Annotated in this window: 51 protein-coding genes; 9 read left to right on the top strand and 42 right to left on the bottom strand. The window is 33.0% G+C overall.

Features of this window, described 5'->3' with window-relative positions; translation table 11 throughout:
• Nucleotides 1-98: 98 nt before the first annotated feature.
• The 9 genes from ABMA45_RS10140 to ABMA45_RS10100 all read right to left on the bottom strand — a co-directional run bounded on the left by ABMA45_RS10140 (nt 99) and on the right by ABMA45_RS10100 (nt 8,538).
• Nucleotides 99-2,099 carry an aminopeptidase gene (locus tag ABMA45_RS10140; RefSeq protein ID WP_022089777.1) on the bottom strand — a complete coding sequence of 667 codons (2,001 nt, stop codon included), beginning with the start codon at nt 2,097-2,099 and terminating at the stop codon, nt 99-101.
• Between the two features lie 17 nt (nt 2,100-2,116).
• Nucleotides 2,117-2,710 (bottom strand): HD domain-containing protein, encoded by a 594-nt coding sequence (locus tag ABMA45_RS10135; protein WP_147585581.1) that lies wholly within the window; start codon nt 2,708-2,710, stop codon nt 2,117-2,119.
• A 134-nt stretch (nt 2,711-2,844) separates the two neighbouring features.
• Complete coding sequence (locus ABMA45_RS10130; protein WP_022089775.1) at nt 2,845-3,171, bottom strand: hypothetical protein; 327 nt, start codon at nt 3,169-3,171, stop codon at nt 2,845-2,847.
• Between the two features lie 8 nt (nt 3,172-3,179).
• Entirely contained in the window at nt 3,180-3,638 is a 459-nt protein-coding gene (locus tag ABMA45_RS10125; RefSeq protein WP_022089774.1) for a VanZ family protein, read from the bottom strand.
• A gap of 18 nt (nt 3,639-3,656) precedes the next feature.
• Nucleotides 3,657-4,337: an orotate phosphoribosyltransferase gene (pyrE, locus tag ABMA45_RS10120; RefSeq protein ID WP_022089773.1), complete on the bottom strand. Its 681-nt coding sequence runs from the start codon at nt 4,335-4,337 to the stop codon at nt 3,657-3,659.
• Nucleotides 4,338-4,443: 106 nt separating this feature from the next.
• Complete coding sequence (locus ABMA45_RS10115; RefSeq protein WP_022089772.1) at nt 4,444-5,346, bottom strand: dihydroorotate dehydrogenase; 903 nt, start codon at nt 5,344-5,346, stop codon at nt 4,444-4,446.
• Nucleotides 5,346-6,116, bottom strand: a complete 771-nt coding sequence (locus tag ABMA45_RS10110; protein ID WP_022089771.1) for a dihydroorotate dehydrogenase electron transfer subunit — start codon at nt 6,114-6,116, stop codon at nt 5,346-5,348. The genes ABMA45_RS10115 and ABMA45_RS10110 overlap by 1 nt, the downstream gene beginning before the upstream one ends.
• A gap of 173 nt (nt 6,117-6,289) precedes the next feature.
• Nucleotides 6,290-7,207: an orotidine-5'-phosphate decarboxylase gene (gene pyrF, locus ABMA45_RS10105; protein WP_022089770.1), complete on the bottom strand. Its 918-nt coding sequence runs from the start codon at nt 7,205-7,207 to the stop codon at nt 6,290-6,292.
• 47 nt (nt 7,208-7,254) lie between these two features.
• Nucleotides 7,255-8,538 carry a dihydroorotase gene (locus ABMA45_RS10100; RefSeq protein WP_022089769.1) on the bottom strand — a complete coding sequence of 428 codons (1,284 nt, stop codon included), beginning with the start codon at nt 8,536-8,538 and terminating at the stop codon, nt 7,255-7,257.
• A 270-nt stretch (nt 8,539-8,808) separates the two neighbouring features.
• Between ABMA45_RS10100 and ABMA45_RS10095 the strand changes: the two genes are divergently transcribed.
• A complete protein-coding gene (locus tag ABMA45_RS10095; RefSeq protein WP_022089768.1) occupies nt 8,809-9,696 on the top strand; it encodes a DegV family protein in 888 nt (295 codons plus the stop codon).
• A 167-nt stretch (nt 9,697-9,863) separates the two neighbouring features.
• Here the strand turns inward: ABMA45_RS10095 and ABMA45_RS10090 are convergent, their stop codons facing one another.
• From ABMA45_RS10090 to ABMA45_RS10075, 4 genes are all read right to left on the bottom strand, one after another.
• Nucleotides 9,864-10,451: a DUF308 domain-containing protein gene (locus tag ABMA45_RS10090; RefSeq protein WP_022089767.1), complete on the bottom strand. Its 588-nt coding sequence runs from the start codon at nt 10,449-10,451 to the stop codon at nt 9,864-9,866.
• Nucleotides 10,452-10,538: 87 nt separating this feature from the next.
• On the bottom strand, nt 10,539-14,291 hold the full coding sequence (locus ABMA45_RS10085; protein WP_022089766.1) for a phosphoribosylformylglycinamidine synthase: 3,753 nt from the start codon (nt 14,289-14,291) through the stop codon (nt 10,539-10,541).
• Nucleotides 14,292-14,400: 109 nt separating this feature from the next.
• Nucleotides 14,401-15,165, bottom strand: coding sequence for a TIGR03915 family putative DNA repair protein (locus ABMA45_RS10080; protein ID WP_022089765.1), 765 nt, complete (start codon nt 15,163-15,165; stop codon nt 14,401-14,403).
• Nucleotides 15,165-16,463 (bottom strand): putative DNA modification/repair radical SAM protein, encoded by a 1,299-nt coding sequence (locus ABMA45_RS10075; protein ID WP_347996564.1) that lies wholly within the window; start codon nt 16,461-16,463, stop codon nt 15,165-15,167. Before ABMA45_RS10075 ends, ABMA45_RS10080 begins: the two co-directional genes overlap by 1 nt.
• Nucleotides 16,464-16,954: 491 nt before the next feature.
• On the opposite strand from ABMA45_RS10075, the gene ABMA45_RS10070 reads away from it, so the two are divergent.
• A complete protein-coding gene (locus ABMA45_RS10070) occupies nt 16,955-17,761 on the top strand; it encodes a zinc dependent phospholipase C family protein (protein ID WP_022089763.1) in 807 nt (268 codons plus the stop codon).
• A 117-nt stretch (nt 17,762-17,878) separates the two neighbouring features.
• On the opposite strand, the gene coaBC is transcribed toward ABMA45_RS10070, so the two are convergent.
• The 5 genes from coaBC to ABMA45_RS10045 form a co-directional block, all read right to left on the bottom strand.
• On the bottom strand, nt 17,879-19,069 hold the full coding sequence (gene coaBC / locus ABMA45_RS10065) for a bifunctional phosphopantothenoylcysteine decarboxylase/phosphopantothenate--cysteine ligase CoaBC (RefSeq protein WP_022089762.1): 1,191 nt from the start codon (nt 19,067-19,069) through the stop codon (nt 17,879-17,881).
• An 81-nt stretch (nt 19,070-19,150) separates the two neighbouring features.
• Nucleotides 19,151-19,546, bottom strand: coding sequence for an aspartate 1-decarboxylase (gene panD / locus ABMA45_RS10060; RefSeq protein ID WP_022089761.1), 396 nt, complete (start codon nt 19,544-19,546; stop codon nt 19,151-19,153).
• Between the two features lie 171 nt (nt 19,547-19,717).
• Entirely contained in the window at nt 19,718-20,560 is an 843-nt protein-coding gene (gene panC / locus ABMA45_RS10055; protein ID WP_022089760.1) for a pantoate--beta-alanine ligase, read from the bottom strand.
• Nucleotides 20,561-20,714: 154 nt separating this feature from the next.
• A complete protein-coding gene (gene panB / locus ABMA45_RS10050; protein ID WP_022089759.1) occupies nt 20,715-21,542 on the bottom strand; it encodes a 3-methyl-2-oxobutanoate hydroxymethyltransferase in 828 nt (275 codons plus the stop codon).
• A complete protein-coding gene (locus ABMA45_RS10045) occupies nt 21,539-22,378 on the bottom strand; it encodes a Rossmann-like and DUF2520 domain-containing protein (protein ID WP_022089758.1) in 840 nt (279 codons plus the stop codon). The genes panB and ABMA45_RS10045 overlap by 4 nt, the downstream gene beginning before the upstream one ends.
• Before the next feature lie 366 nt (nt 22,379-22,744).
• On the opposite strand from ABMA45_RS10045, the gene ABMA45_RS10040 reads away from it, so the two are divergent.
• Nucleotides 22,745-23,077 carry a PadR family transcriptional regulator gene (locus ABMA45_RS10040; RefSeq protein ID WP_022089757.1) on the top strand — a complete coding sequence of 111 codons (333 nt, stop codon included), beginning with the start codon at nt 22,745-22,747 and terminating at the stop codon, nt 23,075-23,077.
• 29 nt (nt 23,078-23,106) lie between these two features.
• Nucleotides 23,107-23,409: a DUF6120 family protein gene (locus ABMA45_RS10035; RefSeq protein ID WP_022089756.1), complete on the top strand. Its 303-nt coding sequence runs from the start codon at nt 23,107-23,109 to the stop codon at nt 23,407-23,409.
• Between the two features lie 100 nt (nt 23,410-23,509).
• Here the strand turns inward: ABMA45_RS10035 and ABMA45_RS10030 are convergent, their stop codons facing one another.
• The 17 genes from ABMA45_RS10030 to gatC form a co-directional block, all read right to left on the bottom strand.
• Nucleotides 23,510-24,304, bottom strand: coding sequence for a M15 family metallopeptidase (locus ABMA45_RS10030; RefSeq protein ID WP_022089755.1), 795 nt, complete (start codon nt 24,302-24,304; stop codon nt 23,510-23,512).
• A gap of 91 nt (nt 24,305-24,395) precedes the next feature.
• On the bottom strand, nt 24,396-25,187 hold the full coding sequence (locus ABMA45_RS10025) for a hypothetical protein (protein WP_022089754.1): 792 nt from the start codon (nt 25,185-25,187) through the stop codon (nt 24,396-24,398).
• A complete protein-coding gene (locus ABMA45_RS10020) occupies nt 25,188-26,615 on the bottom strand; it encodes a sensor histidine kinase (protein ID WP_022089753.1) in 1,428 nt (475 codons plus the stop codon).
• Between the two features lie 95 nt (nt 26,616-26,710).
• Entirely contained in the window at nt 26,711-27,364 is a 654-nt protein-coding gene (locus tag ABMA45_RS10015; protein ID WP_022089752.1) for a response regulator transcription factor, read from the bottom strand.
• A gap of 271 nt (nt 27,365-27,635) precedes the next feature.
• Nucleotides 27,636-27,941, bottom strand: coding sequence for a transcriptional regulator (locus ABMA45_RS10010; protein WP_022089751.1), 306 nt, complete (start codon nt 27,939-27,941; stop codon nt 27,636-27,638).
• Nucleotides 27,928-28,515: a hypothetical protein gene (locus ABMA45_RS10005; protein ID WP_022089750.1), complete on the bottom strand. Its 588-nt coding sequence runs from the start codon at nt 28,513-28,515 to the stop codon at nt 27,928-27,930. The genes ABMA45_RS10010 and ABMA45_RS10005 overlap by 14 nt, the downstream gene beginning before the upstream one ends.
• Nucleotides 28,516-28,837: 322 nt before the next feature.
• Nucleotides 28,838-29,314, bottom strand: a complete 477-nt coding sequence (locus ABMA45_RS10000) for a hypothetical protein (RefSeq protein WP_022089749.1) — start codon at nt 29,312-29,314, stop codon at nt 28,838-28,840.
• Between the two features lie 5 nt (nt 29,315-29,319).
• Nucleotides 29,320-29,919 (bottom strand): papain-like cysteine protease family protein, encoded by a 600-nt coding sequence (locus tag ABMA45_RS09995; protein WP_347993210.1) that lies wholly within the window; start codon nt 29,917-29,919, stop codon nt 29,320-29,322.
• 412 nt (nt 29,920-30,331) lie between these two features.
• Entirely contained in the window at nt 30,332-31,771 is a 1,440-nt protein-coding gene (locus ABMA45_RS09990; RefSeq protein WP_022089747.1) for a uracil-xanthine permease family protein, read from the bottom strand.
• 47 nt (nt 31,772-31,818) lie between these two features.
• Nucleotides 31,819-33,756: a DUF2142 domain-containing protein gene (locus ABMA45_RS09985; protein ID WP_022089746.1), complete on the bottom strand. Its 1,938-nt coding sequence runs from the start codon at nt 33,754-33,756 to the stop codon at nt 31,819-31,821.
• 24 nt (nt 33,757-33,780) lie between these two features.
• Nucleotides 33,781-34,953, bottom strand: coding sequence for an FKBP-type peptidyl-prolyl cis-trans isomerase (locus ABMA45_RS09980; protein WP_022089745.1), 1,173 nt, complete (start codon nt 34,951-34,953; stop codon nt 33,781-33,783).
• Between the two features lie 32 nt (nt 34,954-34,985).
• Nucleotides 34,986-36,242, bottom strand: a complete 1,257-nt coding sequence (locus tag ABMA45_RS09975; protein ID WP_022089744.1) for an FKBP-type peptidyl-prolyl cis-trans isomerase — start codon at nt 36,240-36,242, stop codon at nt 34,986-34,988.
• Nucleotides 36,243-36,372: 130 nt separating this feature from the next.
• Entirely contained in the window at nt 36,373-37,803 is a 1,431-nt protein-coding gene (gene purB / locus ABMA45_RS09970; RefSeq protein WP_022089743.1) for an adenylosuccinate lyase, read from the bottom strand.
• Nucleotides 37,804-37,826: 23 nt separating this feature from the next.
• Nucleotides 37,827-39,269 carry an amidophosphoribosyltransferase gene (gene purF / locus ABMA45_RS09965; RefSeq protein ID WP_022089742.1) on the bottom strand — a complete coding sequence of 481 codons (1,443 nt, stop codon included), beginning with the start codon at nt 39,267-39,269 and terminating at the stop codon, nt 37,827-37,829.
• A 67-nt stretch (nt 39,270-39,336) separates the two neighbouring features.
• Complete coding sequence (gene gatB, locus ABMA45_RS09960; RefSeq protein ID WP_022089741.1) at nt 39,337-40,764, bottom strand: Asp-tRNA(Asn)/Glu-tRNA(Gln) amidotransferase subunit GatB; 1,428 nt, start codon at nt 40,762-40,764, stop codon at nt 39,337-39,339.
• A gap of 12 nt (nt 40,765-40,776) precedes the next feature.
• Nucleotides 40,777-42,243: an Asp-tRNA(Asn)/Glu-tRNA(Gln) amidotransferase subunit GatA gene (gatA, locus tag ABMA45_RS09955; RefSeq protein WP_022089740.1), complete on the bottom strand. Its 1,467-nt coding sequence runs from the start codon at nt 42,241-42,243 to the stop codon at nt 40,777-40,779.
• A 32-nt stretch (nt 42,244-42,275) separates the two neighbouring features.
• A complete protein-coding gene (gatC, locus tag ABMA45_RS09950; protein WP_022089739.1) occupies nt 42,276-42,569 on the bottom strand; it encodes an Asp-tRNA(Asn)/Glu-tRNA(Gln) amidotransferase subunit GatC in 294 nt (97 codons plus the stop codon).
• A 408-nt stretch (nt 42,570-42,977) separates the two neighbouring features.
• On the opposite strand from gatC, the gene ABMA45_RS09945 reads away from it, so the two are divergent.
• Both ABMA45_RS09945 and ABMA45_RS09940 read left to right on the top strand, forming a co-directional pair.
• The gene (locus tag ABMA45_RS09945) at nt 42,978-43,625 is read left to right on the top strand and encodes a phosphoribosyltransferase (RefSeq protein ID WP_022089738.1); all 648 of its coding nucleotides are present in this window, start codon (nt 42,978-42,980) and stop codon (nt 43,623-43,625) included.
• A 334-nt stretch (nt 43,626-43,959) separates the two neighbouring features.
• Nucleotides 43,960-44,799 (top strand): PD-(D/E)XK nuclease family transposase, encoded by an 840-nt coding sequence (locus ABMA45_RS09940; RefSeq protein WP_147585561.1) that lies wholly within the window; start codon nt 43,960-43,962, stop codon nt 44,797-44,799.
• Nucleotides 44,800-44,894: 95 nt separating this feature from the next.
• Here ABMA45_RS09940 and ABMA45_RS09935 read toward each other — a convergent pair whose 3' ends face one another.
• The 4 genes from ABMA45_RS09935 to ABMA45_RS09920 form a co-directional block, all read right to left on the bottom strand.
• Entirely contained in the window at nt 44,895-46,391 is a 1,497-nt protein-coding gene (locus ABMA45_RS09935; RefSeq protein WP_022089736.1) for a Tad domain-containing protein, read from the bottom strand.
• Nucleotides 46,392-46,697: 306 nt separating this feature from the next.
• Complete coding sequence (locus tag ABMA45_RS09930; RefSeq protein WP_022089735.1) at nt 46,698-47,918, bottom strand: LL-diaminopimelate aminotransferase; 1,221 nt, start codon at nt 47,916-47,918, stop codon at nt 46,698-46,700.
• A 34-nt stretch (nt 47,919-47,952) separates the two neighbouring features.
• Nucleotides 47,953-48,444 (bottom strand): ANTAR domain-containing response regulator, encoded by a 492-nt coding sequence (locus ABMA45_RS09925; RefSeq protein ID WP_347996141.1) that lies wholly within the window; start codon nt 48,442-48,444, stop codon nt 47,953-47,955.
• A 108-nt stretch (nt 48,445-48,552) separates the two neighbouring features.
• Nucleotides 48,553-49,881, bottom strand: a complete 1,329-nt coding sequence (locus tag ABMA45_RS09920) for a glutamine synthetase family protein (RefSeq protein ID WP_022089733.1) — start codon at nt 49,879-49,881, stop codon at nt 48,553-48,555.
• A gap of 276 nt (nt 49,882-50,157) precedes the next feature.
• Here ABMA45_RS09920 and ABMA45_RS09915 point away from each other — a divergent pair, with 276 nt between their 5' ends.
• Together ABMA45_RS09915 and ABMA45_RS09910 are read left to right on the top strand one after the other, a co-directional pair.
• Nucleotides 50,158-51,117, top strand: a complete 960-nt coding sequence (locus tag ABMA45_RS09915) for a L,D-transpeptidase (protein ID WP_022089732.1) — start codon at nt 50,158-50,160, stop codon at nt 51,115-51,117.
• A gap of 20 nt (nt 51,118-51,137) precedes the next feature.
• A complete protein-coding gene (locus ABMA45_RS09910; RefSeq protein WP_022089731.1) occupies nt 51,138-51,818 on the top strand; it encodes a ribonuclease H1 domain-containing protein in 681 nt (226 codons plus the stop codon).
• A 48-nt stretch (nt 51,819-51,866) separates the two neighbouring features.
• Here ABMA45_RS09910 and ABMA45_RS09905 read toward each other — a convergent pair whose 3' ends face one another.
• A complete protein-coding gene (locus ABMA45_RS09905; RefSeq protein ID WP_022089730.1) occupies nt 51,867-52,586 on the bottom strand; it encodes a PIG-L family deacetylase in 720 nt (239 codons plus the stop codon).
• Between the two features lie 333 nt (nt 52,587-52,919).
• Here ABMA45_RS09905 and ABMA45_RS09900 point away from each other — a divergent pair, with 333 nt between their 5' ends.
• On the top strand, nt 52,920-55,586 hold the full coding sequence (locus ABMA45_RS09900) for a YfhO family protein (protein ID WP_022089729.1): 2,667 nt from the start codon (nt 52,920-52,922) through the stop codon (nt 55,584-55,586).
• 146 nt (nt 55,587-55,732) lie between these two features.
• On the opposite strand, the gene ABMA45_RS09895 is transcribed toward ABMA45_RS09900, so the two are convergent.
• Nucleotides 55,733-56,383: an HAD family hydrolase gene (locus tag ABMA45_RS09895; RefSeq protein WP_022089728.1), complete on the bottom strand. Its 651-nt coding sequence runs from the start codon at nt 56,381-56,383 to the stop codon at nt 55,733-55,735.
• Between the two features lie 115 nt (nt 56,384-56,498).
• On the bottom strand, nt 56,499-57,671 hold a 1,173-nt coding region (aspS, locus tag ABMA45_RS09890; protein WP_348030268.1), incomplete at its 5' end, for an aspartate--tRNA ligase.

Genomic DNA, 57,671 nt, shown 5'->3' with positions numbered 1-57,671 from the left:
AAAAACACTTACATTGTAACTGTTAAGACTTATTACGTCAATAAATGGGGTACTAAATTAACAATTTTATTACATTTATTTACATTTTTATGTTTATTTTATTTATCAAAAGCTTCATTTAAAAGTTCTGTTCCCGGAAGAACAAATCTTCCATCCTTTATAATGACAATTTCTTCACCATTTTTAGTTACGGCTGTAATTTCTCCAAGTTCATCATAAGGTATCGTTATATCTGTATGGCAACTGAAATATGCTTTTGACAAATCTTCATTTCTTAAAGCTGAGATTTCATTTTCCTTTGCTACAATTTCTTTTCCATCAGGATTAAATGTCTTAACATCTTCTTCCCAACTGTAACATGTATCACCTACTGCAAAATGAGGTCCCATTTTTTCCACTATTAAAATTGGAAGTTTATATACTATATCGTATTTATTTGCCATAACATAAGCTGTTGTATTTGTTCCTATGGCAAATTCCCCTATAGGTAAAGTGTCATGATTAAACATAACATTTTCTTTTATATACTTTTTATTTTCTTCTTCAGTATCGAAATTATTACATGTATAGTCTTTTATGCATCCATTTTCAAATGTAATTTCCAAATCATTGTATTTTAATTCATTTAAATATACCTGACTCACATGTAACACTCCGTTAGTTCCTGTAAGTTTTGGCGAAGTAAACACTTCTCCTAATGGAATGTTTACATCTGCCAGACAGTTTTCAAAATTAGTTTCTTTTTCAGGATTTTTCAATTCATGCATATTAACCGTAATGTATGTCTTATTGCTTCCTTTTCCTTCGACCCTTACGAAATCTGCCTTATCAAGGGCATCTATTATACTCTGCTGTACCTTGCGATATTTATCCTGATCTAAACAGTTAATTTTAACTGTCTCTTCGAATAATTCTTCATAATCCATTCCAATTTCAGGAAGTGGAAACGCAATAATCGTAAAGCTTCTCTCATCGCCCTTAATATATTTTTGAACTATCTGAGTATATTCTCTTGCATATTCAACTTTTAATTTCTGTTGCTCCTTGTTTAACTGTAAAGCTTCTTTTTTATTTTCCGGCTCAAATGGATTTTCTCCAAATACTTCTATAACCGCCGGTCCTGCCATAAGTGCTGCTGTTTTCTTTCTATTTTCAAATGCTGTAGTTGCAACCTCTAACTTTCTTTGTACATAACCTTTGTCAAAGAATAATGCATCATCAAACTTATGGTCAAACCAATACTGTTTATTTATCTTGGTAGATTCATATCCTCCTTTATAAATAACCGGTTTTAATCCCATATTTTCAAACTGCTTTATGGCTGCACGGATTATTCTTTCAAATCCAATATAATATCTTATATCTACTGCACTTTTAATAGATAAATCTTTTCCTGTGTTTATAAATCCAAGTCTGTATCCTTCCGTATAAACACTTGCAATTTTATCTATTTTTTCCTGTGAAAGTGTATTTAAAAATTTTGCTGTTTCTATTTCGTTTTCACTAATACTTTCACCATATTTGTATAAATATCTTAAATCTTCTAAATCACTTTCCATTACAATCTTAACTGCAAAATCATTTTCAGGATTTATTATTTCATCTATTCTGTTAGTCATAAAAATTTCTGAATTATCTTTTTCAAAAGAATAAATCATATCATGAATTGATTTTTTTGTAAGATTTTCTCTATCTTCAAATTGATTATATATTTCTATAAACAATTCCATTCTCAATGTTATTTCTTCTAATTTGCCCTGAAATGCATTAGAAATCATATTTCTGTTTGTCGTAAATACATAACATAATAACTGTCCGTATTCTTCTCCTAATTTTTCTACTGCAAATTTAGGATTTGCAAAACATTTTTCATATACAATTTCTGTTTCATCTTCATATAAATCTTTATTAAGAGCTGTCAACTGTTCTAAAGTCAACTCTTCAATCTTTTTGCTTTCTATTAGCCCAAGTAAATTATCTATTTTAAGTATAAACTGTGCTGATGCAATAAAATAAGGTAGAAATTTTTCTTCTACTGTATCTTCAGTAATTATTTCTTTTATTCTTTCTATAGCAATATCATATCTTTCTTTAATCATAGACTTACTCCTAAAGGCTATTCTTTAATTCTGCCTTTTTCTACATTTTTATTAATTATATTTTCAAAATATTCCCATATTTTAACGGAACCATCCGGTGTTTTTTTGTTTCTCGCCATAATCTGTTCTTTATTTACACCGTGCTCCATCCACGCTCTTCCATCAGTAGCATCATTTAACATTATTGGCTGAGTTTTGTCTAATGTTATTGCAAATTTTGCTTCTTTTGTTTCTCCGGCTTCAAATTCATCCCAGAGTCCTCTAATCATTTTTGCCTGATTATTTGGAAGTATGTTAAAAATTCTGTCTGCGGCAGCTAATTCACGTTCTCGCTTTGTTTCATTTCCCTTATTATCATATGCATATGTATCGCCTGCATCTATTTCAACAAGGTCATGTACAAGTACCATCTCTATAACTCTAAGCAAATCTACTTTTTCATTTGCATACTCATTCATTATCATTGCCATCATAGCCAGATGCCATGCATGCTCAGCATCATTTTCATGTCTGCTTCCACTTGTCACATATGATTGTCTAAAAATTTCTTTTGATTTATCTACTTCTCTGATAAATTCCATCTGCTTTTCAAATCTTTCTTTATCCGACATTGTCTTACCATTACTGCTGTGCAAAGCATCCTTTCTTATATTTTTTAGTAAAATACTAAATCATTTTTTTTAAGTAAAATACTAAATCATTTTTATTGTTTCGCGCTACGCACTCCCACAATTTCACCCTGGCATCATACATATATTAAAAATACGCACAAAATTCCAATCCAAATTACTGCATTAGAAATTGTTCCTATATATGTGTATTTTAAAAACTTTGTTTCTTCCTGATAACTTTTTAAACCTATTACAAATCCGGCAAGCGCAAGTCCAAATATAGCCCATGCCAAAATTCCTACATATATACCTGCGTTTCCATTCTGCACTATGCATAACGCAACTGTTAAAACAAATAATATAAAAGCTTCAAGTGCTATAAGCGAAGATATTCTTCCGCCCTTTGTATAACTGCTTAATGCTATTCTTTGTTTTTTGTCTTTTTTATTTCTTTTCGCCATTGTTTCTCCTACATAACATGTTTGTGAAGTTTTGTTAATCTGAATATTATATATCCTAAACATCCGCCTAATGTATTAAGGAAAATGTCATCAACATCAAAAGCACCTACTTTTGTCAGCAACTGTGCTGTCTCTATTCCAAAACTAAGCAGCATTGCCCAAATTGTAACTGTTATTATATTTTTAAATATTGGTTTTCTTGATATGGTTGGTAGCAAAAATCCAAACGGCAGAAAACATACTACATTTCCTACCAGATTTATAAGTGTAACATTCCAGCCATATGTGTAGCGCATATTCCAAAAGCGCTTAATTTCTTTAAATAATGTTAAATTATATCTGTATGTATCACTAACCAGCTCTCTATCTAAACTTTCAGAGAAAAACATTACATACAAAGCACATAATAAATACAATATAAACAGGATACGACCCCAAAGCCGTATCCTTTTTTGAGTCTTTGTCACTACTTTAAAATCTCCCGACTATTTTACTCCATATTTGTCATAGTATTCGTCAATCGCTGCCTTAATCTCATCTGTAATTACTACTTTTCCATTGCATTCTTTATTATACAAATGTTCAACAACTTCTTCCATTGTTACTATTGCATTTGCATCAAATCCGTATAATTCTTTAATTTCATCAAGGGCACATTTTTCGCCACCCTTTCCAACTTCCATTCTATTTAATGAAACCATTAATCCTACGATTTCAACATCAGCAGCATTTCTTACCTTTGGTACTGTTTCTTCCATTGATTTTCCTGATGTTGTTACGTCTTCAATCATGACAACTCTATCACCATCTTTTAACTTACTTCCAAGAAAACTTCCCTTGTCAGCACCATGGTCTTTTTCTTCCTTACGGTCTGAACAGTAACGTACATCTTTTCCATATAATTCGCTATATGCAATAGCTGTTACAACACTGATAGGAATTCCCTTATATGCCGGTCCGAATAATACGTCAAAATCATCTCCATATGTATCATGGATTGCCTTTGCATAATATTCTCCTAACTTTTTAAGCTGTGAACCTGTTACATATCCACCTGCATTCATAAAAAATGGTGATTTTCTTCCACTTTTTAATGTGAATTCTCCAAATTTTAAAACATCACTTTCTACCATAAAATCAATAAATTCCTGCTTGTACGCTTCCATTTTGTTTCTCCTTTACCAATCTGTATTGCCCCTTCCCTTCGGTCAGCGGCTATTCGTCGGAAACATTTATAAAAAATGAACTTCGTTCATTTTGTTTCCTCCTCTATCATTTTACTAATCCGATTAATGAATTGATATCTTCAACATTGTGTCTTCTCATATAGTCTTCAATTCCTGCAACAACTTCTTCTGTTACTAATGGATTTGTAAAATTTGCTGTTCCTATTGAAACTGCTGTTGCACCGGCTAATATAAACTCCATCGCATCATTTGCATCTTTAATTCCACCCATTCCGATTATAGGAATATTTACGGCATTTGCAACCTGATATACCATACGAACTGCTACCGGTTTTATTGCAGGGCCTGAAAGACCACCTGTCTTATTTGCCAAAGCAAATGTCTGACGTTCAACATCTATCTTCATTCCTGTAATTGTATTAATAAGTGATAATGCGTCTGCACCACCTGTTTCTGCTGCCTTTGCCATAACAGTTATGTCTGTTACATTTGGACTTAATTTCATGATAATTGGCTGTTTTGCAACTTTTTTAACTTCTTTAGTGATTGCTTCTACTGCCTTAGGGTCCTGTCCAAAAGCTATTCCGCCTTCCTTTACATTAGGACATGAAATATTGATTTCCAGCATATCTACAGGCTCGTTTCCAAGCTTTTCTACAACATCAATATATTCTTCTGTAGAATGGCCACACACATTTACAATAATCTTTGTATCAAACTGTTTAAGAAATGGGATATCTCTTTTTGCAAATAAATCAAATCCCGGATTCTGTAAACCGATTGCATTTAGCATTCCACCATAAGTTTCTGCAATTCTAGGTGTAGGATTTCCCGGCCATGGTACATTGGCCACACCCTTCGTAACTACTGCTCCTAATTTATTTAAATCTACAAATTCGCTGTATTCAGCTCCTGAACCAAATGTTCCTGATGCTTCCATAACAGGATTTTTGAATTCAACGCCTGCAATATTAACCTTTGTATTCATTATAATTCAACCTCCTGTGCTAAAAATACGGGACCGTCTTTGCAAATTCGTTTATTATTTACATTTGTATGATGGTCTTTTTCTTTTGACTTGCATACACATCCAAGACATGCACCAATTCCGCATGCCATCTTTTCTTCTAATGAAATCTGACACTCAATGTCATTTGCCAAAGCATATTCTTTTATCGCTCTAAGCATTGGTGTTGGTCCACACGCATAAATTACATCGCCTGTTACAGCACATGCTTTAATCGCATCTATAACTGTTCCTTTCGTTCCTGTGCTTCCATCTTCTGTAGCAATATAAACATCACCATTTTTTTCAAGTTCGTCAGTCAAAAACAATTCATCTCTGTATCCTGCAACTGTCTGAACTTTTACAATATTTTTTAACTCTTTTCCTAACTGAACCATCGGAGGTATACCAATTCCGCCTCCAATAAGAATTGCTTTTTTGCCTTCTCTTTGCATAAAGCCATTTCCAAGTGGTCCTAAAATATCGATATCATCACCTGATACATATCCTGACATTTCAGTAGTTCCTCCACCTACAACTCTATATACAATTCTTAAAGTTCCTTCTTCTTTGTTAACTTCGCAAATACTGATTGGTCTAGGTAAAAGCTTTGCTCCATCTTTACAATAAACAGATATAAACTGTCCTGCTACAGCTTCGGCTGCAATATCTTTTGTCTGAATCCACATACTGTAAACTCCTGTTGCTATGGATTCCTGTGAAATTACTTTTGCGATTTCTTTATGTTTCATCTAAACAGCACCTTTCTTAGATTGTGTTTGTATATTTTAATTTGAGAGTAGAAATCCGGTATGCATTTTTGCATTATACACTCTAGAATTATTATGAGTTTTTATTTCACGTAGAAATCCGGTATGCATTTTTGCATTATACAATTCCACTACTCTTTTAATTATAAGCTATTTTAGAAAATTGAATTAATATCTTCAATCATATCAACAACAGCCTGACGTGAAGCATCTGCATAATTTGCTTCTCCAAATTTAGCATATTTGTCCTGCTTATATGCACAAATTATACCTCTTGAAGAATTTACAATTGCTCCTAATCCGTCTTCATTAAAGTATGGTTTTAATCCGTCTGCTGTTCCACCCTGTGCACCATATCCCGGTACAAGAATGTAACTCTTTGGCATAACCTTTCTAAGAACTTTTCCCATTTCAGGATATGTTGCTCCTACAACTGCTCCTACATAACTGTAGTCATCTCCCATTATATCTTCGCCCCATTTAGCAACCTGTTCACCAACCCATTCGTAAAGTGGTCTTCCGTCAATCATTCTATCCTGAAATTCTCCACTTGATGGATTTGATGTTTTAACTAAAATGAATAAACCTTTCTTTTCTTCTTTACATACATCTACAAATGGCTTAATACCATCTGTTCCAAGATAAGGATTTACTGTAGCAAAATCTTCATCAAATAATGAATATGTATTATTGCCAACCTTAACTTTTCCAAGATGTCCTGTTGCATAAGCGGCAGAAGTTGAACCGATGTCTCCTCTTTTAACATCTCCAATAACAACTAAATCTTTTTCCTTTGCATATTTTACAGTCTTGTCAAATGCAACCAATCCCGGGATTCCAAACTGTTCATACATTGCAATCTGTGGTTTTACTGCAGGAATTAAATCGTATGTTGCATCTATAATTCCTTTATTGTACTGCCAAAGTGCTTCTGACACACCCTCAAGTGTTTCTCCAAATTCAGCATATGCCTTATCTGTAATGTGCTTTGGTATGTAAGATAACATTGGGTCTAATCCTACAACTACAGGTGCATTTGTTTCTTTAATCTTTTTTACAAGTTTGTTAATCATTCTATTCTGCTCCTTTATGTTTTATATTGATTTGCTTATCTTTTAATTTATTTTTCTTCAGGCTCCTTAACAATCTTTCCACCTAAAATTGTCCATTTAACTTTTCCTGATACTTTTGTTCCTCCAAATGGAGTATTTCTTCCTTTGGACTTAAATTCATTTACATCAATAATGTATTCTTCATCCGGATTGATAATTGTAATATCTGCCACCTTGCCTTCATCCAATGAGCCCTTATCTATTCCTAATACTTTAGCCGGATTGTAGCTCATCTTTTCAGCCATCTGCATAGGTGTGATAAATCCCGGCTTAAGCAAATGAGTCACTGTTAATGGTACTGCTGTTTCCAATCCTACAATTCCAAAAGGTGCTTCTGTTATGCTTCTTGCTTTTTCCTCTGCACTATGTGGTGCGTGGTCTGTTGCAATCACATCCATAACATCTTCGCTAAGTCCCTTTATAAGTGCGTCAACATCCTCTCTTGTTCTAAGTGGAGGATTCATTTTATAATTTGCATCTGCACTATCCATATCATCTGTACTCATGGCAAAATGATGTGGACATACTTCTGCAGTAACTTTAACTCCGTCTTCTTTTGCTTTTTTAACCATTGTTACACTGTCTTTTGTTGAGCAATGGCACAAATGTAATTTAGCCCCTGTTTCTTTTGCAAGCAAAATATCTCTTGCCACAATTATATCTTCAACCGCGTTACTAATACCTTTAACTCCAAACTCTTCTGATTTGTCGCCCATATTCATTACGCCACCATTTACTAAATTGATATCTTCGCAATGAGCTAATACCGGCACATCCGCTTTAACTGCATTTTTCATTGCATCACGATATACATTAGAATCCATAACAGATTTACCATCTTCACTTATAGCACATATACCTGCCTCTTTAAGTTCGAATACATCTGTTATTTCTTTTCCTGCCATTCCTTTAGTAACAGAACCTACAGGAAGTACATTTGTATATCCTGCTTCTTTTCCTTTATTTATAATATATCTGACCACTTCTGCATTGTCAGTAACAGGTTTTGTATTTGGCATGCAACATACAGATGTAAATCCACCATTAGCTGCCGCCATACTTCCTGTTATTATATCTTCTTTATAAGTAAGCCCCGGGTCTCTAAAATGAACATGTAAGTCTATAAGTCCCGGCATTACAAAACATCCCTTAGCATCAATAACCTTATCAGCTTCTTTTTCGATGTTTTCCCCTTTTTCAACAATTACTCCGTCCTTAACATAGACATCTAACACCTTATCCATTTTCTCAGACGGATTAATTACTCTTCCGTTCTTAATAAGAATTGTCATATATACCTCTTTCCGGCCGCCTGTTTTCAGGCAGAATACGCCATCTAAAAGTATATCAAATAAATGTATTCGTTTCAAGGCAAGTAAAAGAAAATGAAATATATAAGTAAAAGAAAATGAAATATATAAAGTTCATAGCTATTTTGCATTATTTTATGTTATTATTATTTTATCTATTGCCAGTATGATAGTTTAGTGTTATACTTCATCTAGTATTGATAACTATATGTTTTTTACAAAAGATTCTTTTATCTTAAGGAGTTTAGTTTTATGTATAAAATAATTAGCGATAGCGCATGTGATTTATCAAAAGAATATGTTGAAAAGAATGACATTACAGTTGTTCCTTTCTCTGTTTCTTTTGACCAGGAACATTATTTAAAAGATAGCATCGATATAACAAGAGATGAGTTTTACACAAGACTTGTTAATGAAAATGTTTTTCCAAAGTCATCACTTCCATCAGTTGAAGAATATATGGATACATTTTTAGAATATGTTAAACAGGATATTCCTGTTATATGTTTAACAATTTCTCTTGTTCTTAGTGGTTCTTATAATTCAGCAAGAACAGCTGCTGATTTAATTAAGGAAGACTACCCTGATGCAAAGATTGCAGTATTTGATTCTAAGCAAAACACTGCTACACAGGCATTATTAGTAAATGAAATTGTAAGAATGAAAAATGACGGTCTTAACTTTGAAGAGGCTATTGAAAAAATCGAAAAATTAATTCCTACAGCAATCATTTTCTTTACTGTTGGTTCTCTTGATTATCTTAGAATCGGTGGTCGTATTGGAAAGCTTGCTTCAATTGCAACAGGTAAATTAGGAATCAAACCTATCATCTTACTTAAAAACGGTGAATTAGGTTTAGGCGGAATTGGCAGAAGTCGTGCTAAATTAAAGAAAGCTGTTTTAGATACTGTTAACAAACACTTTACTGACAACAATTTAAGCAAAGATGATTACAACTTCAACGTAGGTTGGGGTTATGATAAAGAAGAAGGCGCCGAATTTTTAAAGGATGCTGAAAGCACACTTGGAGTAAAATGCTTAGACGAACTTAATGTTGATATTGGTATGACAACTGCTGTTCACACAGGTCCTTATCCTATAGGTGTAGGAATTATTCAAAAATACGAAACTTTAAAATAGATATATATTACAAGAAGTAAATGTTTATACACTTGGGGTTCACCATATTTTACAAAGATTCAAAGCGTGTGCCAAAAGGTGCACTATAAAACACGGATTACCCCCATTCTTGACAAATAGCCAATAAAACCAAAAGCCTCGCAATTAATTTTGCGAGGCTTTTGGTTTTATTCATCTATATCTCTGCTTTCTGTATCTATAATTGTATTATCATCTACCCATCTTCTAATTTTACCTGATACAGTTAGTGTCGTAATTAAATCTACAACTCCTGAATATGTTAAAATTATTCCTGTAATTCTTGTAACAAATACTGCTGTGTTCTGCGGATTTATTAATATTACAATTCCTAATAGCACATTAACAATTGCCACTATAAGTAAAAATACCCAATGTGAATCCATTCTTTTTAAATCCAAAGCATTTTCAATCTTCATAATTCCACTTATCACTATAATTATTCCGACTATAAATGGAATTATTGATATAACAAAATCCTTCTTTACAAGAACAAATATTGCGGCAATTATAAATATAATTCCAACTACTAATTCATATTTATAAAAATCATTTATCAAATCTCTTTTTCTATATTCAAGTAAATATCTTATTGCTAAAAGTAAAAATATAACTGCTATTATATAACAAATTGTATTCAATATGCTACTTGGATAAATCATCATCAAAATGCCCATTAATATACATAACAAAGCATAAATTACCATTTCCCATTTAAGACTTTTCAAATAATTCATATCGCATCTTCCTTTTCAATATGAGCCCGGATTACTCCGGGCCCATAATTTTGTTTATTGTTATTATTTACAATATAAGTGTTTTTATTATTTAAAATACTTAACTCCGGCTTCAAATACCTTAAGATCCTGTTCGCCATAAATATTCATAGCTACTGAGTTCCCTTTTCTTTCGATATGAGCCATCTTACCTAAGCATCTTCCGTCTGGAGATGTAATACCTTCAATTGCATAATATGAACCGTTTACATTCCATTCTTCATCCATTGTAGGCTGTCCCTGTTCATTTACATACTGAGTAGCAACCTGACCGTTAGCAAATAATTCTTTAATACATTCTTCAGGTGCAACAAATCTTCCTTCACCATGTGAAGCAGGATTTACATATGTTCCACCAAGTTCTGCTAACTGTAACCAAGGTGATTTATTTGATACAACCTTTGTATAAACCATCTTAGATACATGTCTGTTAATTGTGTTGTATGTCAATGTTGGTGAATTTTCATTCTGTCCTGTAATCTGTCCATTTGGAACTAATCCTAACTTAATTAAAGCCTGGAATCCATTACATATACCAAGTGCTAATCCATCTCTTTCATTTAAAAGTTTATGAACAGCTTCTTTAATCTTTTCATTTCTAAATGCTGTAGCAAAGAACTTAGCTGATCCATCCGGTTCATCACCTGCACTAAATCCACCTGGGAACATAATAATCTGTGACTGATTAATGCTTTCTTCAAAGATTCTTACTGAGTCTCTGATATCCTCAGGTGTAAGATTCTTAAATACCTTTGTAATAACGTTTGCGCCTGCATTTTCAAATGCCTTAGCACTGTCATATTCACAGTTAGTTCCTGGGAATACAGGAATAAATACTGTAGGTTTAGCAATCTTATTCTTGCATACATAAACACTTCCTTTATCGTATACAGGAGTATCGATAACTGATGTGTCTTTATGACTTCTTGTTGGGAATACTTTTTCAAGTGGTTTTTCCCATGTCTTAATTGCATCATCCAATGAAATTGATTCTTCTCCATATTTAAGTGTAGCATCATCTGTTGTTTCACCGATTAATACATAACTTACATTTACATCATCAATCTTATCAGCAGGTACTTCTGCAATTATATCACCGTATCCAGGTGCAAATAAGTCTGCTCCAGGAATCTGTCCGCTGACAGAAACACCAATCTTATTACCAAATGCCATCTTACTTACTGCTGGAATAACACCTTTACTATCTAATGCATATGCTGAAATTATAGTTCCATTCTGAATCATTTCATGAATTGCATCATATAACTTCATCATACATTCGTAATTTGGCTTTTCGTACTGGTCTCTGCATATTTCAAATTTAACAATCTTACTTCCAACTTCTTTAAATTCGGGTGTAATAATATCTTTTTCTTTTGCAACATCTACCGCAAATGAAACAAGTGTTGGAGGAACATCAATATCATTAAATGTACCTGACATACTATCCTTACCACCGATTGATGGAAGACCAAATCCCATCTGAGCGTCATATGCACCAAGAAGTGCTGCAAATGGCTGGCTCCAACGCTTTGGATCTTCTGTCATTCTTCTGAAGTATTCCTGGAATGTAAATCTAATCTTCTTATAATCACCACCTGTTGCAACTACCTTAGCTACAGAATCTACTACTGCATAAATTGCACCATGGTATGGGCTCCAACTTGAAAGATATGGATCAAATCCGTAACTCATAATTGTTACTGTATCGCATTTTCCTTTAAGTACAGGAAGCTTAGCTACCATTGTCTGAGTTTCTGTTAACTGATATTTACCACCAAATGGCATAAATACTGAACCTGCTCCAATTGAGCCGTCAAATTTTTCTACTAATCCCTTCTGTGAACACTCATTTAAATCTGATAATGTTTCTAACCATTTTTCCTTAACATCATCAACCTGAGGTTTCTTGAAGAAGTTCTTATCTTCATCCGGCATTTCAACTTCTACTGTTGTTTCCTGATGAGCTCCGTTTGTATCGAGGAATGCTCTTGAAATATTAACTATCTCTTTTCCTCTCCATTCTAATACAAGTCTAGGTTCTTCTGTTACATATGCTACTTCTGTTGCTTCAAGATTTTCTTCATTAGCATATTTTAAGAACTGTTCTACATCTTTAGGATCTACAACAACTGCCATTCTTTCCTGTGATTCTGAAATTGCAATTTCCGTACCATCAAGACCTGCATATTTCTTAGTTACTTTATCGAGGTTTACATGTAATCCGTCTGCTAATTCACCTATAGCAACAGATACACCACCTGCACCAAAGTCATTACATTTCTTAATTAAATAACTTACTTCTTCACGTCTGAACAATCTCTGTAATTTACGTTCTGTAGGTGCATTACCCTTCTGAACTTCTGCTCCACAGCTTTCAATTGACTGTTCTGTATGAATCTTTGAAGAACCTGTTGCTCCACCACAACCGTCTCTTCCTGTTCTACCACCTAATAAGATGATAATGTCACCCGGGTCAGAATTTAATCTCTGTACTGCACGTCTAGGAGCTGCTCCCATAACCGCACCGATTTCCATTCTCTTAGCAACATAATCAGGATGATAAATTTCCTTAACATATCCTGTTGCAAGACCAATCTGGTTACCATATGAACTATAGCCATTAGCTGCTCCCTGAACAATCTTCTTCTGTGGTAATTTACCCTTTAAAGTTTCGCTCATTGACTTAGTTGGATCAGCTGCACCTGTTACACGCATTGCCTGATATACATATGTACGTCCTGACAATGGATCTCTGATTGCTCCACCTAAACATGTTGCAGCGCCACCAAATGGTTCAATTTCTGTAGGATGGTTGTGTGTTTCATTCTTAAAGTTAACAAGCCATTCTTCTTCCTTGCCGTCAACTTCTACAGGCACAACAATACTACATGCATTTATTTCATCTGATTCTTCCTGGTCGTCTAATTTACCTTCCATCTTTAACTTACGCATAGCCATAAGTGCTAAATCCATAAAGCAGACAAACTTGTCCTTTCTACCCTTGAAAACACTTTCTCTTGTTTCCATATACTCTTCGTATGTCTTAACAAGTGGACTATTAAAATATCCATCATCAAATGTAACATCTGTAAGTTCTGTATTAAATGTTGTATGACGGCAATGATCTGACCAATATGTATCTAATACTCTTATTTCTGTTATTGAAGGATCTCTGTCTTCTTCATTCTTGTAATAATTCTGAATGTGAAGAAAATCTTTAAATGTCATAGCAAGTCCTAAAGAATCATATAATTCTTTAAGTGGTGCTTCCTCCATATCCTTAAAGCCATCGAATATAATAACGTCTGCAGGTTCTTCAAATTCTGTTACAAGTGTTTCAGGTTTTTCTAAACCTGTTTCTCTTGAATCTACAGGGTTAATACAATATGACTTAACCTGTTCAAACTGTTCATCGCTCATATGTCCTTCTAAAACATATGTTGTTGCACTTTTAATTACAGGCTTCTCGTCTTCATTTAAAAACTTAACACACTGTTCTGCAGAATCAGCTCTCTGATCAAACTGCCCCGGCAAATATTCCACGCTAAAAATTCTGTCTGTTTCGTTAAACGGAAAATTTTCTTCATAAACATTATCAACCGGTGGTTCAGAAAATACTGTTGTTAATGCTTTCTTATAAGTGTCTTCAGATAAATTCTCAACATCATATCTTACTAAAACTCTTACAGCATCCAATGTGTTGATTCCTAAATAACCCTTGATATCCTCTGTAAGTTCCTTGGCTTTAACAGCATATGGCTGTTTCTTTTCCACATAAACTCTCTTTACCTTGCTCATGAGTTCCTCCTGAATAGTAGTTTTATTATGGATTATGTCATTGCGACATAACCCATACTTATTCGATAGTATAGCACTTTTTTTTTAATAAGTACACTTTAAAAATGTTTTAATTAAATTCATTCATATGTTTTCTATACCATTTAGGGACGTGACTCATCTGACACTTTTCATTTCTTCTCTCTTCTATCGCTATCGCATCAAAAAATACTTTCCACAATTCCTCATAATCATCATCTATATCAATCTGGTCAATCACTCTATCTAGCTCTTCTCCGGATACAACTATTGTTTCACTTTTATACCTGTGAACTAGCGCTTTTTTTCTAATATCATCATATATAATCCAGTTTTCTTCAGGATATCTGCATGTAAAATGATTCTCAATTAATATTAAAACATCACACTTAGGACTTATTGTGCCAAATAAAAATTTACCGTTAATTTCTTTAAATCTTAATATTTCTCTGAATACATTCGCCTCATTAGAAGCCTTTCTTGCCAATTCCATTACGGTCATTACTCTATTTTCACTAAGCATCTTAGTAGTTCTACTACCTGCTCTAAATCCCACTTTAAGGAATTCCAAAATAGCATTCCCGCGATTCTTATCATAATGATGTGCTGCCCTGAAAATATATTCATATGCTTCAACCGATATCTTCTGCTGAATTGCCTGTGCAACACTAATTGCCTTCTTTACGTTAGTCTTACAATTAATATTCTCACAAAACAACTCATATGCATAATCATCTCCCGGATAAATCTTTACTTTATTACCCTTAAGCATTAAAACCCATCCGTCATATACAGCAGTCATAATTCCATCAAATGAGTCATCACATACAAGAGTTATTTCCTTAAATTCATTCATCAGTTCACCCCCATATCAAATATATTCATCTGCGTATAAGTAATATTATTATCAATGGCATAAGTATTCTTTCTGTCACTATCCGCTATTGAACGTGCTATATAATCCTGATTCATATTAAGAGGCATCATTGTCTTTCCGTTACATGTTATAAAAAATGCTGCTCTTTTTAATACAACACCCATCTTCTTTAAGTTATAAAAATCCAATTTACCATATCGTCTTGCTGACACAATTCGTTTTGCCGACTTTACACCAATTCCCGGAACTCTTAACAACGTATAATAATCTGCCCTCATAATCTCCACAGGGAACTGTTCTATATGATTAATAGCCCAGTCGCACTTAGGATCTAACGCCATATTAAAATTAGGCTTCTCTTTGCTTAATAATTCACCTGCCGTAAAGCCATAATATCTTAACAGCCAATCCGCCTGATACAATCTATGCTCTCTAAGTAAAATGCTATGGCCTCCCAAAGATGGTGCCTCTATATTATGATTCACATCTACAAATCCTGAATAAAACACTCTCTTAAGTTTAAACTTCTCATACAATGTAGCTGTTACATTTAATATCTGGTAATCTGTTTCTCTTGTTGCTCCAATAATCATCTGAGTGCTCTGCCCTGCCGGGACAAATTTAGAACTCTTATAACCTCCATATTTCATTGGATAATGATATCCGTCATTCTTCCCCGGAAGCAAATGACCCATTCCATCTTTAATCTGCTTCATGGGTATAATTATATTCTTATGATGCTTGTTCGGTGCAAGTTCAGAAAGGCTTTCCTGCGTTGGCAATTCTAAGTTGGCACTCATTCTATCAACAAGAAAACCCAATTTTTCAATAATTTCAGGTGATGTACCCGGAATTACTTTTACATGTATATAGCCATAAAAATGATGTATATTTCTCAATTTCCAAATTGCTTCATAAATAAGTGACATTGTATGATTAGGATTCTTAACTATTCCCGAGCTCAAAAATAGCCCTTCTATATAATTTCTTCTATAAAACTCTATGGTTAATTTACAAACTTCATCAGGTGTAAATGTTGTCCTCGGCACATCATTAGAAACTCTGTTAACACAATACTTGCAATCATATATACACTCATTAGTAAATAATATCTTAAGCAGTGACACACATCTTCCATCCGCCGCAAATGTATGACATATTCCACACGCATGAGTATCTCCAAGTCCACTTCCCTTATTGCTTCTGTCGACACCACTACTTGTGCACGCCACATCATACTTGGCAGCATCTGTCAATATTCTTAACTTCTCTGACATGCTAAGATTATGAGTAACATTAACTTCCACGGAATCTGTATTAAATTTACTGTCATCAATAACGCTGGTTTTATTATATGTAGCATCATTAAGCTCTTTACTTAAATTGTCAATACTAATTACGTCTGATTTATTACTCAATTCCATGCTATCCATGTATGTGTCACCACCTTTCTGTCGAACATATGTTCTATTATAATGATAACACCCTTTTGCACAATTTGCAATAGTCAAATTCTGTAACTTTTTTATTGAGTAATACATTATTAATGAAAATTTAATATTCATAATGTTATTTTTTTTTAATTTGTGCTAAAATAAAATTATACGAGGCTAGGGTAAAGAGTGCGTAGCACGAAACAATCCGTAGGTATCAACGTTGGAGTTTCTAAGCCCACTTGAGTTTACTCATACGCGGGTGAAAAAACTTGGTACGGCTAACTACAGAAGAATTTATACAAAAGTTTTATACTTAAGAAGGAGGAATTACTATGCCCTCATTATATGCTCATAACAAATTTGGCAAACTTGTAATTAAAAATTTGCCCGTTGAATATAAAGAAATTATCAGAAGATATCCAAATTCATTCAGACTTGGACTTCAGGGCCCTGATTATCTATTTTTCTACAGAGCCTTTTCAATGAACAAAATCAACCAATATGGTGTTAAGCTTCACAAATCCGATGCTTACACATTTATGCTTAATTCCATTGATGTAGTACATAAATATGGAATTCACAGTGCAGAATTCAGTTATATCATGGGATTTATATGCCATTTTACATTGGACAGCATTTGTCATCCTTATGTTAATTTAAGTATGAACGAAACAGGTTGCGGTCACATAGAAATTGAAGGTGATTTGGAGAATCTTTTGCTTTCAAAAGATGGTTTTAAACCTGAACGCTACCCAATGCACAAACTTGTTTCTACAGATTATGCCACCGCCAAAAGTGCTGCTGTATTTTATAAAGGACTTTCAACAATTGCTTCACATAAATGCATGCGATGGATGCGACTTATTAAGCATTTATTTGTTGCTCCTAGAAAGCCAAAGCAAAAAATAATTGACATTCTCATGCGTGTAACATTTCATTACAAATCTTTTAAAGGTCACATGATTGAACCTGAAGCAAATAAGAAATGTCGTGAAAATACAATTGAATTAGAAAAAATGTTAAGAGATTCTGTTCCTGTGGCTGTATCACTTATAAAAAACTACAGAAAAGTATTGTCCGGTTCAGTTGCTTTGTCACCAAGATTCCATTATGACTTTAACGGTAACAGGCTTAATTAAAATAAATAAAACAACGGGTAAATAGCCAGTCAAGCTATTTACCCGTTGTTTGTTTCAATTCATAAAAATACCTTTCGTATTAACACTAAAAGTATTTTGTCTGAAATATGTTTATTTTCATTTCTGTTTTTTAACTATTTCATTAAGCAAAGCATTTGCTACCTCGTCTTTAGACATAATTGGCAACTCTTTTACTTCATCCTTAGTAATAATTGTTACTATGTTTGTGTCTGTTCCAAATCCGGCACCTTTAACTTTTAAGTTGTTTGCAACAATCATGTCGAGATTTTTCTTTTCAAGTTTTGCTTTTGAATTTTCAAGCATATTTTCAGTTTCCATGGAAAAGCCACATACAAACTGATTTTTCTTTTTAGGAGCAAGCGTTCCAATGATGTCCGTTGTTCTCTCTAATTCTATTGAAGAATCTCCTTCTTTTTTCTTAATCTTGTTATCCGCAGGATTAACCGGACGATAATCGGCAACTGCCGCACTCATTATGAGAATATCCTGATTGTCAAATTCAGCTGCTACTGCTTCGTACATATCCTGTGCACTTTCGACATCCACAACTTTAACAAAATCAGGTTTTTCTATAGAAGTGTGTCCACTAACCAAAGTTACATCTGCACCTCTAAGCATTGCATTTTTTGCAATTGCATAACCCATCTTTCCTGTAGAATGATTGCTGATGAAACGAACAGGATCAATCTTTTCTTTCGTAGGACCCGCAGTAACTAAAATCTTTTTGCCTTTCAAATCTTTTTCAAATGCAATCTCTTTCATAATATATGAAAGAAGCACTTCGGGTTCAGGCATTTTCCCGCTACCTGTAGTTCCACATGCAAGATATCCTACTGCCGGTTCGATAACATTGTATCCATAATTTTTCAACTTATTAAGATTATCCTGAACAATAGGATTTTCAAACATATTCGTGTTCATTGCAGGAGAAATATATTTAGGACATTTTGCTGCCATAATTGTTGTCGTAAGCATATCATCCGCAATACCATTTGCAATCTTTCCAATTACATTTGCACTGGCAGGAGCCACCATAAATATATCCGCTTTCTGTGCTAATGACACATGTTCAACCTGAAATTCAAAATTTCTGTCAAATGTATCTACAAGGCATTTTGTTCCCGTAAGCGATTCAAATGTAATAGGATTTATAAAATTTGTTGCATTTTTAGTCATTATAACATTTACATCTGCATGAAGTTTTACTAAAGCACTCGCCAAGCTTGCAATTTTGTACGCTGCTATGCTTCCTGTTACGCCTAACACTACTGTTTTTCCTTTTAACATAACGGTTCTCCTATTTTTCTAAATCAAATATTCTTCCCTATTTTATCCTATTTTTCTAAATCAGGCAATCTCCCATGTTTTCTATTTTTCCAAGTCAAATAATCTTCCATGTTTTTCGTAATTTGTAAGTCTTGTAATTTTGTTGTCATCATCTACGAAAACAACCTTTGGCTTGTTTTCTTTAACTTCCTCAGGTGTCATCTGTGCATAACACATAATAATTACCTTATCGCCTAATGATACACAATGTGCTGCTGCTCCATTTAAGCAAATCATTCCTGAACCGCGTTCACCGGCAATTGCATAAGTTTCAAATCTATTTCCATTATCTACGTCAGCAATCTGAACTTTTTCATATTCTAAAATTCCTGCTGCATCTAATAAATCCTCATCAATTGTTATGCTTCCTACATAATCTAATTCTGCCTGTTTTACTGTTGCACGGTGTATCTTACTTTTTAACATTTCTATCTGCATTTTTATTTCCTTCCGCTTTTATTTTTACATTGTATTCCGTCTGCCATGCCCCATTCTAAAATGCTCCGCATTTTATCATGGACGGCTGCGCCGTATACCTGCAAATAATTTTTTTCATATTTGAGAGCAAGCTCTCATCTGAAAAAATTATTTGCAGGTGCATGGCTTGGCTTAATCCCAAATGGTATTGTCTATTAATCTTGTCTTTCCAATGTAAACTGCCATAGCTACTAACATTGGCTTCTGTACTTTCTTAACCTGCTGCATTGTTAAGCCATCAACCGCTTTAACATAATCAATTTTAGCAAGTGGTTCCGTTTCAATATTTTTCTTCATAGCTTCAACAATCTTATCCGCATCAGTTTCACCTGCTTCAAGCATTTCTCTTCCAAGCTTAACTGTTCTGCTTAAAATTAAAGCTGCTTTTCTTTCTTCTGCTGAAAGATATGTGTTTCTTGAACTCTTTGCAAGTCCATCTTCTTCCCTTACAATAGGGCAACCGATAACTTCAATATCAAAATTTAAATCCTGTACCATATGCTTAATAATCGCTAACTGCTGAGCATCCTTCTGGCCAAAATAAGCTCTGTCAGGGTTTACGATGTTAAATAATTTGCTTACTACTGTACATACACCTCTGAAATGAACAGGTCTGCTAAGTCCACATAATTCTTCTGTCAACACTGACATATCAACGTATGAACTAAAACCATCTTTGTACATTTCTTCAGGTTCAGGATTAAAAATCAAATCTGCGCCAAGGCTTTCACAGAATTTGCTATCCTTTTCTAAATCTCTTGGATAACTTTCCAAATCTTCTGTTGGTCCAAACTGCATTGGATTTACAAATATGCTGACTACAACTTTATCATTTTCTTCTCTTGCTTTCTTTATAAGACTTCCATGTCCTTCATGAAGATATCCCATTGTTGGTACAAATCCAACTGTCTGTCCTTCCTTTTTCCAAGTCTTTACATTTTCTCTAACTTCTTTAATTGTTTTTACTACTTTCATTGTTCGTCCTCCTGTAATCTGTATTGCCTCTCCATTCGGTCAGCGGCTATTCGTCGGAAACATTTATAGAAAATGAACTTCGTTCATTTTGTTTCCTCCTGTATTCTGTATTGCCCCTCCCTTCGGTCGGCGGCTATTCGCTTTTTGCAATTCTTTAATATAATTTTCCTATTACTTCATCATCTATTTTATATGAATGTTCTGCAGCTGGAAATGTCTGATTGTTAATTTCCTCTTTGTACTGTCTGAATGCATTTTTCATTACTTCACCAACATTTGCAAAATTCTTAACAAACTTTGGAACGTAATCTGTAAACATTCCTAGCATATCCTGATATACCAAAACCTGTCCGCTACAACCTGCTCCTGCTCCAATTCCAATTGTAGGAATTGAAAGTTCTTCCGTAATCTTTGTAGCAAGCTTTTCAGGAACACATTCAAGTACAAGCATTGAAGCTCCTGCTGCTTCTACTGCTCTTGCATCATCTATTAATTTCTGAGCTGCATCTTCTGTCTTTCCCTGAACCTTATATCCACCAAGTGCGTTAATTGACTGTGGTGTAAGTCCCAAATGAGCGCAAACCGGAATTGATGCTTTAACAATAGCTTCTATCTGTGGGCAAACTTCTTTTCCGCCCTCTAATTTTACCATCTGCGCACGTCCCTCTTTCATAAGTCGACCTGCATTTACAACTGCATCATATACTGATGACTGATATGACATAAATGGCATATCGCAAACGATTAACGGGTTCTTTGCCCCTCTTGCAACAGCTGCGCAGTGATGAATCATATCTTCCACTGTTACGCTGATTGTATCTTCGTAACCAAGCATTGTATTTCCAAGAGAGTCACCTACTAAAATTGTATCAACTCCTGCCTCGTCCATAAGCTTTGCTGTTGAATAATCGTAACATGTAAGCATTGCAATTTTTTTATTTTCTGCTTTCATATTCTGAAGTGTTGTTACTGTAGTTTTCATTTTAATATTTCCTCCATCTCACTATAATCAATATTTTTATCTCTGTTCTCTGCAACTTTTAAAACTTCCAAAGACACTGCCTTATATGTTCTTTTTTCATCATCATTAAGGCATTCCAAATGTTTTTTAACTGTGCCTATATCATTTCTCTGAATAGGTCCTGTAAGTGCATTAACCGTTCCGTCATTAATAATGTGATTGATATTTCCCATAACGATAGGCGTAATTGCCTCATGAGCACTTTTTTCATCAAATCCACATTCCTTAAGCAGATTTTCACTCATGTTAATAAGTCCTACCACAAGATTACTGCAAACAGCTGCCGCAGCATGATATTTGACTTTATCTTTTTTGTCTATGGTAATAACTTTATTTCCCAGATTTTCAAATAGACTAATCATCCGGTCTAAATATTTTGTATCACCTTCAATTGTAAAATAACTATTGGAAAGCTCTTTGTAAGAATCGTATTTATTACTTACTGCAAAGAGTGGATGGATGGAGTAACCGTAACAATTCATGTCGGTTATATCCGAAAAGACATCTGACGACATAGCGCCACTACAATGACAAATAATCTTATTCTTAATGTGCTGACTTTTCAACTGATTCCATACAGACTTAATCTGCCCATCAGATACCGTCAAAAAAATCACATCACTATCCGCTATTAAATCATTGATTTCTTTGTATTCTTTACTGTTTGTAAATTCTGCTGCTTCCACAGCATCATGTTCAAATTCACTGTAATAGCCACAAACATTCTGACCATTTTCAGCAAAATATTTTCCAAGGGAAAAGCCAACTTTCCCTGCTCCTATAAATCCAATTTTCATGGCATCCCTCCTAACCTTAGTTACGGGATAATGAGTCCGATTTTCTAAAATGAAATATCGGCTATGCACACTCAAATTATTAATATAAGAAATTGTCTTTTGGTATAGTTTCTTTCGAATACCATCCATAAAGCCGCAATAACATAGCGGTCTTTCCTCGAGACACTCTATCACAATTACAAAAATTTCGCAAGGGTATCTACATTTTGAACTTTTAAATATAGAAAAAATATATAGCCTTAAAATAAGAATAGCCTGCCATCTTTCAATGTTATTCTTATAACCTATATAATTTGTTATTCAAAATATTGATTTATATAATTAAATATATTATACTTGTCACATCATTTGAAAGTAGGTGTAATTGTGGCTGAACGAAATTATTTTATTAATGGAATAACTGAATTACTTATTTTATCTTTTTTAAAGAATCACGATGCTTATGTATATGAGATTACTAAAAGCATTGAAGAGAAATCAGGTGGACTTCTTTCTATTTCTCAAAATACTATTTATACAGCTACATACAAGCTTGAGAATGAAGGAAAAATTAGTGAATATTCTAAATTAGTTGGTAGAAAGAGAACTAGAATTTACTATCACATTGAAGATGAAGGTATTAATTATCTTGAGCAATTATCAAATAATTACAACAATACTATAAATGGTGTTAAGACTATTTTAGATTCACTTAATTAATTTTTTACGAAAGGGGGATAAACTATTTAATGAATAGAGTATGTAAGATATATGTTAAGAACGTAAAATCAGCATTTCCCATTATAGGTAAATCTGAAAGACTATATATAAAAAAATTGCAAAACTATCTTGAAGAATATTGTAACGAATATAATATTTCTTCTCTTGAAGAACTATATAAAAATTTTGGTACTCCTGATGATGTAATTAATTCATATTTTGTTTGGAATGCTAACAACAATTCATACTATAATATACATAAATTAAATATCGTAAGTTGTGTTTTTCTTGCTATTATTGCAGTTCTTCTTTTATTTTCAATTGTTATGTAATTTATGATTATCAGAGAGAAATAAAACAACCTTCAAAGATAAGAAACATTTCTATTTTTGAAGGTTGTTTTTACTCTTCTATTTCACTCTCAACCTGTTATTATTCATCTAAATATTCTTCTAAGCAAATTCCCTTACTCATTATTTCTTTTGCTGCTGTTTTACCAACATATCTGTAATGCCATGGTTCATATATTACACCTGTTATCTTTTTCTTATTCTCAGGATATCTCAATATAAATCCATATTTCCAACAGTTTTTCATCAACCACTTTTGAACCGGTGTATTCTCCTGTTCGTTCTCTAACATTTGATAGTTATCATCTACTATATCTACTGCAAGCCCGATTTCATGCTCACTTGTTCCCGGAATAGCCACTACGGTTGCGGCTTCGTTTTTTGCTTTCGTTTGTGAATAACCTTCATTTAAAAGATCATAAATTTTCTGTTCATATAAAATCTTTTGCTTTCTATGGCTTCTATATGATGAACAAATAATAGGGTCAAGTCCTTCATCTCTGCAATCATCCATCATTTGCTGTAATTCTTCATAGCATCTCTTATCTATTGCCTGTCCATTCTTCAATTGCACCACATCAATTTTTGCATCACTGTTAATTTTATTTTGATAATTCACAAGAAGCAATTTCCAATCTGATTTTTTAGATGGCTTAGTTGTTTCTATAGTTTTCTCATTTTTATTAGCAGCTCTTACATTATTTTTAGTAATCACAAATTTTCCAAAGTTATTCACACACCCTGTAATAATAATCAATGCTATTAATATTCCTAATACACCTATGCACTTTTTCAATTTACTTTTTCTTATTTTTTTTATTTCATTGCCCCTTTCCTTTTCTTTTCTTATTTTGTATCCATTTTCACTTGTGTACATAAAAAACACCTCACTATGATTTTTTGTTATAAATCATCATAGTAAAGTGTTTCTAAAAAACGGCTATGTTTTGGCATCGTTTTGGCATCATTTACTGATTAAAATAAACTCCGTATTTATCGATATTCATATACACTATAATTTGTTTTTTTGAATTATTATCAGATAACATTATTTCTATCTGCCCGTAATTTTTATTATTAATTTGCGCTTCCACTCCATAATATTTTCCAAGTGCTTTTACAAATTCTTCTACATCAGTAATAAATGGTGTATATTCTACATTTTCATAATCTATTGAAAATCCACATACAAGCCCTGTTGCATCTTCTATCTGCATGTTTATACTAATTCCCTCTATACCTTCTAAATTACAATTCCATATCACCATTTTAGTTGCAGTTGCTTCACTTACAATTTTTTTCTGCATATTACTATTTTTTTTGTTCTCATCACTATTAGTTGCATTAGATGTTCCTGATATTCCATAATTCAAATTATCGTTTACATATATTGAATTTTGTGAGTCTTCTATATATAAATCTGCTGATTCATTATGATACTTTATATTCTCAAAGTCTAAATCTGAAGAACAATATTCTTTTATAATTTTCAAAAATGATTTTTCCTGTTCATATATTTCAGCTCTGCTTTTTTCCATACCACTTACTATTTCACGCGAATAGTAAAAATTATTATTTGATATATTGTTTAATATATTAAATATTTCATTCTCAGTTTTAAATTCAATTTGATTTATGTTATATTTAGATACTTTTCCCTGAAGAATTTTATCCTGGTATGTTAAAACTGTTTTTGGGAAAATAGCACCTACAGTTATCATTATGGCAACCAAAGCTATTGTTTTAATTCTATACCACATTTATGCTATTCCTCCCTTCAGTTCTACCGTTACAGTCGTTCCTTCATTTTCTTTACTTTCAAATTTAATATCGCCATTATGAACTTCTACAATTTTTGCACACAGCGCCAATCCTAATCCGGCTCCACCCTGTTTTCTTGAACGTGATTTATCAACTCTGTAAAAAGCTTCTGTTATGTGTTGTAATGCTTCCGGCGGCATTCCTTTTCCATTATCCTTTACGATAATTGAACAACCATTATCTGTCATTTTAACTTCTACACTAATTATGCCATGCCCGTTATCAGTCATTGCTTTTCTACTATTATCCATTAAATTAATTATAAGGGAACGCACAAGATCCGGTTCTAACAGGCAGACTCCTTTTTCATAGTTATATTTTAATGCAATATTTCTTTTCAAATAATCAGCTTTAAGATTTTCTACTAACTGTTCAACTATTTTCCCCGGCGAAACTAAAACCAATTTCACCTCACTATTTTCAGTTACAAATATGTCCAATAGTTTTAGTGACAATCTTTCTAATCTCTTGCCCTCTGAAAAAATATAATTTGCTGCTTCTACCTGTTCATCCATTGTCAGTGCCTGACTTCGTAACAAATCCGCATATCCTATAATTGAGGTCATAGGCGTCTTTAGTTCATGAGTAAAATTTCCTATAAACTGATTCTGACTTTCCATTGTATCCTTCAATTCAATTATATTATTTTCCAGTTTGTCCGCCATTTTATCAAATTCCCTTGCCATTGTTCCTATTTCATCTTTTGTCTTTATTCTTGAACGATACGAAATATTACCTGCGGCAATTGCTTTTGATGTTCTTGACAATCTTACTAATGGTCTTGTCATTATAAATGAATTGCTGTACGAAAGTATTCCACATAAAGCAATCATTATTGCAAATACTTCATAATATATTTGCTGTAGTTTATCCCTTTCTTCATATATTGGTGAAATATCATATGCTACATCTAAATAACATTTTTCTTTTCCTACTTTTAATGCCCCTGAAACTTTAAGATATTTTTCTTTATCATTTCCTGCTATTACTTTTGTAATGCAACTTTTCTCGTCGACATTTTTCTTTGATTTTGTACTTTCTAATAAACTTCCCGATTTATCTTTCATTTTTCCATCTTTATACAATTCATTTTTTTCTGTATAAATATGTATTCCAGCCCATGATGTATTTCTTTGAGTTGACATTTCCTTAATTGTATTTGATATATCTTTGCTGTCAGCCCACGCTTCTACACCATTTACTACTTTTAGTGTATTTAATATCATTTCATATGACTGGATTGCACTTTTCTTTTCCCTATCCAATGCGCTGTTAAATGAGTTCAAAATCAGTGCACTTGAGCCTGCACCAAATATAATTGAAAGTATACTTATCATGCATACAACTACTTTGGTTCTAAATTTCATTCCGTTATTCCAATCTTTATCCTTTATCTATACTTCTTTGATTAAAAATATATTTTTCATTTGTAACCTAGTCCTGCTTTTATTTTAAATTTGTTCTATACTTCTAATCTATATCCTACTTTATTAACTGCTTTTAATTCTTTCTGCCATCCAACTTTTTTTCGCAATCTTTGTATATGCAAATCAACAGTTTTTGTACCATATTCGTATTCTTCTCCCCAAACTCTCTCATATATTGTTTCCCTATAAAGTGCCACATTTGGATTATGTGCAAATAATAACAGTATATTATATTCTTTTGGTGTCAGCAAAATTTCCTTTCCATCGCGGCTCACTTTCATTGAAATCATGTCTATCTGCAATCCTGCTATATTAATTACATTGTCTGTCTTATTATATCTTCTAAGTACAACGTCAACTCTTGCCAACAATTCTGTTGTTTCAAATGGTTTTACTATATAATCTTCTGCTCCCATTCTAAGTCCTCTAACCTTATCCTCAACTGAATTTTTTGCTGTCAGAAAAATTACAGGTATTTTACGTGGTTCTATATATTCTAAAATTTCAAAACCATTTACTTTAGGTAACATAATATCCAATAAAATTAAATCATATGTTTTTTCATTTATTTTATCTATTGCAATTTCACCATCTAATGCTGTATCACATAAATACCCCACTCTTTTTAAACTCATCTTTATTAAATCTGAAATTGGTTTATCATCTTCGACTACTAATATATTAATCATTTGTTATATTACTCCTGCCATGCTTTCTTGCATTTTATGTATTTTTCGTATATTTTGAAATTAATTATACATCAAAACGCCATCAAAAAAGCATACTTTAGAAAAATAAAAACAGATAGTCTTTATTACGAAGTGCCACCTTTCAATCGTTAGCTTCTGTTCTAACTTTTGAAGATTGGCACACTGTAACAACTATCTGTTTTTATTTTTCTATTATAACCACTATTAATGTTTAGTAAGAATCTTATTTACTTATACAATTTTCCATGAATCACTCTGTATTATTAATAAAAGTACCATTGAGTATTTTCTCTAATAAATTAACATAGGCTTCAAATTGTTCTATTCCAAATTCTGTTATCTTATAACTTGTTTTAGGTCTTTTTCCGCATATAGTTTTTTTCGATTCAATATATCCCCATTCTTCCAATTTGGATAATTGCACACTGATATTACCATCTGTAGCTTTTGTAATCTGCTTTAATTCTTTAAAAGTCTTTTCTCCATTAAGCAAACAACTTATTAACTTTAATCTTATCGATAAACTAAATGCTTCCGGTATATTAGATATTTGCACTTTTTTTCTCCTGACGTAACAATATTAAACCTAGACCGATATATCCAAATATATTAACTACACAATAAAATATGGAGGATATGCTTATTTGTAATTGGTTATCCAAATTTAATTTAATATAAATATTTACAGTTGGCAATACTTTAATAGTTATAAAACAAAACAGAATTAAAATTGCCAATCCCACTAACCCTCTTTTGTTTACTATATATCCAACAGTAATTATTGCAATGCAAACTAACACTATATTAATTAAGTTCTCATAATCTGTTAAGAATACTAAGTTATCAGTTACCAATTCACTTTTACTTAAAGCCAGCACTAATCTTGTTGCAAACAATATAAATGGTGTTGATATTGCTAATATTCCCCAGATACTAAGAGTTGATAAATAGTATCTATTACTTGCCCTTCTTTCATTCTTGTATATTAGGAAATAAAATATACCAATAATTGCTGAGCATATCATTTGTGATGCGAAATTGAACATTGCTCCATTGTCACTTGCACCCCATATTACCGCACTAAATAAATTTAGTACTAATAAAACTCCCTGTAATATTCCATATAGCAAAAATAACTTATATGGCCCTGTATAGTTTCTTTTTGAACATTAAATTGTGTTCTTAATTTCCTCAATATCTTTGTAAATTCTTTTTTGCGTTAATTCCATACCTTCTCCTTTCATTCACTTTATATTATAAAGTTATTTTTATTTTAAAGTTATATTGTAAAATTGTCAAGAAAAAAGATAATCAATTATACGAATCGATTATCTTTTTTACAAATATTAACATTATCTATTTTTGTTATCTTAAACTATTTTTTTATAATTCATATAATATATAAAAATATAATACTTATCTTATTTTTATGAAATATATTATATAAATTATTTACTTAACTTTCTTTTTCCCCTGATGACCAGTCGATGTATCTTCAAATAAATATTCTAGTCCATTTTTTTTTGCTTCATCTTCAATAATTTCTTCAACACTTGGAATAACATCATATTTTGTATAATAATATTCATTATTGTAAGAAATATAATCGCTTAATATTACTATTCTTTCCTCTTGATTACCATCACTTATTAAATCCAAGAAAATTCCACCTGCCCGTTCTTCTGCTTTTTCTTTACGTTCCACCGGAACAGTTGATAAAATCTCTACTATATTTTCTACATCTACTTTATCAGTTATTTCAATACCTTGCCCACCTATCCAATAAACAATCTTATTATATTCTTTATTGTTAAGAATATTATTTTTATCAGTTTTTTCATTTTTTGTATTTATTTCATCATTACTACATGCTGTGAGTAAATATCCAACTATAATTATTATACCAAATATATATACTTTTATCTTCATTACTCTTATCCATTTCTAGCAGCTGTATATTTCCAAGTCCATACACTATTATTATATGAAAACGTTGTTCCGGCCGTTTTGTATAATACAATAGAAGTACTCTGTGTACCAGGATTCCAAAAATATACATACTTTTTCTGATTATTAACTTTATATCCAAAACATGCAACCGCATGTCCGTTTCCACTCGAAGTTGCTGCAACATAAATAGGTCTCTTCTGATCAATATTCTTTTTTACCAGAGTCCAACTAATTTGGTTATATATTGCCTTATACATAACTCCATATAGATTTAATGCTAAAGACGCATTTTCTAATGTTCCACCTGTATTATATTCTATTCCCATTCTATCCGCAACATTTTTAGCTGTATATGCCGTTCCATTTCTATAGTTTACTATAGTTGTAACAGATGCCGCCCAACATAATCCATATTTTCCTTGCCCTTGTTGATTAAACAATCCACATACAACTACATTACTTGCTGTATTGAGAAATTCCGGGGTATATGTCGCCTTATCAGCTATTTCACAACTAATAGTTCCACTATTAGTATCATTTTTTATATTTATCCCTTTTATTATGTAATCAATTTTTTTATTCATATTCATTTTTAACAAATAGCTTTTAAATAAACCTTCTTCGCTCCATACAATTTTTCTTTCATTATATTCTTACCTCCTGTTACTATATATTTTTAATTCAATTATATCATTAACAATATTTTTGTCAGCATATGCTTTCTTCTATGATATATTTGTATATTTTATATTTTATTATTCGTGCAATAATAAATAATAATAAATATATCCTTTTTTTCATTAATATAATAAAATGATTTATCAATTTAATTAAAAATTACATTGCCTATATATAACAATACAAATACTGAAGTCAAAATCGGTATATTTCTTTATTTGTACAAAAAAGCATACTTTACAAAATAAAAAACCTTCAAAATAAGATTTCTCCCATTTTGAAGGTTTTAATTTATCTGTAATCTATTTTTCTGCGTTTCTATTTCTGCTCAGCCTTTTGTGCTGCAACTTCTTCAATTTCTTTTTTAACTAATTCTTCATCATTAAATTCATAGTCATTTCCAGGAAGAATTGCATTTAATAAAATACCTGCGATCGCTGCTACTGCAAGTGATGTAAGGCTGATGTCAAAGCTTCCTATTGAGAAGTCAATTGATGTAATACCTAATGCACATACTAAAATAATTGCGGCAACCATAAGGTTTCTGCTCTTTGTTAAATCAACTTTATTTTCTACCATGTTTCTGATACCGATACTTGAAATCATTCCGTAAAGTACAAATGAAATACCACCGATAATACCTGTTGGTAAAAGGTTAATTCCTGCTGCTACCTTTGGTGAGAATGAAAGTAAGATTGAAAATACTGCTGCAATTTCAACTACCTTTGGATCATAAACCTTTGTTAAAGCAAGAACACCTGTGTTTTCACCATATGTTGTGTTAGCCGGTCCACCAAATAAAGCTGAAAGAGTTGTTGCAAGACCATCTCCTACTAATGTTCTCTTAAGACCAGGCTTAGCAAGGAAGTTTCTTTCTGTTGTTGCACTGATTGCTGAAATATCTCCGATATGTTCCATCATTGTTGCAATAGCGATTGGAACAACAGCGATAATTGCACTTACTGCTAATTTAGCATCCGGCACATTACCAAATACAATTTCATTACCATGAATTGGTAATCCAATCCATGCTGCATTTTTAAAGTTAACCCATTTATCAATTGATACTAATAAGAAGTTTGGATTTCCAAACATTGCCACATATTCATTTCCATCAACCCATACATGGCTTCCTGTTGTGATAGCTAAAATAACTGCTATTACAATTGCTACTAATACACCTAAAAGAATTGGAAGGATTTTTGCCATTCCTCTTCCCCAAATGTTAAATACAATTACTGCACCTAATGCAATTAAAGCAATAACCCAGTTTGTCTGACAGTTTGAAACTGCACTTCCTGCAAGACTTAAACCGATTGCTACAATAATTGGTCCTGTTACAACAGGTGGGAAAAATTTCATAATCTTCTTTATATCAAATATTGCAAACAATGCTGCAACTACCAAATATAAAAGACCTGCCACAGCAACACCTAAGCATGCATATGGAAGCATATTAATATCTGAGCCTTCAGGCTTCAATCCAGCTACAGCTGCATATCCACCTAAAAAGGCGAATGATGAGCCAAGGAATGCAGGAACTTTTCTACCTGTAATAAAGTGGAATAATAAAGTTCCTAAACCTGCCATCAATAATGTTGTTGCAACATCCAACCCTGTAAGAAGCGGAACTAATACTGTTGCGCCAAACATAGCGAAAGTATGCTGTAAACCAAGTACAAGCATCTTTGGTACTCCAAGAACACTGGCATCGTAAATACCGTATTCACCAATTGTGTTTTTCTCGTTTTTGTTCATTTTTTCCTCCTAAAGTTTATATAACGCTGAAATAATATTCAGCACTTCTACATTAACCTCCCTAAGATTAATGTTTGATAAAAGCACACACCGGCTAACGCCAATGCCGCTCCTAGCACAATTTGATAATATCGCTGCTTTGATACCTTTATCTGAATTCTGTTATTCCATAAAGTGTACGCAGCCGGAAGCAAAAGCGGTATAAAATATCTTGCCTGAACTCCTTCTATTGCATCCGCTCCAATAGGTGTAAATGCCAGATACATAGCAAGCCATACCAAAGCCACACTACATACAACTGCAATTCCATTTACAACTCTAATTGTCTTTATATTTTTAGGTTCATTTTGTTCATCATCTGTATTTGTCAGAAACAACATTGCAAGAACAGGCAATAGAACAAATGACCATGCATCTTTTAGCATTCCAAGTCCATATAAATTTAAAAACATTAAATTACTTGGTAAAAACTGATTTTTCGTCTTATCTCCAAAGTTTCTAAAATTATCAAAAGTAAATATCTCATGGATAAACATCTTAATAAATGCTATCGGATGTTTAATTATTGAAACTAACTGACCGATAATTCCCGTATTTCCACCTCTGGTGTCTCCACCATAACCTGAATTACCATGTAATAAATTTATGATTACATGTCTCATGGAAATTAGTGCCATAACCATACACACAGCAATTACTGCAACTGCTATAAGAACTATTGTCCTCTTTCCATTAGCGGATTCTTTCACTCTGTCCTTTATCATTTTCCACAATATAGGAACCATTAAAATCATAACAGGAAAATATACAGGTTTCGCAATACATCCTATGCCAAGCAATACTGCCACAATTGCAATCTGCTTCCATGTAGTTTCTTTGTCATTATTTGTATCATCCATTAAATTCATCCAAAGTACAAATCCAAGATTCATACATGCAAATATTACTCCATCATAAGTGTATAAACTTGCCTGAAATAATAAAGTAGGCATTAATGCTAATGTAGCAACAAGTAACTTCTTTCTCCTTGCCACATAAATAACAAAGCAATTAAGCAATGCACAGAATATAAGATTTCCAAATCTTCCAATTGTATACTGCATCGTATAAGGCAATCCTATCGCCTCACAAATATGATAACTTACAATCATCGGCAGATAAACTATATATCCTTTATTGATAAGTCCAACCGGTTTCTGCTGTTTTAATGCATTATTAGAAATGTTATTCATGTACTTGTTTAACATTTTAAGCTCTTCTCTTGTATTTGCTACCGGAGCCTCTCTTGTGCAATTTAACTTTGATGCTTCATTCCACTTAACTTTCTGATGAAAATTTAATGTGTAAATTGAATTATAATGAACTTCTTCATCCCATGTCGTTGACACAGGACCTGAAGCCATAATAATCAGACTTCCAAATCCAAGTGCAAATATAAGATAGAAAATCTGGACTTTTTTCAAATATATTTCTCTTTCAAAAATTAATATCAGGCCTAAGAAAATGACTAAAGCAAAAAATGCCATTCTATAGCCGTTAAAATTCGCCTTATTTGAATATGATATCTCACTTACATTGATTTTTTCCGGAGAAGTAAATATTACCTGGAGTTTTGAAACTTTCTCCCTAACATTCGTATAGGCATACCCGAATTCCGGGTATGCCTTATCTGTAATTTCAACTGACTTTGTCTTTCCAAAATCATTAACAACAGTAGCCACTACCGTGTATGAATTTTTCTCCAAAGTCTCAGCTTTAATTTTTAATTTGTTTACGTAAACAGCCTTGTCCATATTCTGTGAATAAACTAAATCGCCATCTTCATTCACTTCACCTGAATTGCTAAACAAAACTGCTTCATAGCTTTTTGTCAGGGAAGGATAGTTCATCCCAAATTCAATTACAACTGCAATAATTATTGCAAATGCAATTTCTAAAATAATTCGAATCTGAGGCTTAACTTTTTCTAATGATATATTCTTCATCTAACTTCCTTAACCTTATTTATTCTACTCAGCTGTTGTTTCTTCTGTTGTTGTCTCGTCTGCCGGTCTTGAACCTTCTAATATTTTTGCATTATCTGCGATAAGCTGATTTACAGCTTCGTTAAATGCAACTGATTCTTTAATAATAACCTGTCCATAGTATGCCTGATACTGTGTAAAATATGATTCTAATTCATCAACAGACTTATATCCCATTGATGTAGCTACTTTCTTAAGTCCTGCATTGTAATCTTTCTCTGATGCCCAAAGACCTTCACTAATTGCAATTCCTTCAATTACCATTGCCTGCTTAGCAGTTTTTTGTGCTGAATCTTCCATCTTCTTGTTCCAGTCTTTCTTTGACATCTTGCATGCTTTAAGATATGTGTCAAGATTTGTCTTGTACTTAGACTGAAGACGTGAAGCCATTGCGCTGTTATTGAAATCTTCTATGCTTTCAACTTCTTTTTCATCGTAAGCTGCAACATCACATTTATCAACATAATCACTAAATACTGCATTTACAATTTTATTTGTTCTAAGCTGATTGCTTATATAGCTCTTTAATTCATCTACTGTCTTTGTTCCGTACTGTTTTTTGTAATTCTTTTTTACAAATTTATCAGTAAGTTCAGGAAGAACTTTTCTTGAATTAATCTTTACTACAAATTTGACTTTCTTTCCTGCAAGAGTTAATTCATTGCCGTCTGCATCCTTAGATGTCTGTGAATAATCTTTAGGGAATTTAAGGTTAAGAGTTACTTCTTCACCAACTTTATGTCCTACAAGCCCTTCTGCAAATCCATCTATAAACTGACTGTTGTCAATGTCTAAATCATAATTAGTTGCTGAACCACCATCAAACTTGAAATCTTCGCCATTTAACTTAATTGTTCCTGTATAGTCAATATTAACTGTATCAGATTCTACAACCTTACCCTTTGTAACTACATTGCTGTCCTGCTTTTCTTTTAAAAGGTTGTCTATCTGACTCTGAACTTCTGTATCTTCAACTTTAATTTCATCTTCATAAACTTCTAATCCTTTGTAATCAGCAAGTTTAATTGAACCCTTTATTAAATCTGTTGAAATCTTTTTACCACTGGCACTAGTAACAGTTCCCTTCTGGTTATTACCACAACCTGCCATTGTTACTGCCATTGCTAATGTAAGTGTTAATGCTATAGCTTTTTTCATTGTAATACGCTCCTTTATAGTAATCCCACCAATTATTCAGCTGTTGTTTCTTCTGCCTCTGTTGTCTCTTCTACTGATGCATCTTCTGCTGCTGTTGTTGCTTCTTCTGTTGTTGTTTCTTCTGGTCTTGTACCTTCCTTAACATTTCCTTTATCAATTAAGATTTCCATTGCGTCAAGATATGTGCACTGAATTGTAAATGTATCTTCGGCATCAATTTCCTGTCCGTAATATGATTTATAGTACTGTTCATAAGCATTGATAAAGTCATCAACCTTTTCATACTTGCTCTGTGCTGCAATCTGCTTTAACCATTTATTGTATCTTTCTTCTTTTAATACTGTTCCTGATTTTTCAACTACTGCACAAATAACCGCGTATGTCTTAAACTGATTTGTAATGCTTTCTTTTATCTTTTTCTTTAAATCTGCTTCTGATTCTCCATTACCATACTGTGTAAGGTAATCATCCATTGTCATTGACTGCTGTTCTAATGTATCCTTAAAGCTTGAAAGTTGTTTATCAACCTCTTTCTTTACACCATCTTCATCTACTTTAACATCACATTTTTCAACGTAATCAGCTAATGCATTTGTACTTCCAACTTTTGAAATTTCTAACTGATTCTTAAAATACTCTTTTAAGCCGTCGGCTGTTTCTACACCATATTTGTCTTTTAAATTCTTCTTTACATAATCATCTGTAAGTTCAGGTGTAACTTCTTTTACAATCTTATTAACTGTTACTTCAAATTTAACTTTCTTTCCTGCTAATTTAAGTTCTTTACCATCAGCATCTTTTGTTGAATTTGTATAGTTTTCAGGGAATGTTAAGTTTAATTCAACCTTTTCTCCTACTTTATGTCCAACTAAACCTTCAGCAAATCCTTCAATATATGAGCTGTTTGCAATATCTAATGTCTGGTTATCTGCTGTACCACCATCAAATGCAAAATCTTTTTTCTTTACCTTAATTGTTCCAACATAACTGATGTCAACAATTGACTTATCTGTAACATCTGTTTCATCTGTATCTTCGTATGACTTATCTGATTCAAGCACTGAGTTAATTTCACTATCTACATCATCATCTGAAATACTAACTTCATCTGAGTATATTTCAAATTCATCGTAATCAGCTAACTTAACTGTTCCATAGTAACTTGATTTACATTTATCATAGTCGCTTCTCTTTCCTGTAGCGTCTGCTATCTTTTCCCCTGCGGCACATCCTGCTAATGATACTGTCATCATCACAGCCATTGCCACTGCTAAACTTTTCTTAAACATCTTGTTCTCCTCTTTTCATAACTGAAAAAATCAGTTGTATTTCGTGTCACACACATACAACCGATTTTATCACATTTTATTTAATATTTAAAGACTTTATTACTTATTCACAATTACGTCACAATTAAATTTATACGTTAATTGTTGCCGTTAATCCTAAGATTTCTTTATTTGCATCAAGAATTGGCTGAATTTCATCTCTCAAGAATTCTTCAACCTGTTCAGGTGAACGTCCTACATACTTACTTGGGTCCATTGTCTTCTGTAAGTCTTCTAAACTCATATTAAATGATGGGTCATTTGCAATAAGTTCAAGTAAATTGTTGTCTAAGCCTTTTTCCTTAACGTTCTTTCCTGCTTCCATTGAAAGTGTACGAATCTTTTCGTGCATTTCCTGACGGTCGCCACCTGCTTTAACGGCATCCATCATAATATTTTCTGTTGCCATAAATGGAAGTTCACTCATGAGTCTCTTTTCAATAACCTTTGGATATACAACTAAACCATCTACTACATTTAAGTATAAATCAAGAATTCCATCGATAGCAAGGAAGCATTCCGGAACGCTTAATCTCTTATTTGCTGAATCATCTAAAGTTCTTTCAAACCACTGTGTTGCTGATGTAATAGCAGGGTTAAGTGCTGTAACCATAACATAATTTGCAAGAGATGCGATTCTTTCACTTCTCATAGGATTTCTCTTGTAAGCCATTGCTGATGAACCTATCTGATTCTTTTCAAATGGTTCTTCAATTTCTTTCAAATGCTGTAACAAACGAATATCGTTTGAGAATTTATGAGCACTTGCTGCGATTCCTGCAACAACGTTTAATACTCTTGTATCCATCTTTCTTGAATAAGTCTGTCCTGAAACAGGGAAGCATTTTTCAAATCCCATTTTCTTTGCAATCTTATTTTCAAGTTCCTTAATCTTTTCATGGTCTCCTTCAAATAATTCAAGGAAACTTGCCTGTGTTCCTGTTGTTCCTTTAGAGCCTAACAACATCATGCTGTCAATCATGTAATTTAAATCATCCAAATCTAATTTTAATTCCATTAACCATAATGTTGCTCTCTTACCTACTGTTGTAGGCTGTGCAGGCTGAAAATGTGTAAAAGCCAATGTAGGCTGAGATTTATATTTATCAGCAAATTTAGCAAGTTCATTGATTACGTTAATTAATTTTTTTCTAACAAGCTTTAATGCTTCTGTCATTATAATTATATCTGTGTTATCACCAACGTAACATGATGTTGCTCCTAAATGGATAATTCCCTTTGCCTTAGGGCACTGCTGGCCATAAGCATAAACATGAGACATTACGTCATGACGAACTAATTTTTCTCTTTCTTTTGCTACATCATAGTTAATGTCATCTGCATGAGCCTTAAGTTCATCAATCTGTTCCTGTGTAATGTTTAATCCTAATTCCATTTCAGATTCTGCTAATGCAATCCATAATTTTCTCCATGTTTTAAACTTCATATCAGGTGAAAAAATATACTGCATTTCCTTACTTGCATATCTTTCTGATAATGGGCTTTGGTATCTGTCGTTCATAAATTCCTCCTTAACATTTGACCTTATTTTATATATTCTCCACGGATATCCTCTTTTGGTGGCTCCATTGGATATTTTTCATCAAAACATCCTGTGCAAATTCCAAGTCCGCCTGCGATTTCTTTTAATCTTTCAACTCTAAGGTATCCTAATGAATCTGCACCGATTATTTCGTTGATTTCTTCTATTGTTCTATTGTGGGCAATTAACTGATCTCTTGATGGTATATCAGTTCCAAAATAACATTCATATAAGAATGGTGGTGAACTGATTCTTACATGTACCTCTGTGGCACCTGCATCCTTTAACATCTGAACAATTCTATCACTTGTGGTTCCTCTTACAATTGAATCATCAATCATTATTACCCGTTTACCACAAACTGCCTCTTTTAAAACATTTAATTTAATTCTAACACTTGATTCCCTGCTCTTTTGCTGAGGTTTAATAAATGTACGACCAACATAACTGTTTTTGACAAATGCTGTTCCGTAAGGGATTCCTGATTCCATTGCATAACCCATGGCTGCTGCATTTCCTGATTCAGGTACACCCACAACAACATCTGCTTCAACCGGGGAATCCATAGCTAAGAATCTTCCTGCCATAATTCTTGAATGATATACACTCACTCCATCAAAATTGCTGTCCGGTCTTGCAAAGTAAATATATTCAAATACACATCTTGCTTCTTTTGCCTTAGGAAGACACATTGATGTATCTGATTTAATTCCATCCTTGTCAATAGTTACAACTTCTCCCGGAAGTACATCTCTTACAAATTCAGCACCAATTGTATCAAGGGCACATGTTTCAGATGCTAAAATATAAGCATTGTCCCTTTTGCCAATACATAATGGTTTAAAACCAAATGGATCTCTTGCACCAATAAGTTTTCGAGGACTTGAAATTACGAGTGCATAAGCACCTTTTAATTTCTTCATCGCATTTGTAACTGCTTCCTGTGCTGTCTTTGCATTAATTCTTTCCCTTGCAACAAGATAAGCAATAACTTCCGAATCAATTGTTGTTTGGAAAATTGCTCCTGTATATGCTAACTCATCACGAAGTTCATTTGCATTAATCAAATTACCATTGTGAGCAAGCATCAATGTTCCTTTAACATAATTGATTACAAGTGGCTGTGCATTACTAGGAATACTTTCACCTGCTGTAGAATAACGAACATGTCCTACACCGATATTTCCGTGAAGTTTTGACAAATTTTCGCTGTTAAATACTTCATTTACAAGTCCCATTCCTTTTAACAAATCCACTTTTCTAGGTCCAAACGTGTCTGATACAGAAATACCACAGCTTTCCTGTCCTCTGTGCTGCAATGCAAATAATCCATAATAAATGGATGATGCAACATCATTGCCATCTAAATCATACATACCAAACACACCACATTCTTCATGCAGTCCATCATCTTCCCAATTTTGTTGAAGCTCGATACTATTCATTTTCTTTTCTCCACCTACGTATACTAACTTTTATATTTTTCCATTGCATTATATATCAATGCGACAACTATAGCAACTCTCTAAGCATCTGATTTATCATCTGCGGATTAGCCTTACCCTGTGTAGCTTTCATTGTCTGACCTACTAATGCTCCAATCGCCTTCTGATTTCCACCCTGATAATCTGCAACTGCCTTAGGGTTGTTAGCAATGACTTCCTCGATTATCTTCTTAAGGTCATCTGTATTGTTGTCCATCTTCAATTCATGTTCATCTACATATTTTTCAGGGTCTATGTCATCATTAAACATTGCCTCAAATACTTCTTTGGCAACTGTTTTGTTAATTACGTTATCATCAATAAGTTTTAAGAACTTACTAAAGTTTTCGGCAGAGAATTTAACCTCGTCAGGTTCAATTCCTTTTTCCTTTACAAGACGCATTGTTTCTACCATCAACCAGTTGCTGGCTTCTTTTGGTTTGCTTCCATTAGCAACTGCTGCTTCTAATAAAACTGTTAAAGGCTTATATAACGTTAAAAGATTTGCGTCATATTCAGGAAGTCCATATTCCTCAATGTATCTTTCTTTCTTTTCATCTCTGAATTCAGGCTGTTCTGACTTTAATCTTTCTAACCATTCATCACTGATATTGATTGGAACCAAATCAGGGTCCGGAAAATATCTGTAATCCTGTGCATCTTCTTTTGAACGCATTGCATAAGAATACTCTTTTGTATCGTCCCATCTTCTTGTTTCCTGAACAACTTCCTGTCCTGATTCTAATAAATCAATCTGTCTTTCTCTTTCATTTTCAATTGCTCTTGCAATCGCCTTAAATGAGTTAAGATTCTTTGTTTCTGTCCTTGTTCCAAATTCAGTTGCTCCAACTTCCCTTACTGAAAGGTTAACGTCAGCTCTCATTGAACCTTCATTTAACTTACAGTCAGAAGCTCCTAAATACTGAATTATCATACGCAATTTTTCAAGGTATGCAATTACTTCTTCTGCTGAACGCATATCTGGTTCTGATACAATTTCAATAAGAGGTACACCTGAACGGTTAAAGTCTACTAATGAGCAGTCAGCCCAATCATCATGTACAAGCTTACCTGCATCTTCTTCCATATGAATCTCGTGGATTCTTACTTTTTTCTTTCCTTCTTCTGTTTCAATTTCTACATATCCGTCTCTACAGATTGGAAGATATAACTGTGAAATCTGATAATTCTGTGGATTATCAGGATAAAAATAATTCTTTCTGTCAAATTTACAATTCTGTGTGATTGTACAATTTGTTGCAAGTCCTACTGCTGCTGCATATTCAACAACCTGCTTATTTAATACAGGAAGTGAACCCGGCATTCCTGTACAGACAGGACATGTATGTGTATTTGGTGCTCCTCCGAATTCTGTTGAACAGGAGCAGAAAATCTTTGTTTTTGTTGCTAATTCTACATGAACTTCAAGTCCAATGACTGTTTCGTACTGTTTCATTTACTTCACTCCTTATGCTTCTACTGATGGGCAATGCTCATATTCTCTTGTCTGTTCATAAGCGTATGCTGCTCTTATGATTGTCTTTTCCTTAAAGCAGTCTCCAATAATCTGCATTCCTATCGGAAGTCCGTTAGAATCCTTTCCACAAGGAACTGTAATTCCAGGAAGACCTGCTAAGTTAACTGATATTGTATAAATATCTCCAAGATACATCTTAATTGGGTCAGCAAGACTGCTTCCAATCTTAGGAGCTGTTGTAGGTGCAGCCGGTGCGATGATAACATCATATTTAGCAAATGCTTCGTCAAATGCCTTTTTAATTAACGCTTTTGTTCTTAATGCTTTCAAATAGTACGCATCATAATATCCACTGCTTAATACGAATGAACCAAGCATAATTCTACGCTTAACTTCTTCACCAAAACCTTCTGAACGTGTCTTTTTATACATGTTATGAAGACCTTCATATTCCTGTGTTCTGTATCCGTATTTTACACCGTCAAATCTTTCAAGGTTTGAACTTGCTTCCGCACTGGCAATTACGTAATATGCAGGAATTGCATATTCAACAAGGCTTAAATCAAATTCTTCTACAATTGCGCCTTTGCTCTTTAAAACTTCTACTGCATTTAAAATAGAATCTTTTACTTCTTTATCTAATCCATCACCAAAGTAGTCTTTAGGGATACCAATCTTTAATCCTTTAACATCATCAACTAATGCTTCAGTGAAATTGTAGTCATCTCTCTTAACTGATGTTGAATCTTTTTCATCATGACTTGCAATTGTTTCAAGTATTGTTGCTACATCAGTAACGTCCTTAGCAACAGGTCCAATCTGGTCTAATGATGAACCATAAGCAATTAATCCATAACGTGAAACTGTTCCGTATGTTGGTTTAATTCCTGTTACTCCACAGAATGAACTTGGCTGTCTGATTGATCCACCTGTATCTGAACCTAACGCATATGAACATTCTTCAGATGCAACTGCTGTACATGAACCACCTGATGAACCACCTGGTACATGTTCTGTGTTCCAAGGATTCTTTGTTGCTCCAAATGCAGAAGTTTCTGTAGTACTTCCCATAGCAAATTCATCCATGTTAGTCTTTCCAATTATAACTGCTCCTGCTTTTTCAAGATTTTCAACTGCTGTAGCTGTATAAGTAGGAACAAAGTTTCCTAAAATTTTAGAACTACATGTTGTAAGCATGCCTTTAGTACACATGTTATCCTTAATAGCTACAGGCACGCCTGCTAATGGTCCTGTAAGCTTTCCTTCGTCAATTAACTTCTGAACTTCTTCAGCTTTCTTTAATGCCTCTTCTTTATTCGTTACAGTAACAAAACTATTAATTGTCTTGTCCTGCTTTTCTATATGGGCAAATGCATCATTTACCGCATCTACAACTTTAACCTCGCCGCTTTTAATCTTTTTTCCAAGTTCAACGGCTGTTAAACTCATTAAATTCATAACACTATATCCTTTCATTTGCTGTAAGTAAATTATTCTACTGTCTTTGGAACAACAAATGCTCCGCCTCTTTCCTCCGGTGCATTTGCAAGAATATTTTCTCTGTCATCACCGTTTACAACAACGTCTTCTCTAAATACATTGTTTACAGGGAATATGTGGCTCATTGGCTCAACATTACTTGTATCTAACTGATTTAACATATCAATATAATCAAGCATTCTGCCCATATCACTTTTTGCTTTTTCTTTCTCATCATCTGAAAGTTCAAGCTTTGCTAAAATTCCAACATACTCTATTGTCTCGTCTGAAATTATGTTTGCCATATCTTCCTCCTCTAGCATTCCTTTAAGTTATGATTATTGCAATGAAAAGTCTGTTTTATTAAAAATGTGCTTTAATTTATAATATAAACACAGACTATCTCCATTTAACCATAAACATCTACTCTTCAATATAGCATAATCACCGTATTACTTGCAAATAGTTTCACGAATTTCTTCATTTTTATTCATATTGCAGGTTTTATTATTCTTTCTGTATGAATTTATGCATTTTTTATAACGATTTTTAACCTTTAAATTACACTTAATTATTTCATTTGTCAGCTTTGTGATGTATAATATTAGTATATTTTTGAGCGGAGACAAATAAATTTGAGTAGAAACAATTTCTCAAATTTTATAAATAATAAAGAGCATAATGCTCTGTTACTACAAGGAGGTAGACACATTATGGACGAGGGAAGAATTGTAAAATATTATGCTTCAAAAAATCCTAACATTGCCCTTAAAGTTATAAAGGGACATTTTGCTACTACTCATTCACACGTTAGTCATTATCTTGATATGACTACAATGAAAACAAGACAACGTGAAGCTGAGCAGATTGCAGTCGCAATGAAGGATTACTACAACGTTATGGGGAAACCTATTGACACAATCGTATGTATGGACGGATGCGAGGTCATTGGAGCTTTCTTAGCAAGTGAACTTACTAAGGCCGGAGTATTATCCATGAATGCACACAAGACTATTTACGTCGTTTCACCTGAATATGATTCTAATGGCCTTATGATATTCAGAGACAATCTTAAGCATGAAATTAAGAATAGAAATGTTCTTTTATTACTTGCTTCTGCAAGTACCGGAACTACAGTAAAGAACTGTATTGAATGTGTTTCTTACTACGGAGGAATTTTGCAGGGTATATCTGCTATATTCAGTGCCGTTGATAACGTTGACGGTTACCACATCGATTCTCTGTTTAAGGCAGATGATATTCCGGGATACAACATTTACTCTCACAATGATTGCCCTATGTGCAAGGCAAATGAGAAAATTGAAGCCATCGTTAATGGATATGGGTATAGTGAATTATAATGTAATCTTTGCATTAAAGGTCAGACTACTATACGAAATATAAAACTGAATAGTAATAATATTTTAAGGGTATTGCATCGACTAAATGCAATACCTTTTTATGTAAAATCTTATTTTTCTCTGCTAATATTTAATATTATTCCGGCTAGTAATACGCAACATATTGTTGTTATTGACATTTTGATAAATTGTGATGTATAATTAGCTGTACACATACAGTATGTGTACAACCAGTGAAAACTATGGTATAAATCAAATTATCTACGTAATAAAGTATTATTTCTGCATAATTTAGATTTTTATATAGTTGTCAATGAACAAAAGAACAATTATAATGAAAGGTAATAAAAGATTGAGCATAAGTGAACAACTACAAAACAATAAAGATTTAGAACGCCTACAGGCTCTACGATATATAGATGATGATTTTATGACAGTATGCTTAGAAGATAACTTCGAAGCTGTTGAACTAATACTTAGAATAATATTGAACCAAGATGATATTATTATTAAGTCTATAAAGACACAGGATCCTCTTAAAAATCTACAAGGACGCTCTGCTGTATTAGATGTGCATGCATCAGACAGTACCGGTAGAAAATTTGATATTGAAATTCAAAGAGCTAATAAAGGTGCAGGTTCCAAAAGAGCCCGTTATAACAGCAGCCTGTTAGACGCTCATATATTAAAGCCTGGTGAGAGTACTGATAACATGCCCGATAGTTATGTGATTTTCATTACAGAAAATGATGTTATGCATGGAAATCAACCTTTATATCATATAGACAGATACGTTGTGATGGAAGGCGAAAAGAAACTTTTTGGTGATGGCTCTCATATAATATATGTTAATGGAGCATATCGGGGAAATGATGCGATTGGAAGACTCATGCATGATTTTTCATGTACAAATCCTAACGATATGAATTATAAAGAATTAGCAAAAAAAGCAAGATATTTCAAAGAAGAGAAAGAAGGTGTTGCATCTATGTCACAAATATTAGAAGATATGAGAAATGAAGTTGCAAAAGAAACTGCTAAGGCAACTGCGAAAGAAACTGCAGAACGGATGATAAAAATCGGCAAAATGTCCCTTGATGAAATTGCTACATATGTTCCCACATTATCAATTGACGAATTAAAAGAATTAGAAGAACAGGTTACAAGAGTTTAAATATGAATGGTGTAATTTTTTCTAAGTTCAGGTTTTCGATGATAAAAAATAACACTTTGACAAGTCATTTTGCCAAAGTGTTATTTTTAATATAACTATTTAATCAACATTATTCCACTACCCGTAGCTGAACCATTAGGATTATTTGTATCATATTCTAAATCTCTATCCAATGGATGAATAGTAACATTTGCAGGTATTCCGTTAATCGTCTTTCCAATAATACTACCATATATATTAATAGAATTACCGCACCATGATATATCTCCATTTGGTGCAAATACAAGTCCATGATATTCAGATGATGCCTGTCCACCATTTATATTTCCATATTTTGAATACATAGTCATTGTAGAATCAGAACTACTATTTATCTGTGCCATTGCACCAGTAATGTTTATATCTTTTTCCGTTACCAATGCTCCTGACAACACAAAACCATTAGTGGCTGTAAAACTATTTGCATATATATATGTAGAGTCAAACTTTACATCTCCTGATTCTAAATACAAATCTCCAACACAATATACATTTCCTTTAATATGTACTTTTGAGCCGGCTAGTTTTAATTTGCCAGCACAATATACATTTCCATTTATCTCTATTCCTCCCGAATAAAAAGATAATGTAGTGTTTTTATTTGTATTTCCATTTATATACAAATCTCCATTGATTATCAGTTTTCCTCCTCCTAAATTATAGTCTCCACTTCTAGAACTATTATCTATTAACAAATCATTTCCAAATGACCAAGTGCCTCCCCACCACGTCTCATTTCCTATATATTTAATGCTCTTATAACCTTCACTTCCTTTTTTATTAACTTCAGCTATTGTCAAATCAAAGTTCTCCGGAACTGAAGGCTTTACAATTAACTTTTCAATGTTTTCTCCTAAATAAGTAGGCATTTCTTCATATCGTGCATTTGAATTTATATGGCTCTTAGCTTCATCAGAAGTAACATCTAAAAGATTTACATTATCTCCATTTTTAACGCCAATCTTTGTTGTCGATGAATTCAATTCTTCAAATCCTTTTGAAGCTTCAAAAGAAAATGCATATCCACTTCCTGGGCTAGACCAAATCTTTCCATTTGCATGCACTGCTCCATCAACTTTATAAACTGCTCCAAGTTTCAATGTTGCATCTTTATCTCCAGAAAATATAGCATATTTAAACCCTCTCGGACTACTTGAACCACCTTTTGTAGCAACTGCAACCGTACTTATCTTATTACTCTTAATACCAAGGGCTCTTGCAAATGTTGTCTTTCTTTCTTCTTTAAGATATACCTGCACTTTTGAATTAGAGTCCTGAAATTCGACCTGCACATTTCTTGTGTCCGTGAACCCATTTTCCTTCATGTAATACTTAGCAAGTTCCGTAGCTTTTGTAGTATCCGGCAAGGCTGAAGCTGCTGCTCTTGATGCAGTATCACACGCCGTCTGCATCTTTGCCTTATACACATAATCTGCACCTAAATCAACAACTAATGCTGCCATTCCAAGAAATACAACCATAAGAACTGCAACAAGAATTATAACTGATCCTTCTTCGTCTTTATCTTTACGATTTCCTAAAAACCTCTCCATTGTTTAACCCTCCATACAAAAATAAATAAACTAACTATTTATCACGTATCTATATTAAATACATTATACAAATTTTCTTTTTATAAAATCAACCTTTTTTTGTATTTTTGGTTATATTCACTACTTTTTTTCACAAAAGCAACAATAAAAGGACTATCAATTAATAATATTTATTAAGTTTCAGGCTATACTATTTTGCCTGCCTACTGTAAGAAAACTTATCAATTAATAGTCCATATTTTTATTTCAATTATTCTATAGTTGTACTTACTAAAGTTTTATACTTTCAGCCTTACGATACATCCTCTATTTATTCAAAGCCTTAATTCTTTCAATAGCCTTAACTGTATTTTCATATGTTCCAAATCCTGTAAGTCTGAAGTATCCTTCACCGCTTGGTCCAAATCCTGAACCAGGTGTTCCTACTACATTTGCATTTTCTAATAAGTAGTCAAAAAATTCCCATGATGTCATTCCTTCAGGTACCTGTAACCATACATAAGGTGCATTAACACCACCTGATACTTTATATCCTGCTTCAGAAAGACCTTCACGAATTGTCTTTGCATTGTTCATGTAATAAGCTACCTGCTCAGCTGTCTGCTTCTTTCCTGCTTCTGAGTAAACTGCTTCGCCGGCTCTCTGGATAATGTATGGAGCTCCGTTAAACTTTGTTCCGTGTCTTCTTGCCCAAAGGCTGTTTAACATTACATCTCCCTGCTTTAATTCTTTAGGAATTACTGTAAATCCAAGTCTTGTTCCTGTAAATCCTGCATTCTTTGAAAAACTTCTTAATTCAATGGCACATGTTTTAGCACCTTCACATTCATAGATTGTATGTGGAACATCTTCTTCTGAAATGTAAGCTTCATATGCAGCATCATAAATAATAACAGCTTTTACTTTATTTGCATAATCAACCCATTCCTGCAACTGTGCTTTTGTAATAGTAGAACCTGTTGGGTTATTTGGATAGCAAAGATAAATGATATCCGGTGTTTCCTTAGGAAGTTCAGGTACAAAATTATTTTCAGCAGTACATGGCATGTAAATTACATTACTCCATTTTTCTTCATCTTCAAGAAAAGTTCCTGTTCTTCCTGCCATTACATTTGTATCTACATATACAGGATAAACAGGGTCACATACTGCAATCTTATTATCCTGTGAGAAAATATCTCCAATATTACCTGAATCTGATTTAGCACCATCACTTACAAATATTTCATCAAGTGCAATCTCAACACCTCTTGCCTTGTAATCATTGTCGGCAATTGCTTTTCTCAAAAATTCATATCCTAAATCAGGTGCATATCCATGAAATGTTTCTGCAGATGCCATTTCATCTACTGCTTTATGAAGGCTGTCAATTACTGCCGGTGCTAATGGCAATGTAACATCTCCAATTCCTAATCTGATTAATTCTTTATCAGGATGTGCTTCCTGGTAAGCTGCAACTTTTTTTGCAATTGTTGAGAAAAGATAACTTCCCCTAAGTTTCAAGTAATTTTCATTAATTTTAAACATTTTTTTCAATCCTCCTAATGTTAATTAATATATTTTAATCGCGATACAACATAACTGAAACCATCTTTGCCACTTCAACCATTGTACAACCACTATCCATGGCGTTCTTTTGTAAGTATCTATGGGCCTGCTCTTCTGTTAAATTCTGTACCGTCATTAATGCCTCCTTGGCCTGATTTATTATTGCCTGGTCTTTCGGGCTCCTAGCTCCCGGCTTACCTTTTTTCTTATGTCTTTTTGCCAGTATCTGATTCTCCATCATCTCAACAGAATTAATCAAATCTCTAACTTTTAATGGCATCTCAAGAGTTGCTACACCAGTATTATCTTCCATTAGTCTGCTTTTAGAAGCAAGCAATATAACTTCAAAATTGTCTCCTACATTATCTACAATATCACTGTATAACATATCCGGTAATTTATATCCGGTAATAATAATACCTTCGCCAATATCATCAGCTCTGTTTATTGCACTGGCACCAGTAGTACAATTGGCCACTACATTAAAGCCATTTCGGGATAACAAACTCCTTATTGCCCGGCTGTCTTCAGGTTTTGGAAATGCTACTATAATTCCAACCACGTTCGTTCCTCCGGTTTCTATTACAAAATTCACTTAAGTTCTACTGTCATATTAAATTCTGTCAAGGTATTTGTTAATCTCCCAGTCTGTAACCTGTGATGTATATTCCATCCATTCTGATTCTTTTGCATAAACATATTTGTCAAATGTTTCTTTTCCTAAAACATTCTTAACAAATGAAGATTTCTTCATTTCCTGAACTGCTTCGTAAAGATTCTTTGGAAGGTTTTCAATTCCTGCCTCATCTCTTTCTTTACTTGTCATTGAGTAAATATCCTGTTGTACACTTTCTTTCGGAACTAATCCTCTCTTAATTCCATCAAGTCCTGCTGCAAGGCATACTGCTAATGTTAAGTATGGATTAGCTGCACAGTCAGGGCAACGAAGTTCAACTCTTGTACCTACACCTCTTGCTGCCGGCACTCTTACAAGTGGGCTTCTGTTAGTAGCTGACCATGCAATATATGTAGGTGCTTCATATCCAGGTACAAGTCTCTTGTATGAATTTACGATAGGATTTGTAATTGCTGAAATGCTTCTCATATGTTCCATGATACCTGCTATGAAACTGTAAGCTTCCTTACTTAATCCTCTTTCATCATTTTCATCTGCAAAAATGTTTTTTCCTTCTTTAAACAATGACATATTAGTATGCATTCCTGAACCACATACTCCGTATTTTGGTTTAGGCATAAATGATGCATAAAGTCCATGTCTCTTAGCTATTGTCTTTACTGTAAGCTTAAATGTCATAATATTATCAGCAGTCTTTAATGCTTCATCATATTTAAAATCAATTTCATGCTGTGCAGGTGCTACTTCGTGATGTGATGCTTCGATTTCGAATCCTAAATCTTCAAGATTAAGAACCATATCTCTTCTTGCATTTTCACCTAAATCTGTAGGTGCCAAATCAAAATAACTTGCATTTTCATGTGTAATTGTTGTTGGACATCCATTGTCATCTGTGTGGAATAAAAAGAATTCGCATTCAGGTCCTACATTAAATGTATACCCCATATCTTCTGCTTCTTTTAATACTTTCTTTAAGACATATCTTGGATCACTTTCATAAGGTGTTCCGTCTGTTTGATATACGTCGCAAATAAGTCTTGCAACTTTTCCCTGATGTGGTCTGAAAGGTAATATTTCAAATGTATCTAAATCAGGATATAAATACATATCTGACTCTTCGATTCTGGCAAATCCTTCAATTGAAGAACCATCAAACATACATTTATTATCCAATGCTTTTTCTAACTGACTTCTTGTTATTGCAACATTCTTCAATGTCCCAAATAAATCTGTGAACTGAAGACGTATAAATTCAACATCTTCTTCATCTGCAATTTTAATAATTTCTTGTTTTGTATATCTCATGTGTTTCTCCTTTCACAAAACAAAGTATGTGGCGTCTAACCCTTATAAAATAATAACAAACCACAATTTGATAGTCAACGTTAGATTCATAAATAAAATTTAATTAAATTTACAAAATCCGCCTATTGCAATTACTCCATTTTTACAATAGAATTATGTGAGAAAACAGGCATCAAAGTCGGTGACTTTTTGTTCCGGCATCATATCATAATTAATATATGCCTTCTTATTTATTTACTTTATATGACAAAACTTGAAAGATGAGAATTAATACACATGAAAAAAAATAATCCAATAAACAAATACGTACTTGTAATAATATTTTTAGCATTATTTGCAATAATCAGCATATTCTTAATATCAATAACCGAACACAGGTCTGATGCAAATATGAATAATAAAAGTAATTCCGAAAAACTTACAACAAAAAATACCGAAGATTCATCTTCATTTGAAGAAACAACATCATACAATCCTGCTGATTCTGCCATAGAAGAAATGAGTACAGCTCCTTCAGGCGATGCTGCAAAGCATTTGATTGATTTTGATGCTGATTTTCCTTATCAGATAAGAGTTAACAGAACTCAGAATTATGTAATTATATATGGAATTGACAAGAACGGAAGATACTCCATTCCTTATAAAGGATTTATGTGCTCTGTCGGAAAAGATGTAAAAGACACCCCTACAGGTTCATTTAAAACAAGCGATTATTATCCTTGGAGACTAATGGTTGATGGTTCTTATGCCCAATATGCAATCCGTATCAACGGTTCAATCATGCTTCATTCTATTCCATATTACAGTGCACACAACGATGATTTGGAAAGTGAAGAATATAATAAACTTGGAAGCAACGCTTCCCTTGGCTGTGTAAGACTTAACATTAACGGAATAAAATGGATATATGATAATTGTCCAAAAGGAACTCCTGTTACAATTTACGATTCAGATTCAGAAGTTCCACCTGTAAAAATTAAAAAAGTAAAAAAAATCGACTTAAACGATGAGAGAGCTAATTGGGACCCTACTGACCCGGTTGCAGGAAATCCTTGGAAAGATGGTAAAGAGACTGATGAAAGCGAAGAATATATGGAATATCCTTCTGAGACTACTTATAATAAAAATAATTTAGAAACTACTTCTAAAAACAATTCAGAAACTACTTCTAAAGTTAAAGATAAATCAGTTTCTAAAACTACATCCAAAAAGGATTTAGAAACAACCACAAAATAATTACGGAAGGAATATGTTTTATGGCAAAAAAAATATATGCTGTTAAAGTTGGAAGAACAAACGGAATATTTGAAACGTGGGATGAATGTAAAGCAAGTGTAAACGGATATCCCGGTGCCTTGTATAAAAGTTTCACAAATATGGCTGACGCCTACGCATATCTTAATTTGGAAAGTAAGCAGATGTCTCTCTTCGATATGCCATCTGACGATTCTGTTGATGATTCTGATTTTCCTGTCATAAAAGAATCTGTTGAAGATGATGACAAACCATTTTCTAATTCCGTAAAAGCCGTTGCTTATGTAGACGGAAGTTATAATATTGCTACAAAGCATTTTTCATATGGTTGTGTTATTTTCTATAATGGAGAGGAATTTCATCTTTCTAAAGATTTTGATGACCCTGAACTCGCTTCTATGCGAAATGTCTCAGGTGAAATATTTGGTTCAATGGCAGCAATGGATTTTGCTATAGAACACGGCATAAAACATATCGCAATTTACCACGATTATGCCGGTATAGAAAAATGGTGTACGGGCGATTGGCGTGCAAATAAGCCTGGCACAATTGCCTATAAAAAATACTATGAACAGGCAAAGAAAAAAGTTGACATTACATTTTGTAAAGTTAAAGGTCATTCCGGTGACAAATATAACGATCTTGCTGATATGCTTGCAAAAAAAGCCTGCGGGATAGATTAGAAAAAATATGGAAATAGATTTGTACGAAATCTATTCCCATATTTTTTCTTACTCCCTCTCTGTCCAATTTTCATACGGAAACATGTGATGCAATTTATCAATTGTCTTTTTCTGGCTTGGATAAAGTTTTGATATTTCATCTTTCTGTTTAAGCAAATCTTCATCTATCTTTTCAAACCCTGTTTCGGGTATATTTATTTTCTTATAATATTTTCCAAAATACATGACTTTTGCATTAGTCCCTGTTTTATCGCAAGCTTCATCTACAAGATTATGTGTCATTATATGATGTATGTGCCCATATTCTCCCTTTTCGTTATGAGTTACTATTTCGTCCCAATTCTTATAATTAATTATTGTCTCAATATCTTTTTCAATATCTTTTTTCCATCTGCCCCAATCACTTCTTTGACCTGCTATTTTATCAGGATATGACAATATAATTCCTTTATCACCGGTTGCTTCTATTACATTTTCAAATTCTTTTTTTCTTGTTTTATCATATCCTCTTGTTATGCACACAACCAAATAATCATCCTCTAAAAGATGCACTCCACCCCATATAAGTTCATCATCAGGATGCGCCACAATCATTAATTTATTATATTTTTCTAAATCAAGCTCGTCCATTTGCTTATTTTTTACAGACGGAATAAATAAAAATTTTCCGTATTCTATTCCCATTATCGTTGCCACAACTATTGCTATTATTACAATTACTGTAGAAACAATCGCTATTTTTTTCTTTATTTTTACATTTTTCTTCATAAATTATTTTTTGTAGCCGACTATATCGCATGTCCTGAAATTTTACAAAATAAGTATTTTTTTGCTTTCTTAACGCAAAATACTGTGTGCTACTTTCTCCTTTCCTTTTATCTCATCGGAAATATTTATAAAATCTAAACCTAGTTCATTTTATTTTCTATTTTAAAGATTATCCGGTAATTTTTTATTTCGACTTATTGTAACATACGAAGCGGTCTTTTTTTCATTCTTAAAGAATACTTAAGATATTTCAATATGGTTCTTTAAATTTTGAATTGTACATTATTTATGTAAGATAAAAATAAAATTTGTTTTCGGGAAAAGGAGTAAATTATGAATTTTATTAAATCTATTAAAAAATCGTCCAAAAGATATATAGAGTTAAATGATTTCATTTACCTTTCTTTTGTGACTGCTTTTATTCTTGGAATTGTTTTTCTTATAACAGGTTCTGATTATATTTATGGTTCTTCCGTAGACTGGCTGTCCCAGCACAGTGTACTCCCTGATTATTTTAGGCAGTCATTTTATGATACGGGAAGACTTTTTCCTGAGTTTAATCTTAATTTAGGTGCCGGACAAAATGCGTATAATTTTTCTTATTACGGATTTATGAATCCAATTATTTTAATAAGTTATTTTTTACCAAATGTCCAAATGGCATTATATATAAGCATTTCAAGTATTGTAGTTGTTTTGTTATCTGTTTATATTTTCTACTTTTGGCTTAAATCACACAACAACATGAATCGAAGCACTGTTTATTTTATTACTTTTTTATTTGCCTGCGCCGGTCCATTATTGTACCACAGCCATAAGCAGGTAATGTTCATGGATTATATTCCATTTTTATTATTAGCTTTAGTTGGTGTTGACCGTTTATATAAAAAAGACAGAAAGATACTTCTTATTCTAAGCATTACATGTATGTTTTTGACAAGTTATTTCTTTGCTGTGTCAGGAATTGTTGCTATAAGTATTTATGCTATTTACAAATTTTTTGAGTACAAAGAAAATCAGGAACTATACTACAAACTTCCTGCTGGTAAAAAGCCGTTTTGGTTCTTTGCTTTAAGATATGGTGCAAGTTCAATTATTGGAATTTTGCTTTCCGCAGTAATTTTACTTCCAAGTCTTGCTGCTATTTTATCAGGACGTGGTTCTTCTGATGGTAAATCAATTTCTTTAGCTAAATTATTTATACCTCAGTTTCCTAATAACGAAATGTTTTACACACCTTATGGAATGGGTGTGACTGCTATTGCATTTTTAGCTTTAGCCTGCATATTAATATTAAGCAAAGATTTTTCAAAGAAGTTTCTTTGCATTTGTATTTTGTTTGTTTCAGCATTTCCTGTAGGTCAATATTTATTAAACGGTTTTCTATACATTAGAGGGAAAGCTCTTATTCCATTTGTTCCTTTAATTTTGCTTGTTACCGCATTTTTTGTAAGGGATTTATTAGCTAAAAAATATGAAACTGGTAAATTAGCATTCGTTACATTTGGCATATTAGTTCTTATTGCAATTTCTTCATTTATGCATGAAAATCCAATATACATTGCAATAGTTATTGACCTTATTATTACTTTTTGTTTTATTGCTGCATATTGCCAAATAAAAAAGAACTATGTTTTTATGTTGCCTACAATCTTAATTGCCATTTTCTGTTGCTATGTTGGAAATGCTTCTGACACCTTGGTTACAAAAAAAGATGCCGCAAAATATTATGATAAAAGTAAAAACGCTGCTATTGCAATTGCATTAAATGGTGATGATACATTTTTCAGAACAAGTAATATAACTGATAGTAAATTTACAAATAACATTATTTACGGAAAGAAATATTTTTCAGAGAGCTGTTACTCATCTGTTTTTAATAAGCCTTATTTAAATATGTGTAATTATGACCTTCAGCTTAGTAACCCTACCGTTAATGACATTTCCATCACTTCGTCAAATGATGTTTTGTTTAAAACGCTTATGGGTGTTAAATACATCGCTTCTACCACAACTGCTCCTGCTGGTTACAAAGCAGTCTGCCAGTCAGGAGATGTAAAAGTATATAAATCAGATAATGCTTATTCTCTTGGATTTGCATCTAAAGATACTATGAGTTTAGACGAATATCTTTCTCTTTCACCGGAAGAAAAAGAGGTTGCTTTATTAAAATATATTGTTGTAGATGACGACGTCGAATCTTCTTATCATTCTATGTTAAAGAAAGTTAACCTTAATATGGATTTGAAATTGGAGCGTACTACAGATGGATATTATCATGTTGATACTATGAAAGATGCAAAAACTTTTAATGTTGAGATTCCTGATAATTTAAAAGATTGCATTTATATTATAAAATGCAATATCAAAGGATATGGCATAAACCGTTCAACGATTAAAATTAATGGTATTCAAAATAGTTTAAGTGGTCTTAATTCTACTTATCCTAATAAAAATTTTAATTTTAAATTTGTTGTATCAGATTCTGCTGACAATAATATATTAAACATTCGTTTTCCTAAAGGATGCAGCTTCGAATTTAGTGAATTTGAAATTTACAAAATTGATTATAACCAGATTTCTGCTTTAAAAAACAACATTACAATGATGACTGATATCGCTTATAAAAATAATATGATTACAGGGAACATTACTTTAGATAAAGATAGTTATTTTACTACAACAATTCCTTACGACAAAGGATTCTCAGTATATGTTGACGGCAAAAAAATCGATTACTCTATGACTGATAATGCCTTTTTAGGATTTTCTCTTTCATCAGGACATCATATTATTAAATTAGTTTATCATGCACCTCTTATAAAGGTTGGTAAATACACATCCTTATTAGGACTTGTTCTTTTTCTTATATTTTGTAGCAAAGATTTCATTAGATTGTGGATTCAGATATTGAATCATTTTAAGCGTAAAAAACTTACGTACTCAAATGGTCTTTTAGGAAATATTATCTATCAGAATGATAGTCTTGAAAGTAACTAATGATAAAGTCGGGCGAACATTAGATACAATGAAAACCCTGTTTAGTTAATACTAAAAAATGGTCACTACCTGCCTAACAAATGTTTTATAATCTATATTTAATAATAAAGAGGGACGAATAAGTTCGCCCCTCTTTATTATATTACTTACGCAATCACATCTAATAATTCCATTGGTTCATCTATTATTTTCTTATAAGTAAGTTTTTCTAAAATGTCTTTTGTTCTGAATCCCCAACTTACAAGAATGCAATCAAGTCCTGAATTAACAGCAGTCTGACTATCAACTTCTGAATCTCCTACATAAATTGATTTTTCCTGTGTGCTGTCTAATTTTTCGAGTGCCGACATAACCATATCTTTTGCCGGTTTCTTCTTAATTCCGCCAGCTTCATTTTCTCCTAATGCAACATCTATTAAACTTTCAAAATAAATATCTTTTAAAGATTCAACTGCCTTGTAATTCTTATTTGATACAATTGCCATTTTAATATTTCGTTTTTTTAATTCTTTTATCAAATCTAATATACCGTCATAAGCTCTTGTTTTTACCTGACAATGTTTCTGATAATACTCACTAAAATCAGCAAATATCTTATCAAAATCCGGATTATTTTCACCTTCAGGAATTGAACGGTGCATCAAAAGTCTAAGACCATTTCCGACGTGTTTTTTTACTTCGTCTACTGTGTGAACCGGAAAGCCATATTTTTTCTGAGCATATTGTACTGCTGCTGCTATATCATCTATTGTGTTAAGTAACGTTCCATCTAAATCAAAAATAACTGTATCGTACATATTTTTCCTCCATTTCGCGTATAATCACACTCTGTGTGATTGTTTAAGGCAGACTAAAATCCATAAAGTAAAGCAGACTCAGGCATTGATGCCGGAGTCTGCATATATATCTTTATTACTGTCTTACTTTAATATGAACTTCCCTAAGCTGCTGTTCTGTAACTTCACTAGGAGCTCCGCACATCATATCCTGAGCGTTACCATTCATTGGGAATGGAATAATTTCTCTGATATTTTCTTCATTTGTAAGAAGCATAATCATACGGTCTACACCAGGAGCCATTCCTGCATGTGGAGGTGCTCCAAACTGGAATGCATTGTAAAGTGCTCCGAATTTTTCTTTCAAATCATCTTCTGTATAACCTGCAATTTCAAATGCTTTAACCATGATTTCCATATCGTGATTTCTAACAGCACCTGATGATAATTCAACACCGTTACATACAATATCATACTGGTATGCAAGAATGTCTTCAGGTTTCATTGTTTCTAATGCTTCAAGTCCACCCTGTGGCATTGAGAATGGGTTATGTGTAAATATAATCTTCTTTGCTTCAGGATCATATTCATACATTGGAAAGTCATTGATGTAGCAGAATCTATATGCATTCTTTTCAATTAAATCAAGTCTTTCTCCTAATGCTGTACGGATTTCACCTGCATATAAAGCAGCCTGCTTTTCATTATCAGCGATAAAGAAAATTGTATCTCCTGCTTCTAATCCTGCAATCTCCTTAATTTCTGTCTTCATGTCATCCGGAATAAATTTATCAATTGGTCCCTTATATGTCATATCTTCTTTAACTTCAAGATATCCAAGTCCTCCCATTCCGATGCTCTGAGCAAATTTCAATAATTTCTCATGGAATCCCTTTGACATATCAGCATGAACTTTAATAGCTCTTACTGTCTTACCATGGAATGGCTTAAATGTACATCTCTGGAAGAAATCTGTAACATCAACTATTCTTAATGGGTTTCTTAAATCAGGCTTATCTGTACCAAATTCAAGCATTGCCTGCTTATAACTGATAATAGGATATGGAGCCTTTGTTACTTCAAATCCTTCAGGTGCAAATTTTTCAAATGTTGCACTTAATACTTCTTCACCTACTCTGAAAACATCTTCCTGAGTAGCAAAGCTCATTTCAAAATCTAACTGATAAAATTCTCCCGGTGAACGGTCTGCTCTTGCATCTTCATCTCTGAAACATGGTGCAATCTGGAAATATTTGTCAAATCCTGATACCATAAGCAACTGTTTATATTGCTGTGGTGCCTGTGGAAG

This window comes from Eubacterium sp. CAG:156 (assembly GCF_000434315.1).
Taxonomy (GTDB): Bacteria; Bacillota; Clostridia; order Lachnospirales; family Lachnospiraceae; genus Eubacterium_U; species Eubacterium_U album.
This window is presented reverse-complemented; position numbering and strand designations above follow the sequence as displayed.

Coding starts and splice junctions, on each gene's coding strand:
- ABMA45_RS10140 (WP_022089777.1), bottom strand. CDS start 2,099: ATGATTAAAGAAAGATATGATATTGCTATAGAAAGAATAAAAGAAATA.
- ABMA45_RS10135 (WP_147585581.1), bottom strand. CDS start 2,710: ATGTCGGATAAAGAAAGATTTGAAAAGCAGATGGAATTTATCAGAGAA.
- ABMA45_RS10130 (WP_022089775.1), bottom strand. CDS start 3,171: ATGGCGAAAAGAAATAAAAAAGACAAAAAACAAAGAATAGCATTAAGC.
- pyrE (WP_022089773.1), bottom strand. CDS start 4,337: ATGGAAGCGTACAAGCAGGAATTTATTGATTTTATGGTAGAAAGTGAT.
- ABMA45_RS10115 (WP_022089772.1), bottom strand. CDS start 5,346: ATGAATACAAAGGTTAATATTGCAGGCGTTGAATTCAAAAATCCTGTT.
- ABMA45_RS10110 (WP_022089771.1), bottom strand. CDS start 6,116: ATGAAACATAAAGAAATCGCAAAAGTAATTTCACAGGAATCCATAGCA.
- pyrF (WP_022089770.1), bottom strand. CDS start 7,207: ATGATTAACAAACTTGTAAAAAAGATTAAAGAAACAAATGCACCTGTA.
- ABMA45_RS10100 (WP_022089769.1), bottom strand. CDS start 8,538: ATGACAATTCTTATTAAGAACGGAAGAGTAATTAATCCGTCTGAGAAA.
- ABMA45_RS10095 (WP_022089768.1), top strand. CDS start 8,809: ATGTATAAAATAATTAGCGATAGCGCATGTGATTTATCAAAAGAATAT.
- ABMA45_RS10090 (WP_022089767.1), bottom strand. CDS start 10,451: ATGAATTATTTGAAAAGTCTTAAATGGGAAATGGTAATTTATGCTTTG.
- ABMA45_RS10085 (WP_022089766.1), bottom strand. CDS start 14,291: ATGAGCAAGGTAAAGAGAGTTTATGTGGAAAAGAAACAGCCATATGCT.
- ABMA45_RS10080 (WP_022089765.1), bottom strand. CDS start 15,165: ATGAATGAATTTAAGGAAATAACTCTTGTATGTGATGACTCATTTGAT.
- ABMA45_RS10075 (WP_347996564.1), bottom strand. CDS start 16,463: ATGTCAGAGAAGTTAAGAATATTGACAGATGCTGCCAAGTATGATGTG.
- ABMA45_RS10070 (WP_022089763.1), top strand. CDS start 16,955: ATGCCCTCATTATATGCTCATAACAAATTTGGCAAACTTGTAATTAAA.
- coaBC (WP_022089762.1), bottom strand. CDS start 19,069: ATGTTAAAAGGAAAAACAGTAGTGTTAGGCGTAACAGGAAGCATAGCA.
- panD (WP_022089761.1), bottom strand. CDS start 19,546: ATGCAGATAGAAATGTTAAAAAGTAAGATACACCGTGCAACAGTAAAA.
- panC (WP_022089760.1), bottom strand. CDS start 20,560: ATGAAAGTAGTAAAAACAATTAAAGAAGTTAGAGAAAATGTAAAGACT.
- panB (WP_022089759.1), bottom strand. CDS start 21,542: ATGAAAACTACAGTAACAACACTTCAGAATATGAAAGCAGAAAATAAA.
- ABMA45_RS10045 (WP_022089758.1), bottom strand. CDS start 22,378: ATGAAAATTGGATTTATAGGAGCAGGGAAAGTTGGCTTTTCCCTTGGA.
- ABMA45_RS10035 (WP_022089756.1), top strand. CDS start 23,107: ATGAATAGAGTATGTAAGATATATGTTAAGAACGTAAAATCAGCATTT.
- ABMA45_RS10030 (WP_022089755.1), bottom strand. CDS start 24,304: ATGTACACAAGTGAAAATGGATACAAAATAAGAAAAGAAAAGGAAAGG.
- ABMA45_RS10025 (WP_022089754.1), bottom strand. CDS start 25,187: ATGTGGTATAGAATTAAAACAATAGCTTTGGTTGCCATAATGATAACT.
- ABMA45_RS10020 (WP_022089753.1), bottom strand. CDS start 26,615: ATGAAATTTAGAACCAAAGTAGTTGTATGCATGATAAGTATACTTTCA.
- ABMA45_RS10015 (WP_022089752.1), bottom strand. CDS start 27,364: ATGATTAATATATTAGTAGTCGAAGATGATAAACCAATTTCAGATTTA.
- ABMA45_RS10000 (WP_022089749.1), bottom strand. CDS start 29,314: ATGAAGATAAAAGTATATATATTTGGTATAATAATTATAGTTGGATAT.
- ABMA45_RS09995 (WP_347993210.1), bottom strand. CDS start 29,919: ATGAATAAAAAAATTGATTACATAATAAAAGGGATAAATATAAAAAAT.
- ABMA45_RS09990 (WP_022089747.1), bottom strand. CDS start 31,771: ATGAACAAAAACGAGAAAAACACAATTGGTGAATACGGTATTTACGAT.
- ABMA45_RS09985 (WP_022089746.1), bottom strand. CDS start 33,756: ATGAAGAATATATCATTAGAAAAAGTTAAGCCTCAGATTCGAATTATT.
- ABMA45_RS09980 (WP_022089745.1), bottom strand. CDS start 34,953: ATGAAAAAAGCTATAGCATTAACACTTACATTAGCAATGGCAGTAACA.
- ABMA45_RS09975 (WP_022089744.1), bottom strand. CDS start 36,242: ATGTTTAAGAAAAGTTTAGCAGTGGCAATGGCTGTGATGATGACAGTA.
- purB (WP_022089743.1), bottom strand. CDS start 37,803: ATGAACGACAGATACCAAAGCCCATTATCAGAAAGATATGCAAGTAAG.
- purF (WP_022089742.1), bottom strand. CDS start 39,269: ATGAATAGTATCGAGCTTCAACAAAATTGGGAAGATGATGGACTGCAT.
- gatB (WP_022089741.1), bottom strand. CDS start 40,764: ATGAAACAGTACGAAACAGTCATTGGACTTGAAGTTCATGTAGAATTA.
- gatA (WP_022089740.1), bottom strand. CDS start 42,243: ATGAATTTAATGAGTTTAACAGCCGTTGAACTTGGAAAAAAGATTAAA.
- gatC (WP_022089739.1), bottom strand. CDS start 42,569: ATGGCAAACATAATTTCAGACGAGACAATAGAGTATGTTGGAATTTTA.
- ABMA45_RS09945 (WP_022089738.1), top strand. CDS start 42,978: ATGGACGAGGGAAGAATTGTAAAATATTATGCTTCAAAAAATCCTAAC.
- ABMA45_RS09940 (WP_147585561.1), top strand. CDS start 43,960: ATGAAAGGTAATAAAAGATTGAGCATAAGTGAACAACTACAAAACAAT.
- ABMA45_RS09935 (WP_022089736.1), bottom strand. CDS start 46,391: ATGGAGAGGTTTTTAGGAAATCGTAAAGATAAAGACGAAGAAGGATCA.
- ABMA45_RS09930 (WP_022089735.1), bottom strand. CDS start 47,918: ATGTTTAAAATTAATGAAAATTACTTGAAACTTAGGGGAAGTTATCTT.
- ABMA45_RS09920 (WP_022089733.1), bottom strand. CDS start 49,881: ATGAGATATACAAAACAAGAAATTATTAAAATTGCAGATGAAGAAGAT.
- ABMA45_RS09915 (WP_022089732.1), top strand. CDS start 50,158: ATGAAAAAAAATAATCCAATAAACAAATACGTACTTGTAATAATATTT.
- ABMA45_RS09910 (WP_022089731.1), top strand. CDS start 51,138: ATGGCAAAAAAAATATATGCTGTTAAAGTTGGAAGAACAAACGGAATA.
- ABMA45_RS09905 (WP_022089730.1), bottom strand. CDS start 52,586: ATGAAGAAAAATGTAAAAATAAAGAAAAAAATAGCGATTGTTTCTACA.
- ABMA45_RS09900 (WP_022089729.1), top strand. CDS start 52,920: ATGAATTTTATTAAATCTATTAAAAAATCGTCCAAAAGATATATAGAG.
- ABMA45_RS09895 (WP_022089728.1), bottom strand. CDS start 56,383: ATGTACGATACAGTTATTTTTGATTTAGATGGAACGTTACTTAACACA.